The organism is Acidovorax sp. 107, assembly GCF_003058055.1.
GTDB lineage: Bacteria > Pseudomonadota > Gammaproteobacteria > Burkholderiales > Burkholderiaceae_C > Acidovorax.
In genome coordinates, this window is the sequence record NZ_QBTZ01000001.1 from 4,141,540 (window position 1) to 4,197,488 (window position 55,949).

Genomic DNA, 55,949 nt, shown 5'->3' on the forward strand with positions numbered 1-55,949 from the left:
GCCGCTGCCGGTGTTGCGCGGCATGGGCTGGCTGCTGGGGCAGGCGGCGTTCGTGCTGGTGGCGCCCCGGCGTCGGGTGGCGTTGCGCAATCTGGCCCTGTGCTTCCCCGACTGGACCGAAGCGCGCCGCCGCGCCGTGGCGCGGGCCAGCTTTGTGGCGTTCTGCCAGACCTGGCTGGACCGCAGCTGGCTCTGGGCCGCGCCGCGTTCGGTGGTGGAGCAGCGTGTGCGCCTGACGGGCGCGGTGCACGAGCTGGAAGGCGACACGCCCACCATTCTGTTTGCGCCGCACTTCTACGGCATGGACGCGGGGGGGCTGGCCTTGCCGCTGCGCAGCAGCCGTGCGTTCACCTCCATCTTTGCCACCCACCCCGACCCGGCGGTGGATGCTTGGTTCATGGCGGGGCGCCAGCGGTTTGGCGATGTGCGCATGCTCAACCGTTCGGACGGCGTCAAACCCATCATCGCCAGCCTGCGCAAGGGCGGGCTGCTGTACCTGCTGCCCGACATGGACTACGGCCGCAACGATTCGGTGTTTGTACCGTTCTACGGCGTGACGGCGGCCACCATTCCGTCGCTGTCGCGGTTTGCGCGGCTGGGCCGGGCCAAGGTGGTGGGCGTGTATTCGCGCATGACGCCCACCGGGTACGTGGCCGAAGTCTCGCCGGCCTGGGCCAACTACCCCACTGACGATGCGGAGGCCGATACGGCCCGCATGAACCGTGAACTGCAGGCCGTGATCGACACCATGCCCGAGCAGTACTACTGGGTGCACAAGCGATTCAAGACCCGCCCGGAGGGCGAGCCCTCGGTGTATTCACGCTGAAATCTCAGGGAAAATGGCCTGAAGCGCTAGTACATCATGCGTTGATAGCTATTGTTTGGATAGCAAAAATCGCCGCAGTTCCATGGCCACGCGCTCGGGGTGCTCGTGCACGACCCAGTGTGATGCCTGCTCCACCTGCTGCACCTGCAACCGGGGAATCCAGCCGGGCAGGCCGTCGAGCAGGCCGGGCAGCAGGGCAGGGTCGTCCATGCCCCACACCACCAGCGTGGGCACGTCCACCGTCAACATCGATTCGGGCAGGGTGATGGCCTGGGCACCCGGGTCGCCCTCGCGCGGCGGGCGGATGGGGCTGGCGCGGTAGTAGTTGCAGGCACCCTGCAAGCCCTGCTGCCACAGGCCGCGGTACTGGGCGCGCACCTCATCGGTCAGCCATGCGGGCGCGCTGCCGTCCGGGGCGTTGAAAAAGGCGAACAGGCGGCGGAAGTCGTCTTCGGCCAGCAGGGCCTCGGCATCGGGCCTACACAAGAAGTGCATGTACTGGCTGCCGGCCTGCTGGGCGGCGTTGTGTGACAGCTCGCGCACAAACGCGCCGGGGTGGGGTGAGTTGATGATGGCCAGGCGCTTCATCAGCTGGGGCTGCTGGTTGGCCAGGTTCCACGCCACGGCGCCGCCCCAGTCATGCGCAATCAGGCATTCCAGCGCGCTGCCAGGGCATTCGTGGGTAATCAGTGCCACCAGGTCCTGCACCAGGTGCTTGGCGCGGTACGCGTCCACCGCCTGTGGGCTGCTGGACGGGCCAAACCCGCGCAGGTAAGTTGCCACACAACGATAGCCGCCGTTTTCGGGGCGGGCAAAGTGCAGCAGCAGTTCGTCCCAGATGAAGGCTCCCTCGGGGAACCCGTGCAGAAACAACAGCACGGGGCGCCCGGGGATGCCGCTCACGCGGCAGTGCAGGGTGATTCCGTGGGGGAGGTCAACAGGGCAATCTTGGATCATGGCGCTATGCATTTTGTAGCTGCGAGCGCATGAAAAGATTGCGCTTGCGGCTAGTTGGACTCGGATTCGCCGGTGGACGACGGCTGGGCGGGGCTGACGCTGTCCGCAGCGGCAGAGGGCTCTTCGGAGAGGGGCTTCACCGGGTGCGCCCACTGCCACAGCAGCTGGGCCACTTCATCCACCCCTTGCTTCTTGAGGGCGGAAAACATCTTCACCTCGCCGCCACCGGCGTGCAGTCGCGTAATCGACAGCACCTTGGCCTGTTCGGCGCGCGTGAGCTTGTCGGCCTTGGTCAGCACGATGAGGAACTTAAGGCCTTCTTCCACGCGAGGGCGCACCACTTCGAGCAGGGCTTCGTCCAGCTCGGTCAGACCCAGGCGCGGATCGCACAGCAGCACGATGCCGGTCAGGCCGGGCCGGCTGACGAGGTAGTTAACCATCACCTGCTGCCAGCGCACCTTGTCCGAGCGCGACACGGCGGCGTAGCCATAGCCGGGCAGGTCGGCCAGCACGGCGTCCATCACCCCTTGTTTGCCCAGCGAGAACAGGTTGATGTGCTGGGTGCGCCCTGGCTTTTTGGACGCAAACGCCAGCTGCTTTTGCTGGGTGAGGGTGTTGATGCAGGTGGATTTGCCCGCATTGGAGCGGCCCACGAAGGCGATTTCGGGCACGTCGATGGGCGGCAGGTGGTGCAGTTGCGCCGCCGTGGTGAGGAACCTGGCAGTGTGCATCCAGCCCATGGCGATTTTGGCGTCGGGTGCGGGCGGGAGAGAGCCAGCAACTGGCGCAGAGGGGGGTGTCGTCATGGGGAGTTGGGAGAGAAAGAACCGTCATTGTAGAATCGCGAGGTTTTGCGCACATAAACACACACCCTCGATATGAAGTTGCTCGCCTCATTGCTGACGGCTGCCGCACTGGCAGCACCTGTTTTCTCGGCCTTTGCAGCGGGTGATGCACCCAAAGCGGCCAAGCCGGATCTCGTCAAGGGCGAGGCCAGCTTCACTGCTGTGTGTGCGGCCTGCCACGGCGCAGACGGCAACTCCGCCATTGCGGCCAACCCCAAGCTGTCCCAGCAACACCCCGAATATCTGATCAAGCAGCTGCAGGAATTCAAGTCCGGCAAGCGCAACAACGCGATCATGAAGGGCTTTGCCACGGCGCTGTCGGATGACGACATGCGCAACGTCGCTTACTGGCTCACCTCCAAGCCCGCCAAGGCCGGCTTTGCCAAGGACAAGGATCTGGTCGCCATGGGCGAGCGCATCTACCGCGGTGGCGTCCCGGACCGCCAGATTGCCGCCTGTGCTGGCTGCCACAGCCCCAACGGCGCCGGCATTCCCGCGCAGTACCCCCGCCTGTCCGGCCAGCACGCCGACTACACGGTGTCGCAGCTGAACACGTTCCGCGACGGCTCGCGTGCCAACAGCATCCAGATGACCCAGGTGGCGGCCAAGCTCAACGACAAGGAAATCAAGGCCGTGGCGGATTACATCGCCGGCCTGCGTTGATTGATCTTTGTCATAGTCCGGCCTGTTTGACCGGGCCGCACGGAACCTACCGCCAATAACAACCCCAAAAAGGGCGGGTCCATCACAGCGATGGTCCCGCCCTTTTTCTTTCGCGCTTTGCAGACACTGCCTCCTCCCATGTCCGACAACACCCAGGGCCTTCGCATGAAGTCCGGCTCCCAGGCCCTGCGTGCCGGGGTCGAACTGCTGTCTTCCATGCGGTTCGCCATCTCGCTGCTGACGGTGATCTGTATCGCCTCGGTGATTGGCACGGTGCTCAAGCAGCACGAACCGGCCACCAATTACGTCAACCAGTTTGGTCCGTTCTGGGCCGAGTTGTTCGGCGCGATCCAGCTCAATGCGGTATACAGCGCCTGGTGGTTTCTGCTGATCCTGGCATTCCTGGTGATCAGCACCTCGCTGTGCATTGCCCGCAACACCCCCAAGATCCTGGTGGACCTCAAGGCTTACAAGGAAAACATCCGCGAGCAAAGCCTCAAGGCGTTTCACCACAAGGCACAGGCCGACTTGCCGGAATCGGCCGAGGCCGAGGCGCGCCGCATCGGCACGCTGCTGGCCGGCGGTGGCTGGAAGGTGCGCCTGCAGCAGCGCGACACGGCCGCAGGGCCTGGGACGGGCTGGATGGTGGCGGCCAAGGCAGGCGCTGCCAACAAGATCGGCTACATCGCAGCGCACAGCGCCATCGTGCTGGTGTGCGTGGGCGGTTTGCTGGATGGCGACCTTATCGTGCGCGCGCAGATGCTGTTGGGCGGCAAGTCGGTCTATAACGGCGGCGGGTTGATCGCCGATGTGAAACCCGAGCACCGCCTGTCCGAGCGCAACCCCACCTTCCGGGGCAATCTGCTGGTGGCCGAGGGCACGCAGTCGAGCACCGCGATCCTGAGCCAGTCTGACGGCGTGCTGCTGCAGGACCTGCCGTTTGCGATCGAGCTCAAGAAGTTCATCGTGGAGCACTACTCCACGGGCATGCCCAAGCTGTTTGCCAGCGAGATCATCATCCACGACAAGGCCACGGGCGAGAAGACGCCCGCCCGCGTCGAGGTGAACCACCCGGCCAGCTACAAGGGCATCGAGATCTACCAGTCCAGCTTTGATGACGGTGGCTCGCACCTCAAGCTGCGCGCCGTGCCCATGGTGGCAGGGGCCAAGCCTTTCGACGTGGAGGGTGTGGTCGGCAACTCCACCCAGCTCACCAACCAAGGTGGCGGCCCTGGCAGCGACACGCTGACGCTGGAGTTCACGGCCCTGCGCACCATCAATGTGGAAAACTTTGGCGGCGCGGGCCCTGGCGGCAGCGGCGCAGACGTGCGCAAGGTGGATCTGCGTGAGTCGGTGGAGTCGCGCCTGGGCGCTGCCAACAAGACCGTCACCAAAAAGGAACTGCGCAACGTGGGCCCCAGCGTGAGCTACAAGCTGCGCGACGCCGCCGGCCAGGCCCGCGAGTTCCACAACTACATGCTGCCAGTGGATACGGGCGACGGCGTGCCTGTGTTCCTGCTCGGCGTGCGCGAGTCCCCGGCGGAGCCCTTCCGGTACCTGCGTGTGCCGGCGGACGATAAGGGCAGCACGGACGGCTTCATGCGCATGAAGGCCGCCCTGGCCGACCCCCAAGCCCGGGAGCAGGCGGTGCGCCGCTATGTGTCGCAGGCCATGGATGCCTCGCGCCCAGAGCTGGCCGAACAACTGCAGCAGTCTGCCGTGCGTGCATTGGCGCTGTTCGCGGGCAAGGGCATGGTCGATGGCAAGCCCACGGGCGGGCTGCAGGCGGTGTCGGACTTCATGGAGGCCAACGTGCCCGAGGCCGAGCGTGCGCGTGCGGGCGAGGTGCTGGTGCGTATCCTGAACGGCTCGCTGTTTGAGCTGGCCCAGCTGTCCCGCCAGCGTGCGGGGCTGCCGCCCTTGCCGCAGGACGAGCAGACCCGGGGTTTCATGACGCAGGCCGTGCTCTCGCTCAGTGACGCGCAGATCTACCCCGCGCCCATGGCGTTTGAGCTCAAGGACTTCACCCAGGTGCAGGCCAGCGTGTTCCAGGTGGCACGAGCCCCTGGCAAGAATGTTGTCTATCTGGGTTGCGCCTTGCTGATCCTGGGCGTTTTTGCCATGCTCTACGTGCGCGAGCGACGCGTGTGGGTCTGGGTGGCACCTCAGGACGGCCGCACACAAGCCACCATGGCGTTGTCCACCAACCGCAAGACCATGGACGGCGACCGGGAGTTTGTCCAGCTCGCACAAAAACTGATCGGGGCGTCGCCCCGCGAAGGCACCGCATGAACACCGCGACTTCTTCCTCGACCGCTACCACGATCACCTTGAACGAGGGGTTCTTCTCCCGTCGCAACTGGCTGGACTGGTTGTTTGCTGCCATCGTGGCTGTGGGCGGCTTGTATGCATTGCAGCGCTATGGCGCCTACATGGATGTCTATGAAAAAGGCATTCTGCTGAGTGCCATTCCGTGCACGGTCTGGCTGGGGTGGTTCTGGCGCCCGTTGCGAGTGCTGATGCTGGTGGTGGCGGCCGTGGCGCTCATGGCCATCGGTCTGTACCAGCAGGACGGGGCGGGCAGCCTGGCCCGGGCGGACACGGTGTTTGGCCTCAAGTATTTCCTCTCCAGCCAGTCGGCCATCCTGTGGATGAGCATGCTGTTTTTCATCAGCACCGCGTTCTACTGGATCGGCATGTTCTCCCGCGGCGAAGGCCAGACCATGAGCATGCTGGGCTCGCGCATTGCATGGGTGGCGGTGGCCATGGCGCTCATCGGCACGCTGGTGCGCTGGTACGAAAGCTACCTCATCGGCCCGGACATTGGCCACATCCCGGTCAGCAACCTCTATGAAGTGTTCGTGCTGTTCTGCTGGATGACGGCAGCGTTCTACCTGTACTACGAGCAGCAGTACGGCACGCGGGCCCTGGGCGGCTTTGTGATGCTGGTGGTCAGCGCCGCCGTGGGCTTCCTGCTCTGGTACACCGTGGTGCGCGAGGCACATGAGATCCAGCCGCTGGTCCCTGCGCTCAAGAGCTGGTGGATGAAGCTGCATGTGCCTGCCAACTTCATCGGCTATGGCACGTTTGCCCTGTCGGCCATGGTGGCGTTTGCCTATCTCATCAAGCTCCAGGCCACCGAGACCCGCTGGTACAAGCTGGCCCCGCTGTGGCTGCTGGGCGTGGTGCTGTGTTTCGAGCCCATCGTGTTTCGCCAAGGTGCGACGGAAAATGGTGGCAGCTACTGGATGGTGTACTTCGGTATTTCGGCGTTGATCGTGGCGGGCATCCTGCTGGGGCGCAAGCGCATTGCCGAGCGCCTGCCCTCGTTCGAAATTCTGGACGACGTGATGTACAAGTCCATCGCCGTGGGCTTTGCGTTCTTCACCATCGCCACGGTGCTGGGCGCGCTGTGGGCCGCCGAAGCCTGGGGCGGCTACTGGAGCTGGGACCCGAAGGAAACCTGGGCGCTGATCGTCTGGCTCAATTACGCGGCCTGGCTGCACATGCGGCTCATGAAGGGCCTGCGCGGCACCGTGTCCGCCTGGTGGGCACTGGTCGGTCTGGCGGTGACGACGTTCGCGTTCCTGGGCGTCAACATGTTCCTGAGCGGCCTGCACAGCTACGGCACGCTGTGAGAGGGTGAGGCGGCGGGGCGTACATCCGGGCATCGCGCGTGCGTCGGGCATTCGCAGCTCGACAGCAACTATTGCGTCTTCGGTGTAACCTGAGCGGTCCAGGGAACGAACTAACAGTTGTTCTGCTCTACCGCTGCAGCTGTTCCCTCCCACCATGACCGGAGCCCTCTATGCTGATCCCTGCGCGCGATTCGGGTTTTAACCACCCGCACTCCTCCGAAATCACTCCCCGCTCGGTGTATGAAGACCGCCGCCAGATGCTCAAGCTCATGGCAGGCGGTGCTGCAGGTGCTGCGATGGCGGCCTGGGCAGGCCGTGAGGCGCTGGCGCAGCAGGCTGCTGTTACGCGCCCCGGCAAGCTGGCTCCGCTGGCGGGTGCCAAGTCGGCGGTGGCAGGGGCGGTGTCCATGGAGAAGCTCACCGACTACAAGGACGCGAGCACCTACAACAACTTTTACGAATTCGGTACCGACAAGGCCGACCCCGCCCGCAATGCGCACACCCTCATGACCGCGCCATGGACGGTGGAGGTTGAAGGGCTGGTCAAGAAGCCCGGCAAATACGGCATCGAGGACCTGATCAAGCTCAGCGCTCAGGAAGAACGCATCTACCGACTGCGGTGCGTGGAAGGCTGGTCCATGGTCATCCCCTGGGTGGGCTACTCGCTGGCAGAGCTGATCAAGCGGGTGGAGCCACAAGGCGGCGCCAAGTACGTCGAGTTCGTGACCTTGGCCGACAAGGCCACCATGCCGTTTGTCGGCTCGCGCGTGCTCGACTGGCCCTATGTGGAAGGCCTGCGCATGGATGAAGCCATGCACCCACTGACCTTGCTGGCCTTCGGCATGTACGGTGAAGTGCTGCCCAACCAGAACGGCGCCCCTGTGCGTCTGGTGGTGCCGTGGAAGTACGGCTTCAAGAGCGCCAAGAGCATCGTCAAGATCCGCTTTGTCGAGAAGGAGCCGGGCACGGCCTGGAACAAGGCGGCTCAGCAGGAATACGGGTTTTATTCCAACGTGAACCCCAATGTGGACCACCCGCGCTGGAGCCAGGCGACCGAGCGGCGCATCGGCGAAGACGGCCTGTTTGCCAAGAAGCGCAAGACGCTGATGTTCAACGGCTACGAAGCCCAGGTCGGCCAGCTCTATGCGGGCATGGACCTCAAGAAGTTTTACTGATTGCCCTGGTCTCGTCGCTGTCATGGCGGTGTGCGAGGCAGTGGTGTTCACGGGATAGCGATGCGAAAACTATTGCTCCACCCCGCCGCAAAACCGGTGGTGTTTGTGCTGTGCCTGTTGCCACTGGCGTGGCTTGTCTATGCAGCATTTGCAGACCAATTGGGTGCCAACCCTGCAGAGGCCTTGGTGCGCGCGACCGGTGACTGGACGCTGCGGGCGCTGTGCGTGGTCTTGGCCGTTACGCCGCTGCGTGTCATTGCCTCCACCCCGCAATTGGCGCGGTTTCGGCGCATGCTGGGGCTGTTTGTGTTTTTTTATGGCGTGCTGCACCTGCTGAGCTACAGCTGGTTCGACATGGGTTTCGATGTTCCGGACATCCTGCGCGACATCGCCAAGCGGCCCTTCATCCTGGTGGGCACGCTAGCCCTGGTGCTGCTGGCCGTGTTGGCTGCTACTTCATTCAATCGCGCCATCAAAGCCCTGGGGGGCAAACGCTGGCAGGCGCTGCACCGCACCGTCTACGCAGTGGCCGGGTTGGCCATCCTGCATTTTTTCTGGATGCGTGCTGGCAAGAACAACTTTGGCGAAGTGGCGGTCTACGCCGGCATTCTCTGCGTGCTGCTGGGCTGGCGGCTTTGGCACCGGCTGCGCAAGCGTGCCACCACCTCGGCTGGTGCTGCTGCAAGGCGGTCTGCGGTAGGGGCACCTTGATAAGTGAAGCTATAAAAAATATAGCTGATGGCGTATGTAAATCATGCGCTATCAGCTGATTTGGCTTGATTTTTAGCTGTTGACCGCCCGGAGTGCAGGACGCATCTGTCGGGTTACAGGGTCGATGTATGCGCTGGGAATCTGGTAGGCGCGGTCATCGAACAGGTCGATGCCACACATCAGGTTCTCGATCCATTCAAAGAAGTCGTTGATGGCTTCCTTGCCCATGATGGGTGCGCCATGCTGAGGGACCAGCATGGCAATGTCTAGCTGCCGCACCATGCGCACCCACAGGCGCAGGATCTTGTTGGACACCATGTAGCGGCGGTGAAAACCTTCCATGCGCGGGATGTGCGCCTTGAGGTCGGTCACCGGCACGCGGGCCTCGGCCCCCGACATCATGGATACGCCCAGATCGCCCGTGAACAGGATGCGGCTGACCGGATCGTAGAAGTGGAAGTTGCCTTCGGAGTGCATGAAGTGCGCGGGCAGCAGCACCAGTTCATGGCGGCCCAGGGGCAGGTGGCCGCCGCCGTCCGGCACGCCGATCACGCGGTTTTCCGTCTTGCCGACTTTGGTGAAGTGGGGGGCAAAGCGCTCCCACACGCGGGAAATCACCAGATCGGCCTTGGTGCTGGTCATCCAGCGGTCCAGCGAAGCAATGATGTCTGGGTCCGCGTGTGAGGCGATCAAGTACGACAGCTTGTGCGGCGGAAAGTGCTTGGTCATGCCCATGAACAACTCGTTGAACGCGAGATTGCCGCCCGGATCGATGATGGCGCCCGTGTCATCGTCCACGATCAGGAACTGATTGGCCTGCACGGCCAGGCCGTCCTCCTCGATGAGGTCGGTGAACATCAGGCAAGCATGATTTTTGTCGCGGTAGAGTTCCAGGGCCATGGCCATCCTGCGGTGCAATAAAGCGCAGACTGTACGAGTACCCCTATGGGTGATGCTTGATAGAAATCAAGCGAAGCCGCATTGCGCGGCTTTCGGGCGCTGGCGGTTGAATTGTCAGCGGGGCTGGGAGGCGCTGGGGGCGGGCGCGGGCACGCCGGTGGTGGCGTCCTTGCCTGGTGTGAGTGTCTGCGGCAGCGTGGCGCGCTGCCCCGCAGCAGGGCCGGTCGGCAGATACAACGGCCCCCGCTGACCGCAGCCGAGGAGGGCCGCCGCACTGGCAGCAAGGACAAATGTCCTGACTAGAATTTGGGGAGCTTTCAACATGCGCAAATTGTAATGACCGACCTCGAATTCATGGACCACGCCGAACAACTGCTGCTTGCCGTCGAGCGCAGCTGTGATCGCATCAACGACACTTCGGATGCCGACGTGGACAGCCAGCGCTCGGGAGGCATGGTGACTTTGACGTTCCCTAACCGTAGTCAGATCGTGATCAATCTGCAAAAGCCGCTTCACGAGGTGTGGATGGCTGCCCGGTCTGGCGGCTATCACTATCGTTTCGATGGCAGCCACTGGCAGGACACCAAGGGCGCAGGTGAATTTTTTGCCTGCCTCACGCGCGATGCTTCGCAGCAGTCCGGGATGTCGCTGCAGTTTGCCGCCTGACATCCTCCGCACTCGCCCACGCCAGAGGGGGCTCGGCGGAGTATGCAAGGGATCAGTTGCGAAACAGGTCCAAGATGCGGCTGCGCTCTTCGGAGGGCGGCGGTGCTTTAGGGGCCACAGCAGATGATGCAGAGCGATCCTCTACACCCACGCTGGAGACGCCCGCATTGCGCGCATATTCCTCGTAGAACCATTCGCCGCCAACATTGATCACGCCCGGTGGCACGGTAGGCTCCATGACAGGTACGCCCTTAAGAGCGCGCTCCATGAAGCTGATCCACACCGGAAGGCTGAGGCCCCCACCAGTTTCCCGACTGCCCAGATTACGCGGGGTGTCGTATCCGATCCAGGTGACGGCCGCGATGGTGGGCTGGAACCCGGCGAACCAGGCGTCCACCGAATCGTTGGTGGTACCGGTTTTGCCATAAAGGTCCGGGCGTTTGAGGGTGGCTTGGGCCCGAGCTGCGGTACCGGTGCGGGTCACTTCCTGCAACAGGCTGCTCATCACGAACGCGTTGCGCGCGTCGATGGCCCGGGGCTGCTCGCTGAGCGCCGGAGGCGTCATTTCCGAAATAACACGGCCCTTGTGGTCGGTGACCTTGGCGATCAGCCAAGGATTGACGCGGTAGCCGCCATTGGCAAACACGGAGTACGCGGACGCCATTTGCAGGGGCGTGACCGAGCCCGCGCCCAGCGCCATGGTCAGGTAAGCCGGGTGCTTTTCAGGGTCGAATCCGAAGCGTCCCACCCATTCCTGCGCGGTTTTGGGTCCCACGGCCTGCAGGATCCGGATGGAGATCATGTTCTTGGATTTCGCCAAGCCAGTGCGCATGCTCATTGGACCGTCGTACTTGCCGTCGTAGTTTTTAGGCTCCCACGGCTGGCCCCCGGTCACACCCGCGTCGAAGAACAGTGGGGCATCATTGATCACTGTGGCAGGTGTGAAACCTTTTTCAAGCGCGGCCGAATAAATGAATGGCTTGAAACTGGAGCCAGGCTGGCGCCAAGCCTGCGCAGCGTGGTTGAACTTGTTTTTGTCGAAGTCAAAGCCTCCCACCAGCGCGCGGATGGAGCCGTTGCGAGGGTCCAAAGCAACAAATGCGCCTTCCACTTCGGGCAGCTGGGTGATTTCCCAAGCCCCTTTGGGCGTCTTGACCACGCGGATGATGGCACCGCGCCGGATCTTGATGTTGGGCGGTGCCTTGTCGCTGAGGCCCGACTGCACAGGCTTGAGGCCATCGCCGGTGATCTCTAGCGAGTCGCCATTGGCACGGGCGGCGAGGATGCGCTTGGGAGACGCCTCCAGCACCACGGCGGAAAGCAGGTCGCCGTTGTCTGGGTGGTTGGCGAGGGCGTCATCGATAGCGTCCTCCACTTCTTGGGCCGATGTGGGCAACACCACAAACTTCTCAGGCCCTCGGTAATGCTGGCGCCGCTCGTAGTCCATGATCCCGCGTCGCAAGGCGACGTAGGCGGCCTCTTGCTCGGCTGCATTGAGGGTTGTGTAGACGTTGAGGCCGCGCGTGTAGGCCTCATTGCCGTACTGGGCGAAGATCAGTTGGCGGGTCATTTCGGCAACGTACTCGGCGTGGATGCGCGTGTTGTCGGGCCCGGTTCGAATTTTCAGTTCTTCTTTCTTGGCTTGTTCGGCTTGCTGCGCAGTGATGAAGCCGTTTTCTTCCATCCGTTCAATGATGTACTGCTGTCGGGCCCGAGCGCGCTTGGGATTGCTGATCGGGTTGTACGCCGAAGGTGCCTTTGGCAGTCCGGCAAGCATCGCAGCTTCAGCGATGGAAACGGATTTCAGCGGCTTACCAAAATATGCTTCGGATGCTGCCGCAAAACCATAGGCACGGTTGCCAAGGAAAATCTGATTCATGTATATCTCAAGAATCTGGTCCTTGGTCAGCAGGTGCTCTAATTTGAAAGTTAGTAAAATTTCGTAAATCTTGCGAGTAAATGTTTTTTCCGACGAGAGATAAACATTGCGCGCCACCTGCATGGTGATCGTTGAGGCGCCCTGGCTTTTAACTCGCCCTAGATTGGCAAGGCCCGCGCGCAGTACACCCTTGTAGTCCACCCCCCCGTGCTGAAAAAATCGAGAGTCTTCAATCGCCAGCACTGCGTCCTTCATCACTTGCGGAATCTCGTCGATGGGAGTCAGGTTGCGACGCTCTTCACCAAACTCGCCCAGCAAAGCACCCTCGGCGGAGTACACGCGCAGCGGCAACTTGGGACGATAGTCCGCCAGATCCGAAATATCGGGCAGGTTGGGGTAGGCCACCGACAATGCCACTGCAATCGTGAGTGCCAGCCCCAGCGCCGCTGCGGCCGCCAACCCGGTGATCCATGCGGTGATGCGAACCAACCAGCGAAGCCATCCGGGCCGGGTGCGAGCGGGAGAGGTATCCGACTTGTCGGAGGACTTCGAGGGGGAGGGCGGCATATCGCTCCGATGAGGTAAGACCGCGCATTATAAAAATGTCTGCCTCAAGAGGCTGGAAATCCGATTCCGGGCTGGGCAGGTCGCCGCCGAAAGGCTTCGTGTGCCGGTCAGAAGGTATTGCAGTGCATAGAAATTTCGTCTGCTTTTGGCAACGCTCTACGGACGTTACAGGGGGAAAAATCTTTGCTGGAGAACTATCTTACTGATAGCATTCATGTGAAGTGTTAAGTTTTGTTGCCTCATTTTGGCAAGTTACAGGGGACCAATCTTGATCTCAATGGGGTCTTTGTTCAGTCGCCAGTCTGCTCCGCTGCTGGGAATCGACATCAGCTCCTCCAGTGTCAAGCTGGTGGAGTTGGGACGCGATAAGGCAGGTAGTCTGGTCCTAGAGCGTTGCGCGATCGAGCCTTTGGAGAGGGGCTGGATCACCGATGGCAACATCGAAAAATTTGACGAAGTTGCGGACGCATTGCGTCGGCTAGTCAAGAAGAGTGGCACCAGAACCAAAAATGTAGCCTTGGCACTGCCTCCCTCTGCAGTGATTACCAAGAAAATCACCTTGCCTGGTGGCATGACGGAGCAGGAGCTGGAAGTCCAGGTTGAGTCCGAAGCCAATCAGTACATACCTTTTTCACTTGATGAGGTGAGTCTGGATTTCTGCGTCATTGGCCCGAGCAAAAACGCGCCGGGGGATGTGGACGTTCTGATCGCTGCGTCTCGACGCGAAAAAGTGCAGGACAGGCAGGGGCTGGCAGAGGCTGCTGGACTAAAGCCTGTCGTGGTCGACATTGAGTCCCATGCGTCGCGTCTCGCGGCTGGGAGACTCATTGAGGCACTGCCAAACAAAGGCGTGGACGCCATGGTCGCGCTTTTCGAGGTGGGCGCCTTGACGACCAGCATGCAGGTGATTCGTAACGAAGAAGTCCTGTATGACCGCGATCAAGCCTTCGGTGGGGCGCAATTGACCCAGCTGATCGTCCGCCAATACGGTTTTTCTGTGGAAGAAGCCGAGAGTAAAAAACGCAGCGGTGATTTGCCTGAAGACTATCAATCGGCGGTCCTTCGTCCATTTGTAGACAGCATGGCCCAAGAAATTGGCAGGGCTCTGCAATTCTTCTTCACCAGTACGCCGCACAACCGTGTAGATCACATCATGCTGGCCGGCGGTTCGGCGCCGCTGCCGGGGCTGACAGAGGCAGTTACTCAGCAAACCGGTTTTGCATGCAGCGCCGTCAACCCGTTCGACGGCATGGAAATCGGAAGTTCCGTGCGATTGAAAAAAATGGTGCGTGAAGCGCCGTCATATCTGACCTCTTGCGGTCTCGCCATGCGGAGGTTCTTGCAGTGATTCTGATCAACCTATTACCTCACCGCGAGGAGGCACGCAAACGCCGTAAGGAAGCGTTCCAGGCGACGATGTTTGCCTCGCTTCTGCTAGGTCTCGCGATTGCCGGGGCCATTTACTGGTGGTTCCAGATCATGATCACGGATCAGCAGAATAAGAACGCCTTTCTTCAGCAGGAGATCAAGGTGCTGGAAGGGCAAATCAAGGAGATCGCCTCCATTGAAGACGAGATTGCCTCTTTGCGGGCACGCCAGAAGGCGGTGGAAGATCTTCAGTCTGATCGGAACCTGCCCGTCCACTTGCTTACCGAATTGGTCAAGCAGCTTCCCGACGGGGTGTACGTCACGGCAATCAGGCAGGCCGGGCAAACGATCACGATGCAGGGGATGGCTCAGTCCAACGAGCGCGTATCGGAATTGTTGCGTAATTTGGCAAGCAACACTCCATGGTTGGCCAAGCCCGAACTCGTGGAAATTACTGCCAGCACCGTAGCCCTGACCCAGCGAGATCAACGCCGAGTTTCTTCCTTCAATCTGAGGTTCCAACTGGTGCGCGCCAGCGACGCCCAAAAGTCCATAGCTGCTGCAAGTGCTGCCGCTTCTTCGCCTGGAGGTAAGTGACATGGCGAAAACCAAAGAAAAAAAGATAAATTTCGCTGAACGGATGGAATCTGTCCAGCGGCAGTTTAAGAACCTAGATACCCGAGATCCCTCAGTTTGGCCAGTTCTGCCAAAGGTGATTCTCTGCGTCTTTATCGCGGGTGCTGTGGCTGCGGTGTCATGGTTCGCTTTTTTGCAAGATTATGAAGTGCAGCTAGATGGGGAGCGAAACAAAGAACTTGCGCTGCGAACTGATTATCAAAAGAAGCTAGTGAAAGCCGTCAGTCTGGATGCGTTGAAGAAACAGCGGGAGCAGATTCAGCAGTACGTTATACAACTGGAAAAGCAACTCCCCAGCAAGGCTGAAATGGCTGCATTGTTATCAGATATCAATCAATCTGGTTTGGGTCGCAGTCTGCAGTTCGAGCTGTTTCGGCCGGGTCAAGTAGTCGCGAAAGATTACTATGCTGAATTACCAATTTCCATTCGGGTGACGGGAAAGTATCATGATATTGGTGCCTTCGCTTCAGATGTTGCGCACTTGTCGCGTATTGTCACGCTAAATAACATGACTATCACGCCCGGAGCTCGTGATAGTTTAACGATGGATGCGACTGCTCGCACTTTTAGATATTTGGATCCTGAGGAGATCCAGGCGCAGAAGAAAGCCGGGGGGGCTAAGTGATGAGAACTTATGCTGGGCTACTTCTTGTTGGCGGCGCTTTAATTCTTTCTGGCTGTACCCCCTCGGGTGAAGACGAGTTGAGGGGGTGGATGGCTGAGCAACGAGCGAGCACGAAGCCGAGCGTTCAGCCTTTGACTGAGCCGAAAAAATTTATTCCTGAGCCTTATACTCAAGACGGTGTTGTAGAACCTTTCAATCAAATTAAATTGACCCAAGCTTTGAAGCGAGATTCAAATCAGGTTGCATCGAACGCTGCTCTGATTGCGCCGGAAATGGCTCGTCGCAAAGAGCCTCTGGAGGCTTTTCCATTGGATGCGATGGCTATGGTCGGGAGCTTGAATAAGTCTGGTGCCCCCACCGCGCTGGTTAAAGTTGATAATTTGATTTATCAAATAAAAATTGGAAATTATCTTGGTCAAAATTATGGAAAAATAACTCGAATTACTGAGAATTCCATTCAGCTGCGTGAAATAGCGCAGGACGCAACTGGGGATTGGATAGAGCGTTCAGCTTCGCTTGATCTGCAAGAGGGTAAAAAATGAAACAACATAGTGGCAATTTTTTTAGTTACTGCCGTGGCGCTGCTGTTGGCGTTTCAGCTATTTTTATATCCCTTGGAGCGGCTGCGCAAGGAGCTATTAGTTCAATCTCTGCAAGCGTTCAAGCAGGGGTTGAGACGTTGAAAATTGATTTTACTGAGTCGATTGTTAATAATCCAACAGGTTTTGCTACGCAATCTCCTGCGAGAATTGCTTTGGATTTTCAAGGGGTTGGTAATTCATCCGGAAAATCGGCCTATGAGGTCAATCTTGGTAATTTGAAATCTGTTAACGTCGTTCAAGCAGGCGAGCGCGCTCGCGTCGTCCTTAACTTAAAGTCCCCGGCGGCTTACAAAACCGAGCTCCAAGGTAAATCCCTTTTTCTATCGTTGGAGCCTATTTCGGGTGTATCGCCGGCCGCTCCAAATTCTGTAGTCGCTTTTTCGGAAGGTCAAAATAGAGATGTGTTACCGCTGAGGGATATCGATTTCCGCCGTGGTTCCGATGGCTCAGGGAGGGTGATTGTTAATTTAACAAGCAATCAAGTGGGTGTTGATCTGCAGCAACAGGCCAAAGGCATCGTTGTGGAATTCATGCGGTCGTCTTTGCCAGAAGGATTGCGCCGTCGGCTGGACGTTACAGACTTTGGTACGCCAGTGCAGACGGTGACTGCAACGCAGTCTGGTGAACGGGTGCGCATGCTGATTGAGTCCAATGGTGACTGGGAACATAGCGCTTACCAGACAGATAACCAATTTGTGGTCGAAATACGCCAGAAAAAAGTCGATCTTAGTAAGCTGACCCAAGGTCCTGGCTATTCTGGTGAAAAACTTTCATTGAATTTCCAAAATATCGAAGTTCGATCCTTGTTGCAAGTCATTGCTGATTTTACCAATTTTAATATTGTTACTTCGGATACAGTCACAGGCGCCTTGACTTTGCGACTTAAGGACGTTCCTTGGGATCAGGCGCTTCAAATTATCATGGATGCTAAGGGTCTCGGTATGCGCAAGACTGGCTCTGTGCTCTGGATCGCGCCTAAAGACGAAATTGATGCTCGGACAAAGAAGGATTTTGAAGCCGCTCAGGCTATTCAAAAATTGGAGCCACTGAAAACTCAGGCGTATCAACTTAACTATGCAAAGGCCGCTGATATTCTTACACAGTTAACGACGAGTTCTGGTTCCTCGGGCGGGGCGACGGGCACTCGATTCCTGTCAGAGCGAGGAAGTGCTATCTCTGAGCCTAGAACCAACCAGTTGTTTGTTACTGATACAGCTAGTAAGTTGGAAGAGGTTCGTTTGTTGCTGGCAAGTTTGGATGTTGCCGTGCGTCAAGTGCTCATTGAAGCGCGGATTGTCGAAGCGCGAGATACCTTCGGTCGCTCGCTCGGGGTTCGACTAGGGGGTACAGATTTGCGTGCCAATCGTGGTGGCGATGGCGGGTATGGGCTTGGCGGTAATAATCGCGTCGCTTTCGGCACTTCTTACAATGACGCCGTTGCATCGAGTGGTGCTGGTGGAACAACGAGTACTAGTGGTAATTTTGTGAATTTACCAGCCAGCCTCTCCAATGTGACCGGTGTTGGTAGCTTTGCACTTTCGATTTTTAATTCTGCTGCGAATCGCTTCTTGACGCTTGAGTTGTCTGCCATGGAGGCAGATGGAAAAGGTCGTATTGTTTCAAGTCCCCGTATCATTACAGCAGATCAAACCAAGGCATTGATCGAGCAGGGTACAGAGTATCCCTATGCTGTTACTGCGCCGAATGGAGCCACTACCCTTGCATTCAAAAAGGCTGTTCTCAAGCTAGAGGTCACGCCGCAGATCACTCCAGAAGGAAATATCATTCTGGATCTGGATGTTAATAAAGATAGTCGCGGCGAGACTACCACTCAGGGCGTGGCAATCGATACCAAACACGTGAAGACACAGATTCTGATTGAAAACGGTGGAACTGTGGTTATTGGCGGTATTTTTGAGATGGAAGAAACCAATCAGGAAAATAAGATACCGGTTTTGGGAGATGTTCCTGTTGTTGGGAATCTTTTCAAAAGCAGAACAAAAGAATCTACAAAACGCGAGATGCTGGTTTTCATTACACCCAAGGTGATTTCTGACAACGGGCCTAGAAAATAATTCACCACTCTTTGATTGACATGAAAAATATACTGAAAACTCTACTGATAGTGGCTGCAAGTACACTAATTGCTGCATGTGGTGGCGGTGGCGGTGGCGGCGGAACTCCTAATGGGCCTTCTGCGACCTTGAGAGTTTATCCACCGGTGGATGCCATCAGTTTACCTGTTGGTGCCAGTGGATCGACTGGTATTGAGGTGCGCGGAGGCAAGGCGCCTTACGGCGTCATCAGCTCCGACGCTTCGGTCAGTGCCATGTTGTCTACGGATGGGATATTGTTTATTTCTGGAAACAGTGACGGTACATCTACGCTGACTGTGTACGATGAGAGCCTGCCTGTCCAGCAGGTGAAAATCACGGTGACCGCAAAAGCGGTTCCTTTGGCGAGTAGCGCGGGTACTGCGATTACATTGCGGCCGAACCAATCCGTTCAATTCAATGTTCGCGGTGGTGTTGCCCCCTATTCTGTAAATAGTTCGGATACCGGTGTCGTCAGCGCTTCTATTTCAGGCTCTACGGTGACTCTGGTGGGTATGCCAAAATCGGGCTCTGCAACTATTTTGATTACTGATGCGGCTGGTGCGACTCTGAGCGTAACGGCCACCGTTCAGATTAGCTCATTGAGTGTATCTCCGGCGTCGATCACGGGTCCGGCTGGTACCGCAAACACTGTGGCAATCAGCGGAGGGGTTGCTCCATATACCGTGAGTTCGACGAATACGGCTGTGGCTACGGCGACCCTTTCTGGTTCTTCCGTCAATGTGAGCCTGGTCTCTCAGGGCGCTTCAGAGGTTAAAATCACGGACGCTGCTAATACCTCCTTGGTCGTCTCCGTCACGGTTACGAGCAATGTGTTGCAAGTTTCTCCCGCGAATCAAACGGTAGACGAAAAGAGCGCAACTTCCACAACGTTGACCTATTTGATTGCGGGTGGTACTGCGCCCTACACACCGCTGGTGAGTCCTGCGGACAGAAGTTACTTCACGACACTTTCGATTGCCGGTACCGCGCTGACCGCTACGCTTCCTGATTCAACGACAGGACCAAGGTGCGTTACTGCCGACAAAGTTATTCCAATCGATATTTATGACTCGAAGCTTGTCAAGCAGACTGTTTCCGTCACCATCAAGGATGGTGGTGCTGTGGCATGCCCATGACAAGATAATATGTTAAGTAAAAAAGGCCAATTTCTAATTGGCCTTTTTTCTTTGGAAATTGTTTTGGCTAAGATTGGTGTATTTTACAAATGAGCCTTGTGAAAATAGATTTGGGTGACAGAGCATACCAAATTCAAATTGGCAATGATGTCGACATAGCGCAGTCCCTTGCTTCTGCCAATGTACGCGCCAAAATTGCAGTTGTTGTTACAAATGTGATTGTTGCCAAATTGCATCTTGATCGCGTGGTCGCTGTATTGGGTGAAGTATTTGACAAAGTTCATGTGATTGAGCTGCCGGATGGCGAGTCATTTAAAACTTGGAATTCGCTCGACCAAATATTCACCTCACTTTTGAGCTGGGAGTGTGATCGAAAGACCGTACTGTTTGCTTTGGGCGGCGGTGTGATCGGTGATTTGACGGGATTTGCGGCAGCGACTTACATGCGTGGCGTGCCCTTTGTGCAACTCCCAACGACGTTGCTCGCTCAGGTTGACTCTTCGGTGGGCGGAAAAACCGCCATCAATCACCCGTTGGGGAAAAATATGATTGGGGCTTTCTACCAGCCGCAATTGGTCGTCTGCGATCTGAGTACATTGAACACCTTGCCTGCAGGGGAGCTCAGTGCCGGCTTGGCTGAGGTTATTAAATACGGACCTATTGCAGATGCTGAGTTCATGGCGTGGCTCGAACGCAACTTGGATTCGGTTCTATCGAGGGAGCCCAATGCGCTCGCTTATGTGGTCCAGCGAAGCTGTGAAATCAAAGCGTGGGTGGTAAGCCAAGACGAGAAAGAGTTTGGCCTGCGCGCTATCTTGAATTTCGGCCACACATTTGGTCACGCGATTGAGGCCGGCATGGGCTACGGTGTCTGGCTGCATGGCGAGGGTGTCGCGGCCGGTATGGTGATGGCGGCCGAGCTTTCCAGGCGGTTGGGTTTGGTGGATGCTGATTTTGTTCAGCGATTGACCGCGCTGATTCGGCGAGCTGGGCTGCCAATCAAAGGGGCTGTTATAGATGCGAATGACAATGCGGGCCGCTACTTGGAGTTGATGCGGGTGGATAAAAAGGCCGAGGGCGGCGAAATTCGTTTTGTGTTGATTGATGGCCTTGGTAAGGCGATAGTGCGTACCGCGCCAGACGCTCTGGTGCGTGAGGTCATCGATGCTTGCTGCGAATGAATGTCAGTCCTAGCTTCAATGCCCGTGGCGCTGAGGCGCATGCAACACTTCGCGCAAGGGCTGGGTCGTGACCGAGGGGGGCGAATTGCTGCCTTGTGCATGTGATCCAGTTCGTACCCGAGGGCGGCGCTATCCAGAGGCGCCTCCTCCCACGCGCTCCGAATACCAGCGTGACCGCGACCGGATCGTGCATTCCACTGCGTTTCGTCGGCTGGTCTACAAGACCCAGGTATTTCTCAACCACGAGGGGGATCTGTTTCGTACGCGGTTGACCCATTCGTTAGAAGTGGCACAGCTGGGGCGTTCTATTGCGCGTTCGTTGCAGATCAACGAAGACTTGGTCGAGGCCATCGCTTTGGCCCATGACCTTGGGCATACCCCGTTTGGACATGCTGGACAGGATGCCTTGAATGGTTGCATGGCCGGCTTTGGCGGCTTTGAGCACAACCTCCAAAGCCTGAGGGTCGTGGACCAGTTGGAAGAGCGCTATCCGGTGTACGACGGACTGAACCTCACGTTTGAAACTCGCGAAGGAATTCTCAAGCACTGCTCACGCGCGCACGCCAGGCAGTTGGAAGACCTGGAGCCTAACGGAGTTGGCGTGCGGTTCCTGCGCAACGAGCGGCCGAGCCTGGAGGCGCAGTTGTGCAATTTGGCCGACGAGATTGCGTACAACGCGCACGACATTGACGACGGTGTGCGTTCGGGGTTAATCACCCTTGCCCAATTGCAGGATGTTCCCTTGTTCGACGCGTACCGTTTGTCAGCCGAGGCGGAGCATCCCGCCCTGATCGAACCATCGATGCACCGCCGGCTGCTGTACGAGGCGATCCGGCGGATGCTGAGCGCGCAGGTGTATGACGTGATCGACGCCACCAAAGCGGCATTGCTTGCGCATGCGCCTACTCACTCAGATGAGGTGCGGCGACTCCCGGTCCTGGTGCGATTCAGCGACGACATGCGCGAACGCTCCAAGGTTCTGAAGCAGTTCCTCTTTCGGCACCTGTACCGACACCCCCGCGTGATGGAAACCACCGGTCATGCAAGAGACATCGTGCGCGAGTTGTTTGAGGCTTACACCACCGAGCCTCGAGAAATGAAACCAGCGTTCGCCGCGCAGGCGTTGGCGGGTGACGGGCAGGGGCGGGCTCGGGCCGTGGCTGACTTTATTGCCGGAATGACGGATCGCTTTGCTGTGCGAGAGCATGAGCGCCTCACGGGGCGGCGACTGCTGCAGGAGCAGTGAGAGGCCTCTAGGCGCTCACCGTGCAGCGCATTTTGACGGTTGGGGTGCCAGTTCGCGAGATCCGTGGAGCGAGCATCAAGGCAAATAGAGGAGGCATTCCTGCAACGGATTCCTTCATAACGGTGCTAGATTCATTCGTCGATGTAGATCGGTAGTCACTCAATGGCGCGCGCGCGGTGACCCGTCTTGTCGGCGTCTCATCGCGGTGTATCCGCTATTGTTCGATGGTCGGATGACGGGTCCCGATAAAATCCAAGCTTCCTCTTCAGCGCTCGCGCGCGCGCTCATGACATCCTCCGTTACGGCCGCCGACGCGGCGACTCTCCCTCATTCTGTTGACCCCTACATCTACGACACCGTTCGGTGGTTGGAGAGGGCGGTCATTGGGTTGAATCTTTGCCCTTTTGCGAAGGCAGTGCATGTCAAAGGGCAGATCCACTATGTGGTGACTTTGACTACGGCAACCCAGGATGTGCTGGACTTGCTGCGCGTAGAACTCGCAGCGCTCGCAAATATGCCGTCAGAGGTCCGGGACACCACCTTGCTGGTGATTCCGCACTGTTTGCAGGATTTTCTGGACTTCAATGATTTCCTGGGCGAGGCAGAGGAGGTGCTGTACGCCCTGGGGCTGGAAGGTACGCTCCAAGTAGCGAGCTTTCACCCGCAATTCCAGTTCGCGGGCACCGATATGGACGACGTGACCAATTGCACCAACCGCTCACCGTACCCTATGCTGCATCTACTCAGAGAGGCCAGCATCGATCGTGCCGTTGCGGTGTTCCCGGAGGCAGAGGCCATCTTCGAGCGCAACATGGAAGTGCTGGAGGAGATGGGCATGGCCGGTTGGCAGTCGCTGGACGTTGGACCTCATGCCGGCGAAGTTGACAAAGCGGCGGTCAACATTGCAGGCGGCAGCAACGAGCCCGCACAAGGCACCGTTCTATGAAGCAGCAAAAACCATCGCCAGCGGCGTCCGGCGAACGGGTTCGTGGCAAAGGCAAACCCCAAAGCGAGAGTGCTGAGTTGCAGGAGCTGCGGCCTGGCCAATCCATCGAGCTGCTCAAGGAGTTGCATATCCTCACACGCGAGGGACGTCTCAACCAGGACTCGCGTCGCAAGCTCAAGCAGGTGTACCACCTGTTCAATTTCATCGAACCCTTGCTGACAGAGCCTTCTGCACACGGCGGCGGGCCCACGTTGGCTGACCACGGCGCGGGCAAGTCCTATCTGGGCTTCATCCTGTACGACCTGTATTTCAGGGCTTTGGGCCACGGGCATATCTACGGGGTGGAAACACGGGGTGAACTGGTGGAGAAGTCGCGGGCACTTGCCCAGCGACTTCACTTTGAGCGGATGTCGTTCCTGAATCTGTCGGTGGCCGAATCGGCCGATGCCCGTGAACTGCCAGCCCAGATCGATGTGGTCACCGCTTTGCACGCCTGCGATACAGCGACCGATGACGCTATTGCCTTCGGGCTTCAAAAAAAGGCCCGGGCCATGGTCTTGGTGCCTTGCTGCCAGGCCGAAATGGCGGCCTGCCTGCGCCAAGGCAAGGCCGTCCAACTGGCGCGTACGCCCCTGGCGGAGTTGTGGCGTCATCCCTTGCACACCCGCGAGCTGGGCAGTCAGGTGACCAACGTGCTGCGTTGCCTGTACCTGGAGGCCAGCGGTTACCAGGTCACTGTGACGGAGCTGGTGGGGTGGGAGCACAGCATGAAGAACGAACTCATCATCGCGCGCTACACAGGGCAGAAAAAACGCAGTGCCGCCGAGCGGTTGCGGGCACTCTTGGGCGAGTTTGGCCTGGAGCAGGCCATGGGTGCGCGTTTTGGCGTGTCCGCGTTGACAGATTCGCTGCTGGATGGGGCTGAGGCGGCGATCCCGGGCTGACGGTGGCTTGGTGATTGGCGAAAGGTGGCGTGCAGTTTGGCGCACTTCCCAACCATGGGGGCTGCCGATCTGGCTGTCGGGGTCTTGTTGGAATAAATAGGGACAGGTTTATGATCGCGGCCATTCCACTCCCGATCCATGACCCATGGCCCGTTTGCCCCGCCTGACCCTGCCGGGTCATCTGCACCACGTCATCTTGCGGGGCAACAACCGCCAACCCATCTTTGCTGGAGCGGACGATTTTGAGACCCTGCTGGCGCTGCTGACAGATCACGCGCAGAAATACGCCGTCGCCGTCCATGCTTACGTGCTGATGGACAACCACTTCCATTTGCTGGTCACACCTACCACGCCAGATGGGTTGCCCCAGATGATGCAGGCAGTGGGGCGCCGGTACGTGCAGTACTTCAACCGTCGACATGCCCGCACCGGCACGCTTTGGGAGGGCCGCTACCGCTCTACCGTGCTGCAGCCAGAACGTTACCTGTTGGCGTGCATGGTGTACCTGGATCTCAATCCCGTGCGGGCCGGACTGGTGCAGCAGCCTGCTGACTACCCGTGGTCGAGCCACGCCCACTGGCTGGGCCTGCGCAACGACCGGTGGTTGACACCGCACGCGCTGTATTGGGCGCTGGGCAACACCCCCTTTGCGCGCGAGGCGGCCTACGCCGCGCTGGTGCAGGCAGGCTTGGGCGCGTCGGTCCTAGCGTCGCTGACCGATTCAGCACTCAGCGGCTGGGCCCTGGGGGACGCCGATTTCCTTGGGAGTCTGCAACAGCAGACCCCGCGGCGTGTGACTCGCGGGATGCCTGGCAGACCTCGAACTGCAGAAAAGGCATAAAAACAAACTGATGTGCTGGTGCTATATGGGCAACATGCTATAGATTTTAATATGTCCCCAATATTGTGGCGGCGCTTGTCATTGGTTGTTAAATAAGAATCTGACCCCAATTAATTTGCTTGCCAAAATATGCTGCAATGCACTAATCTCAGCTCCCCTGCGAAAAATATAGGAGTGCGCCATGACCACGGCTGCCGAGATCCAGCATCTGCAACAACACGGTTTGTATTCATCGGGTAACGAACACGACGCCTGTGGCCTCGGGTTTGTGGCCCACATCAAGGGCATCAAGCGCCACGACATCGTGACGCAGGCCCTGAAGATTCTGGAAAACATCGACCACCGTGGTGCGGTGGGTGCTGACCCGCTGATGGGCGACGGCGCCGGCATCTTGATCCAGATTCCTGACGCGCTGTACCGCGAAGAAATGGCCAAGCAAGGCGTGACATTGCCTGCAGCAGGTGAGTACGGCGTCGGCATGATCTTCCTGCCCAAGGAGCATGCCTCCCGCCTGGCTTGCGAGCAGGAGATGGAGCGTGCCATCAAGGCCGAAGGCCAGGTGCTGCTGGGCTGGCGCGATGTGCCGGTGAATGTGGACATGCCCATGTCGCCCACCGTGCGCAAGAAGGAGCCGATCCTGCGCCAGGTCTTCATCGGCCGCGGCAACGACGTGATCGTGCAGGACGCGCTGGAGCGCAAGCTGTACGTGATCCGCAAGACGGCCAGCGCCAACATCCAGGCCCTCAAGCTCAAGCACAGCAAGGAATACTACGTTCCTAGCATGTCCAGCCGCACCGTGGTCTACAAGGGCCTGCTGCTGGCCGATCAGGTGGGCGTGTACTACAAGGATCTGTCGGACGAACGCTGCGTTTCGGCCATCGGCCTGGTGCACCAACGCTTCTCCACCAACACCTTCCCTGAGTGGCCGCTGGCCCACCCGTACCGCTATGTGGCGCACAACGGTGAAATCAACACGGTCAAAGGCAACTACAACTGGATGAAGGCGCGCGAAGGCGTGATGGCATCGCCCGTGCTGGCGGCCGACCTGCAAAAGTTGTACCCCATCAGCTTTGCCGACCAGTCCGACACCGCCACGTTCGACAACTGCCTGGAACTGCTGACCATGGCCGGCTACCCCATCAGCCAGGCTGTGATGATGATGATTCCCGAGCCCTGGGAGCAGCACACCACCATGGACGAGCGCCGCCGCGCCTTCTATGAATACCACGCCGCCATGCTCGAGCCCTGGGACGGCCCCGCCTCCATCGTGTTCACCGACGGCCGCCAGATCGGCGCCACGCTGGACCGCAATGGCCTGCGCCCCTCGCGCTATTGCATCACCGACGACGACCTGGTCATCATGGGCTCGGAGTCGGGCGTGCTGCCTGTGCCGGAGAACAAGATCGTGCGCAAGTGGCGCCTGCAGCCCGGCAAGATGTTCCTGATCGACCTGGAACAAGGCCGCATGATCGACGACGACGAGCTCAAGGCCAACGTCGTCAACACCAAGCCCTACAAGCAGTGGATCGAGAACCTTCGCATCAAGCTCGACAGCATCGAAGCTGGTGCTCAGGCTGCCGCGCCCCAGGCCGCTGACCTGCCCCTGCTGGACCGCCAGCAGGCCTTTGGCTACACCCAGGAAGACATCAAGTTCCTGATGGCGCCCATGGCCAAGAACGGCGAAGAAGGCATTGGCTCCATGGGCAACGACAGCCCGCTGGCCGTGCTCTCGGGCAAGAACAAGCCGCTGTACAACTACTTCAAGCAGCTGTTCGCGCAAGTGACCAACCCGCCGATCGACCCGATCCGCGAGGCCATCGTGATGTCGCTCAACAGCTTCATCGGTCCCAAGCCCAACCTGCTGGACATCAACCAGGTCAACCCACCGATGCGGCTCGAAGTGAGCCAGCCCGTGCTCGACTTTGCCGACATGGCCAAGCTGCGCGATATCGCGCAGTACACGCAAGGCAAGTTCAAGAGCGCGACCATTGATATCACCTACCCGCTGAGCTGGGGCCGTGAAGGAGTGGAAGCCAAGCTGGCGTCGCTGTGCGCGCAGGCCGTGGACGCCATCAAGGGTGGCGCCAACATCCTCATCATCAGCGACCGCGCCGTGAGCGCTACGCAAGTGGCCATCCCCGCACTGCTGGCACTGTCGGCCATCCACCAGCACCTGGTGGGCGCAGGCCTGCGCACTACGGCCGGCCTGGTGGTCGAAACGGGTACCGCGCGCGAAGTGCACCACTTCGCCGTGCTGGCGGGCTACGGTGCCGAGGCCGTGCACCCCTACCTGGCCATGGAAACCCTGGCCGAGATGCACAAGGACCTGGGCGGTGACCTGTCGGCCGACAAGGCCATCTACAACTACGTCAAGGCGATTGGCAAGGGTCTGTCCAAGATCATGTCCAAGATGGGCGTGAGCACCTACATGAGCTACTGCGGTGCGCAGCTGTTCGAGGCCATCGGCCTGAACACCGACACCGTGGGCAAGTACTTCACAGGCACTGCCAGCCGGGTGGAAGGCATCGGCGTGTTCGAGATTGCCGAAGAAGCCATCCGCATGCACAAGGCCGCCTTTGGGGATGACCCTGTGCTCGAAACCATGCTGGACGCAGGCGGTGAATACGCTTGGCGCGCCCGGGGCGAAGAGCACATGTGGAGCCCTGACGCGATTGCCAAGCTGCAGCACAGCACGCGTGCCAACAACTGGAACACGTACAAGGAGTACGCCCAGCTGATCAACGACCAGAGCAAGCGCCACATGACGTTGCGCGGCCTGTTCGAGTTCAAGATCGACCCCTCCAAGGCGATCTCCATCGACGAAGTGGAGCCTGCCAAGGAAATCGTCAAGCGCTTCGCCACTGGCGCCATGTCGTTGGGCTCCATCTCCACCGAGGCGCATGCCACCCTGGCCGTGGCTATGAACCGCATCGGCGGCAAGAGCAACACGGGCGAAGGTGGTGAAGACGCTGCCCGGTACCGCAACGAACTGAAGGGCATCCCGATCAAGAAGGGCGATACGCTCAAGAGCGTGATCGGTGCCGAGAACGTCGAGGTCGATCTGCCCCTGCAGGACGGCGACTCGCTGCGCAGCCGTATCAAGCAGGTGGCCTCGGGCCGCTTCGGCGTCACTGCCGAATACCTGTCGTCGGCCGACCAGATCCAGATCAAGATGGCCCAGGGAGCCAAGCCCGGCGAAGGCGGCCAGCTACCGGGCGGCAAGGTCAGCAACTACATTGGCAAGCTGCGTCACAGCGTGCCCGGTGTGGGCCTGATCTCGCCCCCGCCGCACCACGACATCTATTCCATCGAGGACTTGGCCCAGCTGATCCACGACCTGAAGAACGTGGCACCGCACGCAGGCATCAGCGTCAAGCTCGTGTCTGAAGTGGGCGTGGGCACTATCGCCGCAGGCGTGGCCAAGTGCAAGAGCGACCACGTGGTGATCGCCGGCCATGACGGCGGCACGGGTGCATCGCCTTGGTCTTCCATCAAGCACGCGGGCGGTCCCTGGGAAATCGGCCTGGCCGAAACCCAGCAGACCCTGGTGCTGAACCGCCTGCGCGGCCGCATTCGCGTGCAGGCCGACGGTCAGATGAAGACCGGCCGCGACGTCGCCATCGGCGCGCTGCTGGGTGCCGATGAATTCGGCTTCGCAACGGCGCCGCTGGTGGTCGAGGGCTGCATCATGATGCGCAAGTGCCACCTGAACACCTGCCCCGTGGGCGTGGCCACTCAAGACCCCGAGCTGCGCAGGAAGTTCTCGGGCAAGCCTGAGCATGTGGTGAACTACTTCTTCTTCATTGCCGAAGAAGTGCGCCAGATCATGGCCCAGCTCGGCATCAAGAAGTTCGACGACCTGATCGGCCGCACCGATCTGCTCGACATGCGCCAGGGTCTGGAACACTGGAAGGCACGCGGCCTGGATTTTGGCCGTCTGTTCGCCCAGCCCAATGTGCCTGCCGATGTGCCGCGCTTCCATGTGGACGTGCAAGACCACAACATCGAGCACACCCTGGACCGCAAGCTCATCGAGCGCAGCAAGCCCGCCATTGAAAAGGGTGAGCGCGTGCAGTTCATCGAAGTGGCGCGCAACGTCAACCGTTCCGTGGGCGCCATGCTGTCCGGCGCGGTGACCCGCGTGCATCCCGAAGGCCTGCCCGACGACACCATCCGCATCCAGCTCGAAGGCACGGGCGGGCAGTCGTTCGGCGCGTTCCTCACGCGTGGCATCACGCTGTACCTGATCGGCGACGCCAACGACTACACGGGCAAGGGCCTGTCGGGGGGCCGCGTCATCGTGCGCCCCAGCATCGACTTCCGGGGCGAGGCAGTGCGCAACACCATCGTGGGCAACACCGTGATGTATGGTGCCACCACGGGTGAGGCTTTCTTCAGCGGCGTGGCCGGCGAACGTTTTGCGGTGCGCCTGTCGGGCGCCACGGCGGTCGTCGAAGGCACGGGTGATCATGGCTGCGAGTACATGACCGGCGGTACGGTGGCGGTGCTGGGCAAGACCGGCCGCAACTTTGCGGCGGGCATGAGCGGCGGCGTGGCTTACGTCTATGACGAAGACGGCCAGTTCGACACCCGCTGCAACCTGTCGATGGTGACGCTGGAGCGCATCCTACCCGCCACCGAACAGGAAGCCACGGTGCCACGCTCGATCTGGCACAACGGTCAGACCGATGAAGCCCAGCTCAAGAAGCTGCTGGAAGACCACAACCGCTGGACGGGTAGCAAGCGTGCGCGCGAGCTGCTGGACAACTGGGCCGCATCACGCAGCAAGTTCGTCAAGGTTTTCCCGACCGAGTACAAGCGTGCGTTGTCTGAAATTTATGAACGGAAAGTGCTGGAAGAGTCCGCTACACCAGCGGTAGCTGCTACCAAAAAAGAAGTGGCCCCCGCCAAGTAAGGCGTCGCCATCCCCCTTCGCACAGCATTCATAGACAAGGATATCGTCATGGGAAAAACTACCGGCTTCATGGAATACGAGCGCATCGAAGAGGGCTACAAGCCCGTGCCCGAGCGCCTGAAGCACTACAAGGAATTTGTCATCGGCCTCGACGAAAGCCAGGCCAAAGTACAAGGCGCTCGCTGCATGGACTGCGGCACGCCCTTCTGCAACAACGGTTGCCCGGTGAACAACATCATTCCGGACTTCAACGATCTGGTGTACCACTCGGACTGGAAGAGCGCGATCGAGGTGCTGCACAGCACCAACAACTTCCCCGAGTTCACCGGCCGCATCTGCCCCGCACCGTGCGAGGCGGCGTGTGTGCTCAACGTGAACGATGACGCGGTGGGCATCAAGTCCATCGAACACGCGATCATCGACCGTGCCTGGGCCGAAGGCTGGGTGCAGCCGCGCCCTGCCAAGCACCAGACGGGCAAGAAGGTGGCTGTGGTGGGTTCCGGGCCCGCTGGCCTGGCCGCCGCCCAGCAACTGGCCCGCGCAGGCCACAGCGTCACGCTGTTTGAAAAGAACGACCGCGTGGGCGGCCTGCTGCGCTACGGCATCCCCGACTTCAAGATGGAGAAGTCGCACATCGACCGCCGCGTCAAGCAGCTCGAAGCCGAAGGCGTGGTCATTCGCACCAGCGTGTTCGTGGGCGCTGCCAAGGACGGCCTGGGCAAGGACTCCAAGGTCACCAACTGGGCCAAGGAAACCGTCACGCCCGAGCAGCTGAACAAGGAGTTCGACGCTGTGCTGCTGACGGGGGGCGCCGAGCAGTCGCGCGACTTGCCCGTGCCGGGCCGCGAGCTCGATGGCATCCACTTTGCCATGGAGTTCCTGCCCCAGCAGAACAAGATCAACGCGGGCGACAAGCTCAAGGGCCAGATCCTGGCCACGGGCAAGCATGTCATCGTGATCGGTGGCGGCGATACAGGCAGCGACTGCGTGGGTACCAGCAACCGCCACGGAGCGGCCAGCGTGACCCAGTTTGAAGTGATGCCCCAGCCCCCCGAAGTGGAAAACCGCCCCCTGACCTGGCCCTACTGGCCGCTGAAGCTGCGCACCAGCTCCAGCCACGAAGAAGGTTGCGTGCGCGAGTTCGCCATCTCCACCAAGGAGTTCTCGGGCGAAAAGGGCAAGGTCAAGAGCCTGACCACCGTGCAGGTCGAGTTCAAGGACGGCAAGCTGGTTGAGGTGCCCGGCACCGAAAAGCACTACCAGGCCGACTTGGTGCTGTTGGCCATGGGCTTTGTGAGCCCCGTGGCACCCGTGCTCGACGCCTTTGGCGTGGACAAGGATGCCCGCGGCAACGCCCGCGCCACCACGGAGTTCGACGGCGGCTATGCCACCAATGTGCCCAAGGTGTTTGCGGCCGGCGACATTCGCCGTGGCCAGTCGCTGGTGGTCTGGGCCATCCGCGAAGGCCGCCAGGCCGCGCGCGCCGTGGACGAGTTCCTGATGGGTTACTCGGACCTGCCACGCTGATCCTGCGCATTGCGCACTTTCCCTGCAACGGCGCCTTCGGGCGCCGTTTGTCCATGTGCTTGGGCTTGGGTTGGTGGCAGGAGGGTTGGAGGGTGAAGCGCAGGCAGGGCGCTACCATGCCCCGAAAGGCCCGTGGGCGGCCGGTAGCCCGGGCCGTAGTGTGTGGTGCCCGCAACCCCCAAGGGTGGGGAATGGCGGGGCGTCAGCCTGATGGATGCTTTGTTGGCACAATCAGAGGTTCTGTCAATCCGGGCTTGCCTCGGTCCCGCACGATCCGGGGCCGCCGTCAGGTGTACTTTTTCTTTACAAACATGCATGAATGTATGTTTGTGTCTTCGGCTACCATCTGCGCTCCGTTTCTGGGGGAGCTGGTGCCGTTTTGGCAGGCCCGAGTCCCGAAACCCCTTTTTTTGCATGCCCGAGTCCTCCTTCCTTGCCGAGTTGCGCAACGTCACGTTTTCATACGGTGACCGTGTGATCCTGCGCGACGTGACGCTGGCAGTCCCGCGCGGCAAGGTCACGGCGCTGATGGGTGCATCGGGCGGTGGCAAGACCACCGTGTTGCGCCTGATTGGTGGCCAACACAAGGCCCAGAGCGGCCAGGTTCTGATCAATGGTCAGGATGTGGGGCGCATGGATGTGCCGGCGCTGTATGCGGCGCGCCGGCGCATGGGCATGCTGTTCCAGTTCGGGGCGCTTTTTACCGACTTGAGCGTGTTCGAGAACGTGGCGTTTCCGCTGCACGAGCACACCGATTTGTCAGAGGATTTGATCCGCGATGTGGTGCTGATGAAGCTGCATGCGGTGGGCCTGCGTGGCGCCCGCGACCTGATGCCCAGTCAGATTTCGGGCGGCATGGCGCGCCGTGTGGCGCTGGCACGTGCGATCGTGCTGGACCCTGAACTGGTCATGTATGACGAGCCCTTCGCGGGCCTGGATCCCATCTCGCTGGGTACGGCGGCGCAATTGATTCGCCAGCTCAACGATGCGATGGGACTCACCAGCATTGTGGTGTCGCACGACCTGGAAGAGACATTCCGTCTGGCGGACCACGTGATCATCCTGGGCGAAGGCGTGGTGGCGGCCCAAGGCACGCCCGAAGAGGTGCTTGCCAGCCGTGATCCGCTGGTGCACCAGTTCGTGAATGCCCTGCCCACGGGGCCTGTGCCGTTCCATTACCCGGGCCCTGCCGTGGCGGAGGATTTCGGGCCGGTGGGAGGACGTGCGCTGTGAGCTGGTACAAGCCCTCCGATGTTGGCTTTGCGGTGCGCCACAAGCTGGCCGATATCGGCATGGGCGCGCGGTTATTCGGTCGGCTGGTGCGGTCCCTGGGCGCCACTTTTCTGCGGCCCGCGCTGGTGCGCGACCAAGTGCATTTTCTGGGCAACTATTCGTTGGCCATCATTGCGGTGTCGGGCCTGTTCGTCGGGTTTGTGCTGGGCTTGCAGGGCTATTACACGCTGCAGCGCTACGGCTCGTCCGAAGCGCTGGGCCTGCTGGTGGCCTTGAGTCTGGTGCGCGAGCTGGGTCCCGTGGTCACGGCGCTGTTGTTTGCGGGCCGCGCAGGCACTTCGCTCACCGCCGAAATCGGCCTGATGCGCGCGGGGGAGCAGCTCAGCGCCATGGAGATGATGGCGGTGGACCCGGTGCAGCGCATCCTGGCGCCCCGCTTCTGGGCAGGGGTGATCACCATGCCGCTGCTGGCGGCGGTGTTCAGTGCGGTGGGCATCGTTGGCGGCTGGATCGTCGGGGTGCTCATGATCGGCATTGACCCCGGGGCGTTCTGGAGCCAGATGCAGGGCGGGGTGGATGTCTGGAAAGACCTGGGCAACGGCGTGCTCAAGAGTGTGGTCTTTGGCTTCACGGTAACTTTTGTGGCGCTGCTGCAGGGCTATGCAGCCAAACCCACCCCCGAAGGGGTGTCGCGCGCTACCACGCGCACCGTGGTCATGGCGTCTTTGGCGGTGCTGGCACTGGACTTCGTGCTCACTGCGCTGATGTTCAGTATCTGACGCTGGCGGTGCTGGCAGTTCTAGGAATCAAACGTATGCAACGCTCCAAAAACGATCTGTGGGTAGGGCTCTTCGTGATGTTGGGCGCAGTGGCACTGGTGTTTCTGGCGCTGCAATCGGCCAACCTGCTGAGCCTGCAATTTCATTCGGGCTATCGTGTCACCGCCAAGTTCGACAACATCGGCGGTCTCAAGCCCCAGGCGGCGGTGCGCAGTGCAGGTGTGGTGGTAGGGCGCGTGGAATCCATCACCTTTGACGACAAGACGTTCCAGGCGCGGGTCACGCTGGCTATGGAAGACCGCTACGCCTTCCCCAAGGACAGCTCCCTCAAGATCCTGACCAGCGGCCTGCTGGGCGAGCAATACATCGGAATCGAGGCGGGTGCCGACGAAAAGAACCTGGCCGCGGGCGACACGATCACGTCCACCCAGTCGGCGGTGGTGCTTGAGAACCTCATTGGACAATTTCTTTACAGCAAAGCCGAAGACGGCGGAAAGCCTGCTGGGGCAGGTGGCAAAAAATGACGAATTCACTCCCTACACTCCGCGCCACCATTGCAGGCGACCGGTTGTCGATCGCGCGTCTTGCGGCGGGCCTGGCGCTGCTGCTGGGCGCGGTGTTGCTCACCGGATGCGCTACGGTGGCCAACCCCGACCCCCGCGACCCGCTGGAGTCCTACAACCGCAGCATGACCAACTTCAATGAGCAGGTCGATGCCATGGTGCTCAAGCCCGTGGCAACGGCCTACAAGGAGGTCACGCCCGCCCCTGTGCGCACGGGGGTCAGCAATTTCTTCGGGAACCTGGGCGACGTCTGGTCGTTCGTGAACAACGTGCTGCAGCTGCGTGGCGAAGCCGCTGCGTCCAGCTTCATGCGGGTCAATGTGAACACCTTCATGGGCCTGGGCGGGCTGCTGGACATCGCCAGCGAGTTGGGCATCGACCGCTACAAGCAGGACTTCGGCCTGACCCTGGGGCGCTGGGGCGTGGGCACTGGTCCTTACCTGGTGCTGCCCATCCTGGGGCCTTCCACCGTGCGCGACACCTTTGCGCTGCCGGTGGACATGAAGGGCAACGTGGTGAGCTATGTGGACCCGGTCTCGGCCCGCAACTCGCTGTATGCGCTGCGCGCCGTGGAGGTGCGTTCCAACCTGCTGCGCGCGGGCTCGGTGCTCGACAGTGCAGCCTTGGACAAGTACAGCTTTACGCGCGATGTGTATCTGCAGGTTCGCAGCCACGCGGGAGATGCGCAAAACGCAGACGGCAAGGACGACGGCGGCTCCAGCAACGGCGTGTTGCCAGAGGAGCCAGCCCGCTGATGGCGTCCCGGGCGGAGGATGGGCCCCCGCCTCGGGTGCCGGTGCTGTTGCACTTGCTTGCAACCCGCAACCGCTGCGACGCATGCCCGCCAGCCCACACCCCCACAATGATTTGACGGGCACAAGCCCGCACCGATGAAAGCCAAGAAGATGATGAACCGACGTTCCCTGGGGCGTACCGCCCTTTGCCTCGCAGCCAGTGCCATGCTGAGCCTGCCGCTGTCCGCCCTAGCGGCCGACGAGGCGCCCGACGCGCTCATCAAGCGCCTGTCCGCCGACGTGCTCAACACGGTGAAGTCCGACAAGGCCATCCAGGCCGGTGACCTGAGCAAGGTGATTGCCCTGGTCGATAAAACCGTGATGCCCAACGTCAACTTCCGCCGCATGACCGCCGCCGCCGTCGGCCCCGGCTGGCGCCAGGCCACGCCCGAGCAGCAAAAGCGCCTGCAGGACGAGTTCAAGATCCTGCTGGTGCGCACCTATGCCGGTGCGCTGGCCCAGGTCAATGACCAGACCATCCAGGTCAAGCCCCTGCGCGCTGCGGCCGAAGACAAGGACGTGCTGGTGCGCACCGAGATCGTGGGCCGCGGCGACCCCATCCAGCTCGACTACCGCCTTGAAAAGACTCCTGGCGATGGCGCAGGCTGGAAGATCTACAACCTCAACGTGCTCGGCGTCTGGCTGGTGGAAACCTACCGCGGTCAGTTCGCGCAGGAGATCAATGCCAAGGGCATCGATGGTCTGATCGACACACTGGTGGCCCGCAACAAGACCAATGCGGGTTCTGCCAAGGGCTGACCGCTCTCTCGCCATGCTGGTGCTGCCCCCCGAACTCACCCACCGCCAGGCCACGGCCTGCCTGCACATGCTCAAACAGGGGCTGCGGGTGCACCGCGACAGCGCAGTGGTGGTGGACGCCCATGCGCTGACGGTGTTTGATACCTCGGCCCTCGCGGTGCTGCTGGAATGCCGGCGCGAAGCCCTGTCCGAGGGCAAACAATTTGCGGTGCAAGGCATGCCGTCCGCCTTGGCGGGCATGGCGGGGCTGTACGGGGTGGACGCGCTGCTGGCTGCGGCGCCCTAGTTTTCGGTGTGGCCGGTGGCGCCGGGCAGCGCTGTCGATGCTGTGGGCCCGGGCCAGGGGCGCTTGCCAAGGGCCATTGCACCTGCCGCCCGTCCCGCCGAGGGCTGAGGCCTTAAAATCAAAGGCTTCATGCCCGCAGTCTCCTTCCAAGCCATCTCCAAGACCTTTGCCACGCCCAAAGGCCCTTTCCAGGCGCTGAACCAGGTCAATCTGGACATTGAGGAGGGCGAGTTCTTCGGGCTCCTCGGCCCCAACGGTGCCGGCAAAACCACCCTGATCAGCATCCTGGCAGGCCTGGCGCGTGCCACCAGCGGCCGCGTGCTGGTGCAGGGCAGCGACGTGCAGGCCCAGTACGCCGACGCCCGCCGCAAGCTGGGCATCGTGCCCCAAGAGTTGGTGTTCGACCCCTTCTTCAATGTGCGCGAGGCGTTGCGCATCCAGTCGGGCTACTTCGGCGTGAAGAACAACGACGCCTGGATCGACGAGCTGCTCGAAAACCTGGGCCTGGCCGACAAGGCCAACGCCAACATGCGCCAGCTGTCGGGCGGCATGAAGCGCCGCGTGCTGGTGGCCCAGGCCCTGGTGCACAAGCCGCCCATCATCGTGCTGGACGAACCCACAGCCGGGGTGGATGTGGAGCTGCGCCAGACCCTGTGGCACTTCATCGCCCGCCTGAACAAAGAGGGGCACACCGTGCTGCTCACCACCCACTACCTCGAAGAAGCCGAAGCCCTGTGTGGCCGCATTGCCATGCTCAAGGCCGGGCAGGTGGTGGCGCTCAACCGCACCAGCGAGCTCCTCAAGGCCGCCTCGGGCAGCGTGCTGCAGTTCAAGACCGACACGGCCCTGCCGCCCGCGCTGGCTGCGGTGGCGCGGGTCACCGGCCGCATCGTGCAGCTGCCGGCGCACGACGCGGCGGAGATTGAAAACCACCTGGCTGCGTTGCGCGTGGCCGGGGTCGAGGTGCAGGACATGGAGATTCGCCGGCCCGATCTGGAGGACGTGTTCCTGCAAGTGATGTCTGGCACATCGGCGTCGAACATTCCGCTGGAAGGGGTGGCGCTATGACCGGCTGGCAAACCCTTTTTTACAAGGAAGTGCTGCGGTTCTGGAAGGTCAGCTTCCAGACTGTCGCCGCTCCGGTGCTCACGGCCGTGCTCTACCTGCTGATCTTCGGCCATGTGCTCGAAGACCATGTGAAGGTCTACGACCGCATCAGCTACACCGCGTTTCTGGTGCCCGGCCTGGTGATGATGAGCGTGCTGCAAAACGCCTTTGCCAACAGCTCTTCCAGCCTGATCCAGAGCAAGATCATGGGCAGCCTGGTGTTCGTGCTGCTCACCCCGCTGTCGCACTGGGCCTGGTTTGTGGCCTACGTGGGCTCGTCCATCGTGCGCGGGTTGGCGGTGGGCCTGGGCGTGTTCATCGTCACGCTGGCGTTTGCGCGACCAGAGTTTGCAGCGCCCTTGTGGATTTTGGTGTTTGCGCTGCTGGGGGCCGCGCTGCTGGCCACGCTGGGGCTGATTGCGGGGCTGTGGGCCGACAAGTTCGACCAGATGGCTGCGTTCCAGAACTTCATCATCGTGCCCATGACCTTCCTGTCGGGCGTGTTCTATTCGATCCAGTCGCTGCCGCCGTTTTGGCAGGCCGTGAGCCACCTCAACCCGTTCTTCTACATGATCGACGGCTTCCGCTACGGCTTCTTCGGCCAGAGTGACACCTCGCCCTGGCTCAGCCTGGGCATCGTGGGCATCGCCTGGCTGGCCGTGAGTGCCCTGGCCGTGCACCTGCTGCGCACCGGCTACAAAATTCGCAACTGATTCCGAGCGCCCCACCATGACCGCTGACCAACTCAAAGACCTCATCGCCGCTGGCCTGGCCTGCGAATACATCACGCTCGAGGGCGATGGCCGCCACTGGTATGCCACCATCGTCTCGGCCGAGTTCGAGGGCAAGCGTGCCATCCAGCGCCACCAGCGCGTGTATGCCACGCTGGGCGCCAAAATGCACACCGACGAGGTGCATGCGCTGTCGATGAAGACCTTCACCCCGGCCGAATGGGCCGCCCAGGCGCAGTGAGCGCCTGATTACTCATTTTTTGATAGCTGCTGGCGCATATTTCACTAGCGCAAGCGGCACTTTTGACCCAATTTTGGTGATTTGAGATGGACAAACTCCTGATTCGCGGCGGACGCAGCTTGCAAGGCGAGGTGCTGGTCTCCGGCGCCAAGAACGCCGCCTTGCCGGAGTTGTGCGCCGCCCTGCTCACGGCCGAGCCCGTGACGTTGCTCAACGTGCCCCAGCTGCAGGACGTGAGCACCATGCTCAAGCTGATCCGCAACATGGGCGTGGCGGCGGAGCGGGCCGACGACGGCACGGTGCGCATCAACGCCAGCGCGCTGAGCACGCCCGAGGCGCCCTACGAGCTGGTCAAGACCATGCGCGCTTCCGTGCTGGCCCTGGGCCCGCTGCTGGCGCGCTTTGGTGAGGCCACGGTGTCGCTGCCCGGCGGCTGCGCCATTGGCTCGCGCCCGGTGGACCAGCACATCAAGGGCCTGGCTGCCATGGGCGCCGAGATCGTGGTCGAGCACGGCTACATGATCGCCAAGCTGCCCGCCGGCTGGAAGCGCCTGAAGGGTGCGCGCATCACCACCGACATGGTCACGGTGACGGGCACCGAAAATTTCCTCATGGCCGCCGCGCTGGCCGAGGGCGAAACGGTGCTCGAAAACGCCGCGCAAGAGCCCGAGATTTCGGACCTGGCTGAGATGCTGATCGCCATGGGCGCAAAGATCGAAGGCCATGGCACCAGCCGCATCCGCATCCAGGGCGTGGACCAACTGCACGGTTGCACCCACCGCGTGGTGGCCGACCGCATCGAGGCTGGCACCTTTTTGTGCGCTGTGGCTGCCACGGGCGGTGATGTGGTGCTGCGCCATGGCCGCGCCGACCACCTCGACGCCGTCATCGACAAGCTGCGCGAAGCCGGTGCCACTGTGCAAGCTGTGGACGGTGGTATCCGCGTGCAAAGCGCAGGCGGTGCCACGCTCAAGGCCCAGGGCTTTCGCACCACCGAATACCCCGGTTTTCCCACCGACATGCAGGCGCAGTTCATGGCGCTCAATTGCATTGCCCAAGGCACGGCCACGGTGACCGAGACGATTTTTGAAAACCGTTTCATGCACGTCAACGAGCTGGTTCGCCTGGGCGCCAAAATCCAGGTGGATGGCAAGGTGGCGGTCATCGAAGGCGTGCCCCGCTTGTCCGGCGCCACCGTGATGGCCACCGATCTGCGCGCGTCCGCCAGCCTCGTCATCGCGGGCCTGGTGGCCGACGGCGAAACCGTGGTGGACCGCATCTACCACCTGGACCGTGGCTACGACTGCATGGAAGCCAAACTGCGCGGCATTGGCGCTGACATCGAACGAGTAAAAGCATGAGCAGCAGCAACATGATCACCCTGGCGCTTTCCAAGGGCCGCATCTTTGACGAAACCCTGCCGCTGCTGGCCGCCGCAGGCATCGAGGTGCTGGAAGACCCCGAAAAATCGCGCAAGCTCATCCTGCCCACCAACCAGCCCAATGTGCGCGTGGTGCTGGTGCGCGCCACCGACGTGCCCACCTACGTGGAGTACGGCGGTGCCGACATCGGCGTGACTGGCAAGGACACCCTGATCGAGCATGGCGGCCAGGGCCTGTACCAGCCGCTGGACCTGCGCATTGCCAAGTGCCGCGTGAGCGTGGCCGTGCGCAACGACTTCGACTACGCCCAGGCCGTCAAGCAGGGCTCGCGCCTCAAGGTCGCCACCAAGTACACCGGCATTGCGCGCGACTTCTTTGCCAGCAAGGGCGTGCACGTGGACATGGTCAAGCTCTACGGCAGCATGGAGCTGGCGCCGCTTACCGGCCTGGCCGATGCCATCGTGGACCTGGTCTCCACCGGCAATACCCTCAAGGCCAACAACCTCATCGAAGTCGAGCGCATCATGGACATCAGCTCCTACCTGGTCGTGAACCAGGCCGCGCTCAAGCTCAAGCAGGCGCCGCTGCGCCGCATCATCGATGCGTTTGCCTCGGCCATACCGGCCGAAAAGAACTGATCCACCTCCAACGACTGACACTATGACTTTGGTAGCTGCTCCCGCCCGTCTGTCCACCACTGCGGCCACTTTTGAGGCTGATTTTGCAGCCCGCCTGCATTGGTCTGCCGACACCGACGCGGCCATCGAGCAGCGCGTGGCCGACATCCTGGCCGACGTGCAAAAGCGCGGCGACGCGGCCGTGCTGGAGTACACAGCCCGCTTTGATGGCCTCAGCGCCTCCAACATGGCGGCGCTGGAGTTGACGCAAGCCGACTTCAAGGCCGCGTTCGACGCCATTCCGCAGGCCCAGCGCGACGCGCTGCAGGCCGCCGCCAAGCGCGTGCGCAGCTACCACGAAGCGCAGAAGAAGGCTTCGGGCGAGAGCTGGAGCTACCGCGACGAAGATGGCACGCTGCTGGGCCAGAAGGTCACGCCGCTGGACCGTGTGGGCATCTACGTGCCCGGCGGCAAGGCCGCGTACCCGTCGAGCCTGCTGATGAACGCCATCCCGGCCCACGTGGCGGGTGTGCAGGAAATCATCATGGTCGTGCCCACCCCCGTGCGTGGCAGCGTGGCCACGGGCGGAGCGGGAGAGGGCACCTCCACCAAGGGCGAGCGCAACGAGTTGGTCCTGGCTGCTGCCTATGTGGCTGGCGTCACGCGCGCCTTCACCATCGGCGGCGCCCAGGCCGTGGCCGCGCTGGCCTACGGCACGGAAACCGTGCCCAAGGTGGACAAGATCACCGGCCCCGGCAACGCCTATGTGGCCAGCGCCAAGAAGCGCGTGTTTGGCACCGTGGGCATCGACATGATCGCGGGCCCGAGTGAAATCCTGGTGCTGGCCGACGGCACCACGCCCCCCGACTGGGTGGCCATGGACCTGTTCAGCCAGGCCGAACACGACGAGCTGGCGCAGTCCATCCTGCTGTGCCCCGACGCGGCCTACCTCGACGCCGTGCAGCGCGAGATTGATCGCCTGCTGCCCACCATGCCGCGCGCCGAGATCATCGCCAAGAGCCTCACCGGCCGGGGCGCACTGATCCTGACGAAAGACATGGAAGAAGCCTGCGCCATCAGCAATCGCATCGCACCCGAACACTTAGAGGTCAGCAGCACCGATCCCCACCGCTGGGAGCCGCTGCTGCGCCACGCGGGTGCGATCTTTCTGGGCGCCTACACCTCCGAAAGTCTGGGCGACTACTGCGCGGGCCCCAACCACGTGCTACCCACCAGCGGCACGGCACGCTTCTCTTCGCCACTGGGTGTGTACGACTTCCAGAAGCGCAGCAGCCTCATCGAGGTGAGCGAGGCTGGTGCCCAGGTGCTGGGCACCATCGCCGCCGAGCTGGCCTATGGCGAGGGTCTGCAGGCCCACGCACAAGCCGCCGAGATGCGGCTGACCACGCCCGTCAAGCCGCGCTGATCGCGCCCCGGGGCAGGGTGCCCTGCGTGGGGGCTGTTGTCCTGGGCTGAGGGGTTGCGGCCGGCGCGGAGGCTGTAATAGAGGGCGCAGGCGGATAAGCGGCGCCTTCCACTGCGCGGTGCTGCGCCCAGCTCAGCCTTGCAGGCCGGTGGCCTTCGGCGCTGACGCGCAGCCGCACCGGTCCGGCGAACGACAGGCGCTGTCCGGCCTCCAGAAAGTAATCTTCCAGCAGACCATCACAGGTCACCCAGACGCGGCCCTGTTCCACTTCGAGCAGGGCGATCTCGCCCGCGCGGAAGTCCAGCACCTGGACGGCCTGCAGCGGCGGCAGGGGTTGGCGCTTCCATTGCAGATGGAGGGGCGCCGCAGGCTGGGTGGGCAGGGCGGGCGACGGCGGGGTGGGGGAGTGCAGCGTTTTCATGCCTTCACTGTGCGGCCACCTGCTGCGCGCCACCAGCCACAGGCGCGCACCATCTGGGCCAGTACAGAACAGCGATCTGCCCCATCTGTACTGTACGCACTGGGCAGTTTCTGTACTGTCTACCGGCCAAGGTGCCAGTACAGAATGCAGCATGGCCACCGATGACGCACCCCCGCTGTACCTGCAAATCGCCGAGCAGCTTGCGCAGCTGATCCGCAACGGCACCCTGGCGCGCTGCGAGAAGCTGCCCTCGGTGCGCGAGCTGGCGCGCCAGCACGGCGTGGCGCAGACCACGGTGGTGCAGGCCTACCACTGGCTGGAGGATGCGCGCCTGATCACCGCCCGCCCGCGCTCCGGCTTCTTTGTGGCAGCGCGGCCGGTGAGCCTGCCCGAGCCCAGCACACCGCGCCCGATGCGCCGCCCGCGCGAGGTCTCGGTGGACTGGCTGGGCCAGCGCATCCTGGGGCGCAAACAGCCGGTGGACATCATTTCGTACAGCAGCGGCACGCCGGGCCCAGAGCTGTTCAACCCCGACCGCGTGCGCCGCGCCGTGGTGCGTGCCGCGCAGCGCCACCGCAACCTGCTGTGCACCTACCCCGGTTCGTCGGGCCACGAGGACGCGCGCCGCGCCCTGGCGCGCTACGCCGTCAGCCTGGGCTGCAGCCTGGACCCCGAGAACATCGTGATCACCGGCGGCTGCATGGACAGCATTGCGCTGTGCCTGCGCGCGGTGACGCAGCCGGGCGATGTGGTGGCGCTGGAGTCTCCCACCCATTTCTCGTTTCTTGAGGTGCTGCAGGGCCTGCACCTCAAGGCGCTGGAGATTCCCACCCACCCGCGCCACGGCCTGTCGCTCGATGCGCTGCAGTTGGCGCTGGACACCCAGCCGGTCAAGGCCGTGATGGTGGTGCCCACGCTCAGCAACCCGCTGGGCAGCTGCATGCCGCAGGCCGAGCGCAAGCGCCTGGTGCAGATGGCGGCGCGGTACGACATGGCGGTGATCGAGGACGCGATCTACAACGACCTGGTCGAGGTGGACGAGATGCGCCGCACCGTCAAGTCGTACGACACCACGGGCCACGTGATGCTGTGCGACTCGTTCTCCAAGACGCTGGCGCCGGGCCTGCGCCTTGGCTGGCTGGAGGCCGGTCGCTGGGCCGAGAAGCTGCGCGCCATCAAGGACCTGCAGGCCGGCGGCCAGTCGGCCGTGCTGGAGCTGGCGCTGGCCGACCTCATCACCCAGGCGGGCCACGCCGCCGCCATGCGCCAGCTGCGCACGGCCGTGGCAGCGCGCATGGACGAGGTGCGCCACGTGATTGCGGCGCATTTCCCGCAAGGCACGCGCGTGAGCGACCCGCCCGGCGGCCTGCTGCTGTGGCTGGAGCTGCCGCGCGCGCTCGATTCGGTGCAACTGCACGAAGCCTGCCTGGCCCGGCAGATATTGATCGCGCCCGGCACCGTGTTCAGCGCCAGCGGTCGGTTTCGCAACTGCCTGCGCATCGGCGTTGGCGGCGACTGGTCGCCCGCGCACTTGGAGGCCCTGCGCACCGTGGGCGACATGGCCTGCCGGATGCTGCAAAGCGGGGCACCGCGCAAGGCAGCGTGACTTCAAAAACAACACGAAGTTCGTGGTGCACGAAGTTCGTGTAATATTTGATCCATGAAAAACATCACCGTGACCATGGACGACACCGTTGCCGAATGGGTGCGCGTGGAAGCCGCCAAGCGCGGCAGCAGCGTCTCGCGCCTGCTCGGTGAATGGCTGGCCGAAAAGATGCGCCAGGAGGACGCCTACGCCCAGGCCATGCGCGAGGCGCTGGGGTTTGAATCCTGGGGCGCGTCCAGCGGGCCCTATGTGCCGCGCGAAACCCTGTTCCTGCGCTGAACAGGGAAGACCATATGGCCACCGTCCCCATCTTTGTCGATACCGAAATCCTGCTCGCCAGCGTGGACGACCGCGATGCCGAGCGCCAGGCGCGGGCGCGTGAATGGGTCGCCTTTTGCTGGCAGATGCGCAGCGGCCGCATCAGCTCGCAGGTGCTCAACGAGCTGTACAACCAGGCCATCCAGCGTTTTGACGGCCCCCACGTGCTGCAGCAGGTGCGCGCCCAGGTCCGCCGCCTGCGTGTGTGGCTGCCGCCGCACCTTGACTCGTACACCGTGGACGGCGCCTGGGACCTGCAGGACCGTTACCGCCTGGGCTACTGGGATGCGCTCATCCTCTCGTCCGCCCACCAGCAGGGCTGCCGCTACCTGCTGACCGAGGCACTGCCGCACGACCAGCCGATGGACGCCGTGCGCCCCATCAACCCTTTCCTCGTCACCCCCAACGAACTGGACACCACCGAATGACTACTCCCGCGTCGTCCCCCCTCCAGGCCCTGGCCCGCATCCGCCCCGACGTGCGCGCCATGCACTCCTATGTCGTGCAGCCCTCCACCGGCATGCTCAAGATGGACGCGATGGAGAACCCCTTCCGCCTGCCCGCGCACCTGCAGGCCGCGCTGGGTCAGCGCCTGGGCACGGTGGCACTCAACCGCTACCCCGGCGACCGCATTGCCGACCTGAAGGCCGCCCTGGCGCAGTACGCCGGCATGCCCGAAGGCTACGGCATCGTGCTGGGCAACGGCTCGGACGAGCTCATCACCCTGCTGGCGCTGGCCTGCGCACAGCCAGGCACGGGCCAGCGCGCCACCATGCTGGCGCCCATGCCGGGTTTTGTGATGTACCCGCTGTCCGCGCAGCTGCAGGGGCTGGACTTTGTTGGCGTGCCGCTCACGCCCGACTTTGAGCTGGATGAGCCCGCCATGCTGGCTGCCATCGCAAAGCACCAGCCGGCCATCACCTACATCGCCTACCCCAACAACCCCACGGCTACGCTGTGGGACGAGGGCGCAGTGCAGCGCATCATCGACGCCGCGGGCGCGCAGGGCGGCATTGTGGTGATGGACGAGGCCTACCAGCCCTTTGCCAGCCGCACCTGGATCGATCGCATGCGCGCCGAACCCGCGCGCAACGCCCACGTGCTGCTCATGCGCACGCTCAGCAAGTTTGGCCTGGCAGGCGTGCGCCTGGGCTACCTCATCGGGCCCGCCGCATTGGTGAGCGAGATCGACAAGGTGCGCCCGCCCTACAACGTGAGCGTGCTCAACTGCGAGGCCGCCCTGTTTGCGCTGGAACATGCCGAGGTTTTCGCCGCCCAGGCCGCCGAAATCCGTGCCGAACGCGCCACACTCATCGCCGCGCTGCGCCAGATGCCCGGGGTCGAAAAGTGCTGGGACAGCGAGGCCAACATGGTCCTCCTGCGTGTGGCGGATTCCGCCAAGGCCTACGAGGGCATGAAAAACCGCAAGGTGCTGGTCAAGAACGTTTCTACAATGCACCCATTGCTGGCCAACTGCCTGCGCCTGACCGTAGGCAATGCCGAAGACAACGCGCAGATGCTGGCCGCACTCCAAGCCTCCCTATGACTTCCTCCGCACTCGTACCTTCCGCCCCATCGGCCGACCCGATGGCCGACCGCATTGCCGAGGTCAGCCGCAACACCGCCGAAACACGCATCAGCGTGCGTATCAACCTCGACGGCACCGGCCAGGCCAAGCTGCACACCGGCATCGGCTTCTTCGACCACATGCTCGACCAGATCGCCCGCCATGGGCTGATCGACCTCGACATCGACTGCGAAGGCGACCTGCACATCGACGGCCACCACACGGTGGAAGACGTGGGCATCACCCTGGGCCAGGCCTTTGCGCGTGCCGTGGGCGACAAGAAGGGCATCCGCCGCTACGGCCATGCCTACGTGCCGCTGGATGAAGCGCTGTCGCGCGTGGTGGTCGATTTTTCGGGCCGCCCCGGGCTGCACATGGACGTGAAGTTCACGGCTGGGAGCATCGGCCAGCTCGACACGCAACTGGTGTTCGAGTTCTTCCAGGGCTTTGTGAACCACGCGGGCGTGACGCTGCACATCGACAACCTCAAGGGCGTCAACGCGCACCACCAGTGCGAGACCCTCTTCAAGGCGTTCGGGCGCACGCTGCGTGCGGCGCTGGAGCGCGATCCGCGCTCGGCCGGTGTCATCCCCTCCACCAAGGGTTCTCTGTGAATTTTTCAGCCAAATCGGGCGCAAGTGCTTGATTTGTATGCGCTAGCAGCTATGAATATGGAAGCAAAAACAGTGGCGGTCGTGGACTACGGCATGGGCAACCTGCGTTCCGTGTCGCAGGCCGTGCAGGCAGCCGCCGAGGGCACGGGCTGGACCGTGGTCGTCACCCAGCGCCCCGAAGACGTGCGCGCCGCCCAGCGCATCGTGCTGCCAGGGCAGGGCGCCATGCCCGACTGCATGCGCGAGCTGCGCGAGTCCGGCCTCCAGGAATCGGTGCTCGAAGCCGCTGCCTCCAAACCGATGTTTGGGGTGTGCGTCGGCATGCAGATGCTGCTGGACCACAGCGCCGAGGGCGACACCCCTGGGCTGGGCCTGATCCCTGGCGACGTGCTCAAGTTCGACCTGGCGGGCCGCACCCAGCCCGACGGCAGCCGCTTCAAGGTGCCCCAGATGGGCTGGAACCAGGTGCGGCAGATGCCCCACGCGCACCATGGCGGCGGCGTGCACCCGGTGTGGGCGGGCGTGCCGGACAACAGTTACTTCTACTTCGTGCACAGTTTCTACGCTGTGCCGCAAAATCCTGCCCATTGCGCAGGGCAGGCCGACTACGGCGGTTGGTTTGCTGCCGCGGTTGCACGCGATAATATTTTTGCCACCCAGTTTCACCCGGAGAAGAGCGCGGAGCACGGCTTGGCCCTGTACCGCAATTTTCTGCACTGGAATCCCTGATCCCTTAACCCCCACCCGTTCGGGCCGAGCTGCGCCTCGCCCTTTTTCACCCGAACTTCACCACCATGCTGCTCATCCCCGCCATCGACCTCAAAGACGGCCACTGCGTACGCCTCAAACAAGGCGATATGGACCAATCCACCACCTTTGGTGAAGACCCCGCCGCCATGGCGCGCAAGTGGGTGGATGCCGGCGCACGCCGCCTGCACCTGGTGGACCTCAATGGCGCCTTCGCGGGCGTGCCCAAGAACTACGGCGCCATCAAATCCATCCTCAAAGAGGTCGGGTCCGATATCCCGGTGCAGCTCGGTGGCGGCATCCGCGACCTGGACACCATCGAGAAATACATCGACGGCGGCCTGCGCTACGTGATCATCGGTACGGCGGCCGTGAAGAATCCCGGCTTCCTCAAGGACGCCTGCAGCGCCTTCGGCGGCCACATCATTGTGGGGCTCGACGCCAAGGACGGCAAGGTGGCCACCGACGGGTGGAGCAAGCTCACCGGCCACGAGGTCGTGGACCTGGCCAAGAAGTTCGAGGACTGGGGCGTCGAGTCCATCATCTACACCGACATCGGCCGCGACGGCATGCTCTCGGGCATCAACATCGACGCCACGGTGAAGCTGGCCCAGGCTTTGAGCATCCCCGTGATCGCCTCGGGCGGCCTGTCCAACATGGCCGACATCGAGCAGCTGTGTGCGGTGGAAGACGAAGGCGTCGAAGGCGTGATCTGTGGTCGCGCCATCTACAGCGGCGACCTGGACTTTGCCGCAGCGCAAGCGCGTGCCGACGAACTGAACGGCTAAGGACTGCATGCTCGCCAAACGCATCATCCCTTGCCTGGACGTCACCGGAGGCCGTGTGGTCAAGGGCGTCAATTTCGTCGAGCTGCGCGACGCAGGCGACCCGGTCGAAATTGCCGCGCGCTACAACGCGCAGGGCGCTGACGAGCTGACTTTCCTGGACATCACCGCCACCAGCGATGGCCGTGACCTCATCCTGCACATCATCGAGGCCGTGGCCAGCCAGGTGTTCATTCCGCTCACCGTGGGTGGTGGTGTGCGCACCGTGGACGACGTGCGCCGCCTGCTCAATGCCGGTGCGGACAAGACCAGCTTCAATTCGGCCGCCATTGCCAACCCTGAGGTGATCAACGCCGTGTCGACCAAGTACGGCGCGCAGTGCATCGTGGTGGCCATCGACGCCAAGCGCCGCTCGGCCGAAGACGCGCTGCGCCTGGGCGCCAACGGTCAGCCGGTGGGTGCGGGCTGGGATGTGTACAGCCACGGCGGCCGCAAGAACACGGGCCTGGACGCCATTGCCTGGGCCACCGAGATGGCGCAGCGCGGTGCGGGCGAGATCCTGCTGACCAGCATGGACCGCGACGGCACCAAGGCGGGCTTTGACCTGGAACTGACCCGCGCCGTGAGCGATGCTGTGAGCGTGCCCGTGATCGCCTCGGGCGGCGTGGGCAATCTCGACCACCTGGCCGACGGCATCCAGACCGGCGGCGCCGACGCGGTGCTGGCCGCCAGCATCTTCCACTACGGCGAATACACCGTGGGCCAGGCGAAGCAGCGCATGGCCGAGCGTGGCATTCCCGTGCGGATGTGATCAATATTCACTCCTGATTTGATAGCTGCTGGCGCATGTAATGTCTGCGCTAGCGGCCAAAAATGCCTGAAAATTGTGGATGCACGCCCTGGCGGGCACGGGCGCGCCACCCGGATCACCGACAATGGCTCTCATGAACTGGCTCAACGAAGTGAAATGGGATGCGCAGGGCCTGGTGCCCGTGATTGCGCAAGAGCAGGGCACGGGCGACGTGCTGATGTTTGCGTGGATGAACCGCGAGGCCCTGGCGAAAACCGCTGAACTGGGCCGTGCCGTGTACTTCAGCCGCTCGCGCAAGAAGCTGTGGTTCAAGGGCGAAGAGTCCGGCCACGTGCAGACGGTGCACGAGATCCGCCTGGACTGCGACAACGATGTGGTGCTGCTCAAGGTCACCCAGAAAGGCCACGAGCCCGGCATTGCCTGCCACACCGGCCGCCACAGCTGCTTTTTCAGCGTGTTCAAAGACGGTGCCTGGCATGCGGTCGATCCGGTCTTGAAAGACCCCGAATCCATCTACAAGTAATGGCAATGGACGACAAGACCATGAGTTCCCACGATTCCCTGGCGCGCTTGGCCGCCGTCATCGAGAGCCGCAAGCCCGCCAACGGCGGCGACCCGGCCACCAGCTACGTGTCGCGCCTGCTGCACAAGGGGCCCGATGCCTTCCTGAAGAAAATCGGGGAAGAGGCCACCGAGGTGGTCATGGCTGCCAAGGACGTGGACCACGGCGCCGACAAGTCCAAGATCGTCTACGAAGTGGCCGACCTGTGGTTCCACACCATGGTGGCTTTGGCCCATTACGGTCTCACGCCCGCCGATGTGGTGGCCGAGCTGGAGCGCCGCGAAGGCACCAGCGGCATCGAGGAAAAGGCCCTGCGCAAGGTGGCGGAGCGCGCTGCCGAAGAAGGCACGCCGTGAGCGACATCATTGATGTGCAGACCAACGACCAGAAGGCCGAGGACCTCAAGGCCATTGGCTGGGTCAGCTATGTGCTGCACCTGATCGTGGCGCTCGGGGCGGTCATCCCGGGCGCACAGCCCGGCGCTGCGCTACTGATCGTGGCGCTGGTGATCGACCTGGTGAAAAAAGGCGATGCCGAAGGCACCTGGCAGGCCAACCATTTCTCGTGGCGCATCCGCACCGTGATCTGGGCGGGCGTGCTCTACATCGTCACCGCGCCGCTGTGGCTGCTGTTCTTCCTGCCCGGCTGGATCGCCTGGGGCCTGATCTCCATCTGGTTCCTGTACCGCATCGTGCGTGGCATGGTCGCCATGAACAAGAGCCAGGCCGTGGATGCCTGAAGCAGGTCGTCCCCGCCCGCGTCTGAACCTGGCGCTACAGGGCGGCGGCTCGCACGGCGCGCTCACCTGGGGCGTGCTGGATGCGCTGCTGGAGGACGGTCAATGGCAGCTTGACGGTGTCAGTGGCACCAGCGCAGGCGCCATGAACGCGGTGGCCCTGGCGCACGGGTTTGCGCAGGCCGCGCAGCAGCACAAGGACCCCGAAGACGCCCACCTGGCGGGCTGCGCCTCGGCCCGCGAGTCGCTCACCCGCCTGTGGGAAGGGGTGGGCGCGCTGGGCAGTCTGACCTGGGGAACGCCCCTGTCCGCTGCCAACCCGCTGGTGGGCATGATGTCGCAGTGGTTCTCGCCCTACCAGACCAATCCGCTGGGCATCAACCCCTTGCGCAAGCTGCTGGAGCGCGAGGTGGATTTCAGCCTGCTGTGCTCCGCCCGCACCGGCGTGGTCGGCCCCAAGGTGTTTGTGTGTGCGACCAATGTGCGCACCGGCCGGGGCGAGATTTTCTTTGGGCCCCGGCTCAGTGCCGATGCCGTGATGGCATCGGCCTGCCTGCCCATGCTGTTCAAGGCGGTCGAGATCGAAGGCGAGGCGTACTGGGACGGCGGCTATTCCGGCAACCCCGCGCTGCATCCGTTGATCTACCAGACCGATACCTCGGACATCCTGCTCGTGCAGATCAACCCCGTGGAGCACCTGGACGTGCCCAGCAGCGCCTCCGAGATCATGGAGCGCATGAACGAAGTCACCTTCAACGCCAGCCTGCTGGCCGAGCTGCGCGCCATCGAGTTTGTGCGCCGCCTGCTCGCCGAGGGCAAGCTCGACGCCCGCCGTTACAAAAGCGTGCGCATGCACCGCATCGATGGCGGCTCGGTGCTGGCGCCCTTTGGGGCCGACAGCAAGCTGCGCGCGGACCTGGCCTTTGTGCGCAAGCTGTTTGCGCTGGGCCGCACAGCGGGGCAGGACTGGCTTCATGCGCACCGCAAGGACGTGGGCGTGCGCCCCAGCATCAAGATCGCTGACAATGCCTAGGGATGTCCTGCATAACTCCCTGCGGTCTGTGATAGCGCGGTCTCGGGCGGTCCGCTGCGTTGCTTTTCTTGCCAATAGCCGGGCTATTGGCTGCAAAAAGACGCCTTGCGGCCCATCCCGATCCGCACTACCACCGCCTCGCGAGGGTTATGCAGGACATCCCTCGCTCGCGCGCGAGGCGCCCTCTGGGTTGATCCGCGCCTGTACCCCTGATTTCCTTTGCTCCGATCCCTTCCATGCACGATCCGAACTGCCTTTTCTGCAAAATCATCGCGGGCCAGATTCCTTCCAAGAAGGTCTATGAGGACGAAGAAATCTTCGCCTTCCACGACATCCACCCGTGGGCGCCGGTGCACTTTTTGATGGTGCCCAAGCTGCATATCCCTTCCATGGCACAGGTCACCCCGGAGCACGCTGGCATGCTGGGGCGCATGATGGCGCTGGCGCCGAAGCTGGCGCTGGAGCAGGGCTGCAACCCGTACCCGGATGGTGGCTTTCGCGTCGTGGTAAACACGGGGCTTGAAGGTGGGCAGGAAATCCACCACCTGCATGTCCACGTCATGGGCGGCCCCCGTCCGTGGCTCAAAGGCTGAACCAGGCTGACGACCGTGCCAGAGAGTGAAGCGCCGGCATGCATCGGCAATGAACTCCTGTCACGCCCCCCGTCTAAAATGATTGCAATTCGTTAGGAGATATTTCATGGGCTCTTTTTCCATCTGGCACTGGTTGATCGTGCTGCTGATCGTTGTGATGGTGTTTGGCACCAAGAAGCTCAAGAACATGGGCTCTGACCTCGGTGGCGCCGTCAAGGGCTTTAAGGACGGCATGAAGGACGGCGCTTCGGACGCCCCCGCTGCTGCTACGCCACCCGCTGGCCAGGTGGCCAACAGCCAGGCCGCCGACAAGACCACCATCGATGTCGAAGCCAAGCAAAAGAGCTGAGCGCGTGTTGCCAACCCGCAGCCGCAGCCTGTCTCGCATGGGCGCTTGATCCATGATTGATATTGGCCTGTCCAAAATGGCGCTCATCGGCGCCGTGGCGTTGATCGTCATCGGCCCCGAAAAGCTGCCCCGTGTGGCCCGCACCGTCGGCACCTTGCTGGGCAAGGCCCAGCGCTATGTGTCCGACGTGAAGGCGGAGGTCAACCGGTCCATGGAGCTCGACGAGCTCAAGAAGATGAAGGACACGGTGGAGAACGCTGCGCGCGACGTGCAAAACTCCATCCAGACCAGCGCCAGCGAGTTCGAGAAAGACTGGGCCGAAGCCACCGACACGGCCAGTGCCGCACTGGCTGAACAGACCGCAGTGGTCCCCGCCTACAAGCACCCGGGCAAGAACTGGCGCCTCAAGCGTGGCGCCATGCCCCAGTGGTACAAGGCCCGAAGCGGTGTGCGCACCAAGGCACAGTCTGGCGCTGCCCGTGTGGCACGTTACCGCCCCCAAAAATTCCACTGACACAGCCTGCGGCGCCCCCTGCGCAGCATGGGCGGCCCTGACGCCCACGAAAACCCACCATGTCCGAAACCCCCTCCAAAGAAGACGAACTGGCCGGCACCGAGCAGCCGTTCGTACAGCACCTCATGGAGCTGCGCGACCGCCTGGTCAAGGCCATGATCGCCATCGCCATCGCGGCGGCGATCCTGTTCTTCTTCCCGGGTCCCGGCGCGTTGTACGACTTTCTGGCCGCCCCCCTGGTGGCCCACCTGCCCAAGGGGGCCACGCTGATCGCCACGTCGGTGATCTCGCCCTTCATGGTGCCGCTCAAGATCCTGCTGATGTCGGCGTTTCTGCTGGCGCTGCCTTTCGTGCTGTGGCAGATCTGGGCTTTTGTGGCGCCTGGCCTGTATTCGCACGAGAAGAAGCTGGTGCTGCCGCTGGTGGTCTCCAGCACGCTGCTGTTCTTCATCGGCGTGGCGTTTTGCTACTACCTGGTGTTTGGCCAGGTGTTTGCGTTCATCCAGAGCTTCGCCCCCAAGAGCATCACGGCAGCACCTGACATCGAGGCCTATCTGAGTTTTGTGCTGTCCATGTTCCTGGCGTTCGGCATGGCTTTTGAGGTGCCGATTGCCGTGGTGGTGCTGGCGCGCATGGGCATCGTGAGCGTGCAAAAGCTGCGCGAGTTTCGCGGCTACTTCATCGTGCTGGCCTTTGTGGTGGCTGCCGTCGTGACACCGCCCGATGTGGTGTCGCAGCTGTCGCTGGCCGTGCCCATGTGCCTGCTGTACGAGGTGGGCATCTGGGCCGCACAGATCTTCATCAAACACACCCAGGCGCCTGAAGAGCCTGGCGAATCCGCTTCCGCGTCCTGACCGACCCTCTGACCTCGCAGGCGGGCGGGGCTGCGACGGGGGGATGCGCAGATCGCGTCTTTGGGGCTCCGCCCAGGCTGTCACAGCGAATATTCAATAAAAACAGCCGCAAGCGCTGGTGCAATATGCGCTGACAGCTATCATTTTCGTAGTTTTGCGTGGGGTTGGCTGCGCATGCGTTGGCGTGACACGCTTCATCCGACCCCTTCCTGCTGGCCTGTGCTTCACCCTCGCCTGACCTTGCGCCAGGGCCATCGAGGCCGCCGACCTGGCTCCACACTCCGCTGCGTTGACCGCTCGTGCCCGGCGTTGTTAAGAATGATCCGGGCCTGTTCAGGCGTCAGCGCCTCACATTGCGCTGTGGCCGGGGGCGCACGCCCGGGTTGATGCTCAGCTCCACCCGCTTGTCGGCCCGCTGCACATCAAATGCCGCGGCCTGGCCCGGCTTGAGCGCCGCCACGGCGGTCAGCAGCTGCGACACGTTGCCCACGGCCTTGCCATCCACCTGCACGATCACGTCGCCGGGGCGCATGCCGGCCTGGGCGGCGGGGCCGTCCTGCAACACGCCGGTGATGATCACGCCCTCGGTGGCCTTTTTCACGCCAAAGGTCTCCGCCAGTTCGGGCGAGAGTTCGTTGGGCTCCACGCCGATCCAGCCGCGCGTGACCTGGCCGTCCTTGACAATGCAGTCGAGCACCATGCGGGCCGTGGACACAGGGATGGCAAACCCGATGCCCATGCTGCCGCCCGAGCGCGAGTAGATCGCGGTGTTGATGCCCATCAGGTTGCCGTTCACGTCCACCAGCGCGCCACCCGAGTTGCCGGGGTTGATGGCCGCGTCGGTCTGGATGAAGTTTTCAAACGTATTGATGCCCAGCTGGCTGCGGCCCAGTGCGCTCACGATGCCGCTGGTCACCGTCTGGCCCACGCCGAAGGGGTTGCCAATGGCCAGCACCTGGTCGCCCACGTCCAGTCCGTCGGAGTTGCCCAGCACGATGACGGGCAGCTTGTCCAGTTCGATCTTGAGGATGGCCAGGTCGGTGTCGGGGTCGGTGCCGATCACGCGCGCGCGGGCGCGGCGGCTGTCGGTGAGGGTGACTTCGATCTCGTCAGCGCCTTCGACCACGTGGTTGTTGGTCAGGATGTAGCCGTCGGGGCTCACGATCACGCCGCTGCCCAGACCGGCTTGCGCCTGGCTGCCCTGGTCGCCAAAGAAGAACTGGAACCAGGGGTCGTTGCTGCGCGGGTGGCGCACTTCCTTGCTGGTGTTGATGCTGACCACGGCAGGTGCCGCCTTGCGGGCTGCGGCGCTGAAGCTGCCTGCCACCGGCTGGGATGACGGCGCGGCGGGTGCCTCCAGCAGTGCAATGCCTGCCCCTGAGCGTGTGGTGCCCCGGCCCAGCCAGTCGGGCTGGAGCGTGGCAACAACAAAGTAGGCCGCAACGAGGACCGTCACGGACTGGGAAAACAGCAGCCAGAGTCGCTTCATGTAATGTGCTTACCGGTGGTGGAACGGGGTGGGACGAGGGAGGCGCGGTCTGCCGGTTCGCCGTGGCGGCCCGGGCGTTCGCTCCGTCGTGGCATTGTCTCCCAATGTGGGGGTGATGACGGCGCGCCACAATAGAGGCATGAGCATTCCCCGCAGTCAACTTTTGCAGGCGTTTGACAGCCTGCTGCAACCCGAGCGCTTCAAGGACTACGGCCCCAACGGCCTGCAGGTCGAGGGCAAGGCCGAGATCCAGCGTGTGGTGAGCGGCGTCACGGCCAGCCGAGCGCTGATCGAGGCCGCCATTGCCGCGCAGGCCGACGCCATTTTTGTGCACCACGGCCTGTTCTGGCGCGGGCAGGATGGCCGTGTCACGGGTTGGATGAAGCAGCGGCTGCAGCTGCTGCTGGCGCACGACATCAACCTGTTTGCCTACCATCTGCCGCTCGATGCCCATGCCGAGCTGGGCAACAACGCGCAGCTGGGCCGGGTCCTGGGCTGGGCGGCCGATGCGCGGTTTGGCGAGCAGGACCTTGGCTTTGCGGCGCCTGCGGCGTTTGAGAATGCCCAGGCGGTGGCGGACCACGTCGCCAAGGCGCTGGGCCGCCCCGTGACCCTGGTGTCGCCGGGTGGGGCGGGTGGTGGTGCCTCTGTGCAGTGCCCCGTGCGCCGCGTGGCGTGGTGCACGGGGGGGGCGCAGGGGTATTTCGAATCGGCCATTGCTGCGGGGGCAGATGTCTTCATTACCGGTGAAATCTCCGAGCCGCAAGCCCACCTGGCGCGCGAGACGGGTGTGAGCTTCATTGCCGCTGGGCACCATGCCACCGAGCGCTATGGGGCCCCCGCCGTGGCGGCCCATGTGGCGGACCAGTGCGGACTCAGCCACGAGTTCATCGAGATCGACAACCCCGCGTAGTCCATGGCAAGACACTGCACAACAAGGCACCGCACCGTGCGGTTGTGTGGTGCGTTTTGCTCACTTATTAATAGCTGGTAGCGCATGAAAGACTAGCGCTATAAGCACTTTCCGTTCCAAACCCATGCAACCCATCGCCATTACCCAGGGAGACCCCGCCGGCATCGGCCCCGAGATCGTGGCCAAGGCCTTTCGCGATGCGCCCGATGCACTGCGCCAGTGTTTTGTCGTTGGTGACGTGGCCACCTTGCGGCGCGCAGCAGGCGTCATCACGCGCCCCGGCGTGCCCAGCTTGCCCGTGGCGCAGATCAGCGCACCGTGCGAGGTGGTAGATGTGCCGCCTCGCTGCGTGCCCGTGCTTCCCTTGCCCGGCATTCCGGGCCCTCAGCCTTGGGGTTTGATCAGCGCGGCTGCGGGCCGTGCGGCTGCCGACAGCGTGGTCTGGGCAGCGCGTGCAGCGCTGCGTGGAGAAGTCGCGGCGTTGGTCACTGCCCCGTTGCACAAGGAGGCGCTGTCGGCGGCTGGGGTGGACTTCCCGGGGCACACGGAGCTGTTGCAGGCGGAGGCCGCTGCGCACCAGGGCGTGCCGCTGGCCCGCATGCCGGTGCGCATGATGCTGGCCAACGACGAACTGCGCACCGTGCTCGTCAGCATCCACGTGTCGTTGCGCGACGCGATCGCTGCCGTCACGCAAGACAATGTGCTGCAGACGCTGCAAATCACCCACGCCGCCTTGCAGCGCAGCCTGGGCCGCGTGCCGCGCATCGGTGTGGCGGGGCTCAATCCCCATGCGGGCGAGGGCGGACTGTTTGGCCGCGAGGAGCTGGAGGTGATCGTCCCGGCTATTGCAGCCGCGCGTGCGCAGGGGCTGGATGTGCACGGCCCCTTCGCGCCGGACACGGTGTTCATGCGTGCACGTAGCACCCCGCAGCGCGCGGGCGAGTTCGACGTGGTCATCGCGATGTACCACGACCAGGGCCTAATCCCGGTGAAGTATCTGGGGGTGGAAAAGGGTGTGAACGTGACGCTGGGCCTGCCGCTGGTGCGCACCAGCCCGGATCACGGCACGGCGTTTGATATTGCAGGGCAGGGCGTTGCAGACGCCTCCAGCCTCGTCGAGGCCGTGCGGATGGCGCGTGCGCTGTGTGGTTGACCGGTGTGGGTGAGGTCAGCGGCTGAAGCCTTGAGGCCAAGCGCTGATCGACATCAAATGAAGCGCTGAAAAATAC

Annotated in this window: 57 protein-coding genes and 1 pseudogene (1 of these 58 running past the window's edge); 50 read left to right on the plus strand and 8 right to left on the minus strand. The window is 62.3% G+C overall.

Going from position 1 to position 55,949, the window contains the following annotated elements:
- A protein-coding gene (locus tag C8C99_RS19270) for a lysophospholipid acyltransferase family protein (protein WP_056641746.1) crosses the window boundary here: on the plus strand, positions 1-826 show its 3' portion. It extends 47 nt beyond the left edge of the window; only the last 826 of its 873 coding nucleotides appear in the window; its start codon lies off the left edge, out of view; it ends in the stop codon at positions 824-826.
- A gap of 48 nt (positions 827-874) precedes the next feature.
- Here C8C99_RS19270 and C8C99_RS19275 read toward each other — a convergent pair whose 3' ends face one another.
- Positions 875-1,783, minus strand: coding sequence for an alpha/beta fold hydrolase (locus C8C99_RS19275; protein WP_108626601.1), 909 nt, complete (start codon positions 1,781-1,783; stop codon positions 875-877).
- A 50-nt stretch (positions 1,784-1,833) separates the two neighbouring features.
- Complete coding sequence (yihA, locus tag C8C99_RS19280; RefSeq protein WP_056640953.1) at positions 1,834-2,589, minus strand: ribosome biogenesis GTP-binding protein YihA/YsxC; 756 nt, start codon at positions 2,587-2,589, stop codon at positions 1,834-1,836.
- A 72-nt stretch (positions 2,590-2,661) separates the two neighbouring features.
- Here yihA and C8C99_RS19285 point away from each other — a divergent pair, with 72 nt between their 5' ends.
- The 5 genes from C8C99_RS19285 to C8C99_RS19305 all read left to right on the plus strand — a co-directional run bounded on the left by C8C99_RS19285 (position 2,662) and on the right by C8C99_RS19305 (position 8,815).
- Positions 2,662-3,291, plus strand: coding sequence for a cytochrome c (locus C8C99_RS19285; RefSeq protein ID WP_056640955.1), 630 nt, complete (start codon positions 2,662-2,664; stop codon positions 3,289-3,291).
- Between the two features lie 138 nt (positions 3,292-3,429).
- Positions 3,430-5,583: a cytochrome c biogenesis protein ResB gene (locus tag C8C99_RS19290; protein ID WP_056640957.1), complete on the plus strand. Its 2,154-nt coding sequence runs from the start codon at positions 3,430-3,432 to the stop codon at positions 5,581-5,583.
- A complete protein-coding gene (gene ccsB, locus C8C99_RS19295; RefSeq protein ID WP_056640959.1) occupies positions 5,580-6,929 on the plus strand; it encodes a c-type cytochrome biogenesis protein CcsB in 1,350 nt (449 codons plus the stop codon). The genes C8C99_RS19290 and ccsB overlap by 4 nt, the downstream gene beginning before the upstream one ends.
- Positions 6,930-7,099: 170 nt before the next feature.
- The gene (msrP, locus tag C8C99_RS19300; RefSeq protein ID WP_108626602.1) at positions 7,100-8,104 is read left to right on the plus strand and encodes a protein-methionine-sulfoxide reductase catalytic subunit MsrP; all 1,005 of its coding nucleotides are present in this window, start codon (positions 7,100-7,102) and stop codon (positions 8,102-8,104) included.
- Between the two features lie 60 nt (positions 8,105-8,164).
- A complete protein-coding gene (locus tag C8C99_RS19305) occupies positions 8,165-8,815 on the plus strand; it encodes a sulfite oxidase heme-binding subunit YedZ (protein WP_056640964.1) in 651 nt (216 codons plus the stop codon).
- Positions 8,816-8,887: 72 nt separating this feature from the next.
- Here C8C99_RS19305 and C8C99_RS19310 read toward each other — a convergent pair whose 3' ends face one another.
- The 3 genes and pseudogenes from C8C99_RS19310 to C8C99_RS24450 form a co-directional block, all read right to left on the minus strand.
- Complete coding sequence (locus C8C99_RS19310) at positions 8,888-9,715, minus strand: MBL fold metallo-hydrolase (RefSeq protein WP_056641750.1); 828 nt, start codon at positions 9,713-9,715, stop codon at positions 8,888-8,890.
- Positions 9,716-9,829: 114 nt separating this feature from the next.
- Entirely contained in the window at positions 9,830-9,952 is a 123-nt protein-coding gene (locus C8C99_RS24445; protein ID WP_369867780.1) for a hypothetical protein, read from the minus strand.
- 18 nt (positions 9,953-9,970) lie between these two features.
- A pseudogene (locus C8C99_RS24450) lies at positions 9,971-10,039 on the minus strand (hypothetical protein); the annotation flags it as partial.
- A gap of 12 nt (positions 10,040-10,051) precedes the next feature.
- Here C8C99_RS24450 and cyaY point away from each other — a divergent pair.
- On the plus strand, positions 10,052-10,381 hold the full coding sequence (gene cyaY / locus C8C99_RS19320; protein WP_108626604.1) for an iron donor protein CyaY: 330 nt from the start codon (positions 10,052-10,054) through the stop codon (positions 10,379-10,381).
- Between the two features lie 52 nt (positions 10,382-10,433).
- On the opposite strand, the gene C8C99_RS19325 is transcribed toward cyaY, so the two are convergent.
- Positions 10,434-12,827, minus strand: coding sequence for a penicillin-binding protein 1A (locus tag C8C99_RS19325; protein ID WP_108626605.1), 2,394 nt, complete (start codon positions 12,825-12,827; stop codon positions 10,434-10,436).
- Positions 12,828-13,095: 268 nt separating this feature from the next.
- On the opposite strand from C8C99_RS19325, the gene C8C99_RS19330 reads away from it, so the two are divergent.
- The 25 genes from C8C99_RS19330 (at position 13,096) to hisD (ending at position 40,808) form a co-directional block, all read left to right on the plus strand.
- Complete coding sequence (locus C8C99_RS19330; RefSeq protein WP_056640973.1) at positions 13,096-14,175, plus strand: pilus assembly protein PilM; 1,080 nt, start codon at positions 13,096-13,098, stop codon at positions 14,173-14,175.
- On the plus strand, positions 14,172-14,792 hold the full coding sequence (locus tag C8C99_RS19335) for a PilN domain-containing protein (protein WP_056640975.1): 621 nt from the start codon (positions 14,172-14,174) through the stop codon (positions 14,790-14,792). The genes C8C99_RS19330 and C8C99_RS19335 overlap by 4 nt, the downstream gene beginning before the upstream one ends.
- Before the next feature lies 1 nt (position 14,793).
- The gene (locus C8C99_RS19340; RefSeq protein ID WP_056640979.1) at positions 14,794-15,456 is read left to right on the plus strand and encodes a type 4a pilus biogenesis protein PilO; all 663 of its coding nucleotides are present in this window, start codon (positions 14,794-14,796) and stop codon (positions 15,454-15,456) included.
- The gene (locus C8C99_RS19345) at positions 15,456-15,998 is read left to right on the plus strand and encodes a pilus assembly protein PilP (RefSeq protein WP_108626606.1); all 543 of its coding nucleotides are present in this window, start codon (positions 15,456-15,458) and stop codon (positions 15,996-15,998) included. The genes C8C99_RS19340 and C8C99_RS19345 overlap by 1 nt, the downstream gene beginning before the upstream one ends.
- On the plus strand, positions 15,995-18,133 hold the full coding sequence (pilQ, locus tag C8C99_RS19350) for a type IV pilus secretin PilQ (protein ID WP_082576800.1): 2,139 nt from the start codon (positions 15,995-15,997) through the stop codon (positions 18,131-18,133). Before C8C99_RS19345 ends, pilQ begins: the two co-directional genes overlap by 4 nt.
- A gap of 20 nt (positions 18,134-18,153) precedes the next feature.
- Positions 18,154-19,290 (plus strand): hypothetical protein, encoded by a 1,137-nt coding sequence (locus C8C99_RS23860; protein ID WP_146186033.1) that lies wholly within the window; start codon positions 18,154-18,156, stop codon positions 19,288-19,290.
- An 89-nt stretch (positions 19,291-19,379) separates the two neighbouring features.
- Positions 19,380-20,471, plus strand: a complete 1,092-nt coding sequence (gene aroB, locus C8C99_RS19355) for a 3-dehydroquinate synthase (RefSeq protein WP_082576801.1) — start codon at positions 19,380-19,382, stop codon at positions 20,469-20,471.
- Between the two features lie 67 nt (positions 20,472-20,538).
- The gene (locus C8C99_RS19360) at positions 20,539-21,717 is read left to right on the plus strand and encodes a deoxyguanosinetriphosphate triphosphohydrolase (RefSeq protein ID WP_082576802.1); all 1,179 of its coding nucleotides are present in this window, start codon (positions 20,539-20,541) and stop codon (positions 21,715-21,717) included.
- Positions 21,718-22,003: 286 nt separating this feature from the next.
- The gene (locus C8C99_RS19365) at positions 22,004-22,663 is read left to right on the plus strand and encodes a DUF1415 domain-containing protein (RefSeq protein ID WP_108626607.1); all 660 of its coding nucleotides are present in this window, start codon (positions 22,004-22,006) and stop codon (positions 22,661-22,663) included.
- Positions 22,660-23,607, plus strand: a complete 948-nt coding sequence (locus tag C8C99_RS19370; RefSeq protein WP_233247269.1) for an SAM-dependent methyltransferase — start codon at positions 22,660-22,662, stop codon at positions 23,605-23,607. Before C8C99_RS19365 ends, C8C99_RS19370 begins: the two co-directional genes overlap by 4 nt.
- Positions 23,608-23,752: 145 nt before the next feature.
- The gene (locus C8C99_RS19375) at positions 23,753-24,448 is read left to right on the plus strand and encodes a transposase (protein WP_056640988.1); all 696 of its coding nucleotides are present in this window, start codon (positions 23,753-23,755) and stop codon (positions 24,446-24,448) included.
- 181 nt (positions 24,449-24,629) lie between these two features.
- Complete coding sequence (locus tag C8C99_RS19380) at positions 24,630-29,363, plus strand: glutamate synthase-related protein (protein ID WP_108626608.1); 4,734 nt, start codon at positions 24,630-24,632, stop codon at positions 29,361-29,363.
- Positions 29,364-29,411: 48 nt separating this feature from the next.
- A complete protein-coding gene (locus C8C99_RS19385) occupies positions 29,412-30,890 on the plus strand; it encodes a glutamate synthase subunit beta (RefSeq protein ID WP_108626609.1) in 1,479 nt (492 codons plus the stop codon).
- A gap of 414 nt (positions 30,891-31,304) precedes the next feature.
- Positions 31,305-32,123: an ABC transporter ATP-binding protein gene (locus tag C8C99_RS19390; RefSeq protein ID WP_108626610.1), complete on the plus strand. Its 819-nt coding sequence runs from the start codon at positions 31,305-31,307 to the stop codon at positions 32,121-32,123.
- Positions 32,120-32,902, plus strand: a complete 783-nt coding sequence (gene mlaE, locus C8C99_RS19395) for a lipid asymmetry maintenance ABC transporter permease subunit MlaE (protein WP_108626611.1) — start codon at positions 32,120-32,122, stop codon at positions 32,900-32,902. Before C8C99_RS19390 ends, mlaE begins: the two co-directional genes overlap by 4 nt.
- Positions 32,903-32,937: 35 nt before the next feature.
- Positions 32,938-33,426 (plus strand): outer membrane lipid asymmetry maintenance protein MlaD, encoded by a 489-nt coding sequence (gene mlaD / locus C8C99_RS19400; protein WP_056641001.1) that lies wholly within the window; start codon positions 32,938-32,940, stop codon positions 33,424-33,426.
- The gene (locus C8C99_RS19405; protein WP_108626612.1) at positions 33,423-34,220 is read left to right on the plus strand and encodes a VacJ family lipoprotein; all 798 of its coding nucleotides are present in this window, start codon (positions 33,423-33,425) and stop codon (positions 34,218-34,220) included. Before mlaD ends, C8C99_RS19405 begins: the two co-directional genes overlap by 4 nt.
- A gap of 150 nt (positions 34,221-34,370) precedes the next feature.
- Positions 34,371-35,018, plus strand: coding sequence for a phospholipid-binding protein MlaC (locus C8C99_RS19410; protein WP_108627241.1), 648 nt, complete (start codon positions 34,371-34,373; stop codon positions 35,016-35,018).
- Between the two features lie 13 nt (positions 35,019-35,031).
- Entirely contained in the window at positions 35,032-35,304 is a 273-nt protein-coding gene (locus C8C99_RS19415; protein WP_108626613.1) for an STAS domain-containing protein, read from the plus strand.
- A gap of 129 nt (positions 35,305-35,433) precedes the next feature.
- On the plus strand, positions 35,434-36,372 hold the full coding sequence (locus C8C99_RS19420; RefSeq protein ID WP_015012675.1) for an ABC transporter ATP-binding protein: 939 nt from the start codon (positions 35,434-35,436) through the stop codon (positions 36,370-36,372).
- A complete protein-coding gene (locus C8C99_RS19425; RefSeq protein ID WP_108626614.1) occupies positions 36,369-37,124 on the plus strand; it encodes an ABC transporter permease in 756 nt (251 codons plus the stop codon). The genes C8C99_RS19420 and C8C99_RS19425 overlap by 4 nt, the downstream gene beginning before the upstream one ends.
- A 16-nt stretch (positions 37,125-37,140) precedes the next feature.
- Positions 37,141-37,383 carry a BolA family protein gene (locus tag C8C99_RS19430; RefSeq protein WP_056641016.1) on the plus strand — a complete coding sequence of 81 codons (243 nt, stop codon included), beginning with the start codon at positions 37,141-37,143 and terminating at the stop codon, positions 37,381-37,383.
- Between the two features lie 86 nt (positions 37,384-37,469).
- A complete protein-coding gene (gene murA, locus C8C99_RS19435; protein WP_108626615.1) occupies positions 37,470-38,744 on the plus strand; it encodes a UDP-N-acetylglucosamine 1-carboxyvinyltransferase in 1,275 nt (424 codons plus the stop codon).
- An 11-nt stretch (positions 38,745-38,755) separates the two neighbouring features.
- Positions 38,756-39,403 (plus strand): ATP phosphoribosyltransferase, encoded by a 648-nt coding sequence (gene hisG / locus C8C99_RS19440; RefSeq protein WP_056641761.1) that lies wholly within the window; start codon positions 38,756-38,758, stop codon positions 39,401-39,403.
- Between the two features lie 22 nt (positions 39,404-39,425).
- Complete coding sequence (gene hisD, locus C8C99_RS19445) at positions 39,426-40,808, plus strand: histidinol dehydrogenase (protein WP_108626616.1); 1,383 nt, start codon at positions 39,426-39,428, stop codon at positions 40,806-40,808.
- Here hisD and C8C99_RS19450 read toward each other — a convergent pair.
- Positions 40,795-41,229 carry a DUF2917 domain-containing protein gene (locus tag C8C99_RS19450; protein WP_108626617.1) on the minus strand — a complete coding sequence of 145 codons (435 nt, stop codon included), beginning with the start codon at positions 41,227-41,229 and terminating at the stop codon, positions 40,795-40,797. The genes hisD and C8C99_RS19450 overlap by 14 nt on opposite strands.
- 151 nt (positions 41,230-41,380) lie before the next feature.
- Here C8C99_RS19450 and C8C99_RS19455 point away from each other — a divergent pair, with 151 nt between their 5' ends.
- From C8C99_RS19455 to tatC, 16 genes are all read left to right on the plus strand, one after another.
- Complete coding sequence (locus tag C8C99_RS19455) at positions 41,381-42,835, plus strand: PLP-dependent aminotransferase family protein (RefSeq protein WP_108626618.1); 1,455 nt, start codon at positions 41,381-41,383, stop codon at positions 42,833-42,835.
- A gap of 54 nt (positions 42,836-42,889) precedes the next feature.
- Positions 42,890-43,114, plus strand: coding sequence for a hypothetical protein (locus C8C99_RS19460; protein WP_015012682.1), 225 nt, complete (start codon positions 42,890-42,892; stop codon positions 43,112-43,114).
- Positions 43,115-43,128: 14 nt separating this feature from the next.
- Entirely contained in the window at positions 43,129-43,581 is a 453-nt protein-coding gene (locus C8C99_RS19465; RefSeq protein ID WP_056641029.1) for a PIN domain-containing protein, read from the plus strand.
- A complete protein-coding gene (gene hisC, locus C8C99_RS19470) occupies positions 43,578-44,699 on the plus strand; it encodes a histidinol-phosphate transaminase (protein ID WP_056641032.1) in 1,122 nt (373 codons plus the stop codon). Before C8C99_RS19465 ends, hisC begins: the two co-directional genes overlap by 4 nt.
- Positions 44,696-45,334, plus strand: coding sequence for an imidazoleglycerol-phosphate dehydratase HisB (hisB, locus tag C8C99_RS19475; protein WP_056641035.1), 639 nt, complete (start codon positions 44,696-44,698; stop codon positions 45,332-45,334). The genes hisC and hisB overlap by 4 nt, the downstream gene beginning before the upstream one ends.
- Before the next feature lie 51 nt (positions 45,335-45,385).
- The gene (hisH, locus tag C8C99_RS19480; RefSeq protein WP_056641038.1) at positions 45,386-46,063 is read left to right on the plus strand and encodes an imidazole glycerol phosphate synthase subunit HisH; all 678 of its coding nucleotides are present in this window, start codon (positions 45,386-45,388) and stop codon (positions 46,061-46,063) included.
- 65 nt (positions 46,064-46,128) lie between these two features.
- The gene (gene hisA, locus C8C99_RS19485; protein ID WP_056641041.1) at positions 46,129-46,869 is read left to right on the plus strand and encodes a 1-(5-phosphoribosyl)-5-[(5-phosphoribosylamino)methylideneamino]imidazole-4-carboxamide isomerase; all 741 of its coding nucleotides are present in this window, start codon (positions 46,129-46,131) and stop codon (positions 46,867-46,869) included.
- 7 nt (positions 46,870-46,876) lie between these two features.
- A complete protein-coding gene (gene hisF, locus C8C99_RS19490; protein ID WP_056641044.1) occupies positions 46,877-47,677 on the plus strand; it encodes an imidazole glycerol phosphate synthase subunit HisF in 801 nt (266 codons plus the stop codon).
- A 124-nt stretch (positions 47,678-47,801) separates the two neighbouring features.
- Complete coding sequence (gene hisI / locus C8C99_RS19495) at positions 47,802-48,200, plus strand: phosphoribosyl-AMP cyclohydrolase (protein WP_199226458.1); 399 nt, start codon at positions 47,802-47,804, stop codon at positions 48,198-48,200.
- Positions 48,201-48,220: 20 nt separating this feature from the next.
- Entirely contained in the window at positions 48,221-48,595 is a 375-nt protein-coding gene (locus C8C99_RS19500; protein ID WP_043566048.1) for a phosphoribosyl-ATP diphosphatase, read from the plus strand.
- Positions 48,592-48,978, plus strand: coding sequence for a hypothetical protein (locus C8C99_RS19505; protein ID WP_056060250.1), 387 nt, complete (start codon positions 48,592-48,594; stop codon positions 48,976-48,978). The genes C8C99_RS19500 and C8C99_RS19505 overlap by 4 nt, the downstream gene beginning before the upstream one ends.
- Positions 48,971-50,008 carry a patatin-like phospholipase family protein gene (locus tag C8C99_RS19510; protein ID WP_056641050.1) on the plus strand — a complete coding sequence of 346 codons (1,038 nt, stop codon included), beginning with the start codon at positions 48,971-48,973 and terminating at the stop codon, positions 50,006-50,008. Before C8C99_RS19505 ends, C8C99_RS19510 begins: the two co-directional genes overlap by 8 nt.
- A 236-nt stretch (positions 50,009-50,244) precedes the next feature.
- Positions 50,245-50,601 (plus strand): histidine triad nucleotide-binding protein, encoded by a 357-nt coding sequence (locus C8C99_RS19515; RefSeq protein WP_108626619.1) that lies wholly within the window; start codon positions 50,245-50,247, stop codon positions 50,599-50,601.
- 106 nt (positions 50,602-50,707) lie between these two features.
- Complete coding sequence (gene tatA / locus C8C99_RS19520; protein WP_015012694.1) at positions 50,708-50,950, plus strand: Sec-independent protein translocase subunit TatA; 243 nt, start codon at positions 50,708-50,710, stop codon at positions 50,948-50,950.
- A gap of 52 nt (positions 50,951-51,002) precedes the next feature.
- A complete protein-coding gene (gene tatB, locus C8C99_RS19525; protein ID WP_108626620.1) occupies positions 51,003-51,464 on the plus strand; it encodes a Sec-independent protein translocase protein TatB in 462 nt (153 codons plus the stop codon).
- A gap of 59 nt (positions 51,465-51,523) precedes the next feature.
- Positions 51,524-52,318, plus strand: coding sequence for a twin-arginine translocase subunit TatC (tatC, locus tag C8C99_RS19530; protein ID WP_108626621.1), 795 nt, complete (start codon positions 51,524-51,526; stop codon positions 52,316-52,318).
- Positions 52,319-52,658: 340 nt separating this feature from the next.
- On the opposite strand, the gene C8C99_RS19535 is transcribed toward tatC, so the two are convergent.
- Complete coding sequence (locus C8C99_RS19535; protein WP_108626622.1) at positions 52,659-53,807, minus strand: S1C family serine protease; 1,149 nt, start codon at positions 53,805-53,807, stop codon at positions 52,659-52,661.
- 139 nt (positions 53,808-53,946) lie between these two features.
- Here C8C99_RS19535 and C8C99_RS19540 point away from each other — a divergent pair, with 139 nt between their 5' ends.
- Both C8C99_RS19540 and pdxA read left to right on the plus strand, forming a co-directional pair.
- Positions 53,947-54,720: a Nif3-like dinuclear metal center hexameric protein gene (locus tag C8C99_RS19540; RefSeq protein WP_108626623.1), complete on the plus strand. Its 774-nt coding sequence runs from the start codon at positions 53,947-53,949 to the stop codon at positions 54,718-54,720.
- A gap of 124 nt (positions 54,721-54,844) precedes the next feature.
- The gene (pdxA, locus tag C8C99_RS19545) at positions 54,845-55,873 is read left to right on the plus strand and encodes a 4-hydroxythreonine-4-phosphate dehydrogenase PdxA (protein WP_108626624.1); all 1,029 of its coding nucleotides are present in this window, start codon (positions 54,845-54,847) and stop codon (positions 55,871-55,873) included.
- Positions 55,874-55,949: the final 76 nt, after the last annotated feature.

Coding starts and splice junctions, on each gene's coding strand:
- tatB (WP_108626620.1), top strand. CDS start 51,003: ATGATTGATATTGGCCTGTCCAAAATGGCGCTCATCGGCGCCGTGGCG.
- C8C99_RS19290 (WP_056640957.1), top strand. CDS start 3,430: ATGTCCGACAACACCCAGGGCCTTCGCATGAAGTCCGGCTCCCAGGCC.
- mlaD (WP_056641001.1), top strand. CDS start 32,938: ATGCAACGCTCCAAAAACGATCTGTGGGTAGGGCTCTTCGTGATGTTG.
- C8C99_RS19415 (WP_108626613.1), top strand. CDS start 35,032: ATGCTGGTGCTGCCCCCCGAACTCACCCACCGCCAGGCCACGGCCTGC.
- C8C99_RS19405 (WP_108626612.1), top strand. CDS start 33,423: ATGACGAATTCACTCCCTACACTCCGCGCCACCATTGCAGGCGACCGG.
- C8C99_RS19410 (WP_108627241.1), top strand. CDS start 34,371: ATGATGAACCGACGTTCCCTGGGGCGTACCGCCCTTTGCCTCGCAGCC.
- pdxA (WP_108626624.1), top strand. CDS start 54,845: ATGCAACCCATCGCCATTACCCAGGGAGACCCCGCCGGCATCGGCCCC.
- hisB (WP_056641035.1), top strand. CDS start 44,696: ATGACTTCCTCCGCACTCGTACCTTCCGCCCCATCGGCCGACCCGATG.
- C8C99_RS19365 (WP_108626607.1), top strand. CDS start 22,004: ATGACATCCTCCGTTACGGCCGCCGACGCGGCGACTCTCCCTCATTCT.
- msrP (WP_108626602.1), top strand. CDS start 7,100: ATGCTGATCCCTGCGCGCGATTCGGGTTTTAACCACCCGCACTCCTCC.
- hisH (WP_056641038.1), top strand. CDS start 45,386: ATGAATATGGAAGCAAAAACAGTGGCGGTCGTGGACTACGGCATGGGC.
- hisI (WP_199226458.1), top strand. CDS start 47,802: ATGGCTCTCATGAACTGGCTCAACGAAGTGAAATGGGATGCGCAGGGC.
- hisA (WP_056641041.1), top strand. CDS start 46,129: ATGCTGCTCATCCCCGCCATCGACCTCAAAGACGGCCACTGCGTACGC.
- yihA (WP_056640953.1), bottom strand. CDS start 2,589: ATGACGACACCCCCCTCTGCGCCAGTTGCTGGCTCTCTCCCGCCCGCA.
- C8C99_RS19275 (WP_108626601.1), bottom strand. CDS start 1,783: ATGATCCAAGATTGCCCTGTTGACCTCCCCCACGGAATCACCCTGCAC.
- C8C99_RS19340 (WP_056640979.1), top strand. CDS start 14,794: ATGGCGAAAACCAAAGAAAAAAAGATAAATTTCGCTGAACGGATGGAA.
- C8C99_RS19305 (WP_056640964.1), top strand. CDS start 8,165: ATGCGAAAACTATTGCTCCACCCCGCCGCAAAACCGGTGGTGTTTGTG.
- C8C99_RS19380 (WP_108626608.1), top strand. CDS start 24,630: ATGACCACGGCTGCCGAGATCCAGCATCTGCAACAACACGGTTTGTAT.
- ccsB (WP_056640959.1), top strand. CDS start 5,580: ATGAACACCGCGACTTCTTCCTCGACCGCTACCACGATCACCTTGAAC.
- hisD (WP_108626616.1), top strand. CDS start 39,426: ATGACTTTGGTAGCTGCTCCCGCCCGTCTGTCCACCACTGCGGCCACT.
- tatC (WP_108626621.1), top strand. CDS start 51,524: ATGTCCGAAACCCCCTCCAAAGAAGACGAACTGGCCGGCACCGAGCAG.
- C8C99_RS19540 (WP_108626623.1), top strand. CDS start 53,947: ATGAGCATTCCCCGCAGTCAACTTTTGCAGGCGTTTGACAGCCTGCTG.
- C8C99_RS19345 (WP_108626606.1), top strand. CDS start 15,456: ATGAGAACTTATGCTGGGCTACTTCTTGTTGGCGGCGCTTTAATTCTT.
- C8C99_RS19310 (WP_056641750.1), bottom strand. CDS start 9,715: ATGGCCCTGGAACTCTACCGCGACAAAAATCATGCTTGCCTGATGTTC.
- hisG (WP_056641761.1), top strand. CDS start 38,756: ATGATCACCCTGGCGCTTTCCAAGGGCCGCATCTTTGACGAAACCCTG.
- C8C99_RS19390 (WP_108626610.1), top strand. CDS start 31,305: ATGCCCGAGTCCTCCTTCCTTGCCGAGTTGCGCAACGTCACGTTTTCA.
- aroB (WP_082576801.1), top strand. CDS start 19,380: ATGAGCCTTGTGAAAATAGATTTGGGTGACAGAGCATACCAAATTCAA.
- C8C99_RS19465 (WP_056641029.1), top strand. CDS start 43,129: ATGGCCACCGTCCCCATCTTTGTCGATACCGAAATCCTGCTCGCCAGC.
- hisC (WP_056641032.1), top strand. CDS start 43,578: ATGACTACTCCCGCGTCGTCCCCCCTCCAGGCCCTGGCCCGCATCCGC.
- C8C99_RS19420 (WP_015012675.1), top strand. CDS start 35,434: ATGCCCGCAGTCTCCTTCCAAGCCATCTCCAAGACCTTTGCCACGCCC.
- C8C99_RS19450 (WP_108626617.1), bottom strand. CDS start 41,229: ATGAAAACGCTGCACTCCCCCACCCCGCCGTCGCCCGCCCTGCCCACC.
- tatA (WP_015012694.1), top strand. CDS start 50,708: ATGGGCTCTTTTTCCATCTGGCACTGGTTGATCGTGCTGCTGATCGTT.
- C8C99_RS19500 (WP_043566048.1), top strand. CDS start 48,221: ATGAGTTCCCACGATTCCCTGGCGCGCTTGGCCGCCGTCATCGAGAGC.
- C8C99_RS19510 (WP_056641050.1), top strand. CDS start 48,971: ATGCCTGAAGCAGGTCGTCCCCGCCCGCGTCTGAACCTGGCGCTACAG.
- C8C99_RS19370 (WP_233247269.1), top strand. CDS start 22,660: ATGAAGCAGCAAAAACCATCGCCAGCGGCGTCCGGCGAACGGGTTCGT.
- murA (WP_108626615.1), top strand. CDS start 37,470: ATGGACAAACTCCTGATTCGCGGCGGACGCAGCTTGCAAGGCGAGGTG.
- pilQ (WP_082576800.1), top strand. CDS start 15,995: ATGAAACAACATAGTGGCAATTTTTTTAGTTACTGCCGTGGCGCTGCT.
- C8C99_RS19375 (WP_056640988.1), top strand. CDS start 23,753: ATGGCCCGTTTGCCCCGCCTGACCCTGCCGGGTCATCTGCACCACGTC.
- C8C99_RS19430 (WP_056641016.1), top strand. CDS start 37,141: ATGACCGCTGACCAACTCAAAGACCTCATCGCCGCTGGCCTGGCCTGC.
- cyaY (WP_108626604.1), top strand. CDS start 10,052: ATGACCGACCTCGAATTCATGGACCACGCCGAACAACTGCTGCTTGCC.
- hisF (WP_056641044.1), top strand. CDS start 46,877: ATGCTCGCCAAACGCATCATCCCTTGCCTGGACGTCACCGGAGGCCGT.
- C8C99_RS19535 (WP_108626622.1), bottom strand. CDS start 53,807: ATGAAGCGACTCTGGCTGCTGTTTTCCCAGTCCGTGACGGTCCTCGTT.
- C8C99_RS19325 (WP_108626605.1), bottom strand. CDS start 12,827: ATGCCGCCCTCCCCCTCGAAGTCCTCCGACAAGTCGGATACCTCTCCC.
- C8C99_RS19385 (WP_108626609.1), top strand. CDS start 29,412: ATGGGAAAAACTACCGGCTTCATGGAATACGAGCGCATCGAAGAGGGC.
- C8C99_RS19460 (WP_015012682.1), top strand. CDS start 42,890: ATGAAAAACATCACCGTGACCATGGACGACACCGTTGCCGAATGGGTG.
- C8C99_RS19455 (WP_108626618.1), top strand. CDS start 41,381: ATGGCCACCGATGACGCACCCCCGCTGTACCTGCAAATCGCCGAGCAG.
- C8C99_RS19425 (WP_108626614.1), top strand. CDS start 36,369: ATGACCGGCTGGCAAACCCTTTTTTACAAGGAAGTGCTGCGGTTCTGG.
- C8C99_RS19285 (WP_056640955.1), top strand. CDS start 2,662: ATGAAGTTGCTCGCCTCATTGCTGACGGCTGCCGCACTGGCAGCACCT.
- C8C99_RS23860 (WP_146186033.1), top strand. CDS start 18,154: ATGAAAAATATACTGAAAACTCTACTGATAGTGGCTGCAAGTACACTA.
- C8C99_RS19515 (WP_108626619.1), top strand. CDS start 50,245: ATGCACGATCCGAACTGCCTTTTCTGCAAAATCATCGCGGGCCAGATT.